Annotated in this window: 53 protein-coding genes and 1 pseudogene (1 of these 54 running past the window's edge); 13 read left to right on the top strand and 41 right to left on the bottom strand. The window is 51.2% G+C overall.

Annotated features, from left to right (window positions below):
* Positions 1-338: 338 nt before the first annotated feature.
* From NNL21_RS20565 to NNL21_RS20545, 5 genes are all read right to left on the bottom strand, one after another.
* Positions 339-1,172, bottom strand: coding sequence for a carbohydrate ABC transporter permease (locus NNL21_RS20565; RefSeq protein WP_204819833.1), 834 nt, complete (start codon positions 1,170-1,172; stop codon positions 339-341).
* Between the two features lie 14 nt (positions 1,173-1,186).
* Positions 1,187-2,068: a carbohydrate ABC transporter permease gene (locus tag NNL21_RS20560; RefSeq protein WP_204819832.1), complete on the bottom strand. Its 882-nt coding sequence runs from the start codon at positions 2,066-2,068 to the stop codon at positions 1,187-1,189.
* 77 nt (positions 2,069-2,145) lie between these two features.
* On the bottom strand, positions 2,146-3,477 hold the full coding sequence (locus tag NNL21_RS20555; protein ID WP_204819831.1) for an ABC transporter substrate-binding protein: 1,332 nt from the start codon (positions 3,475-3,477) through the stop codon (positions 2,146-2,148).
* 111 nt (positions 3,478-3,588) lie between these two features.
* Positions 3,589-5,184 (bottom strand): response regulator, encoded by a 1,596-nt coding sequence (locus NNL21_RS20550; RefSeq protein ID WP_204819830.1) that lies wholly within the window; start codon positions 5,182-5,184, stop codon positions 3,589-3,591.
* Entirely contained in the window at positions 5,177-6,985 is a 1,809-nt protein-coding gene (locus NNL21_RS20545; RefSeq protein ID WP_204819829.1) for a sensor histidine kinase, read from the bottom strand. Before NNL21_RS20545 ends, NNL21_RS20550 begins: the two co-directional genes overlap by 8 nt.
* Positions 6,986-7,422: 437 nt before the next feature.
* On the opposite strand from NNL21_RS20545, the gene NNL21_RS20540 reads away from it, so the two are divergent.
* Complete coding sequence (locus NNL21_RS20540) at positions 7,423-7,659, top strand: hypothetical protein (RefSeq protein ID WP_204819828.1); 237 nt, start codon at positions 7,423-7,425, stop codon at positions 7,657-7,659.
* Between the two features lie 63 nt (positions 7,660-7,722).
* Here NNL21_RS20540 and NNL21_RS20535 read toward each other — a convergent pair whose 3' ends face one another.
* The 11 genes and pseudogenes from NNL21_RS20535 to NNL21_RS20485 all read right to left on the bottom strand — a co-directional run bounded on the left by NNL21_RS20535 (position 7,723) and on the right by NNL21_RS20485 (position 17,092).
* Complete coding sequence (locus NNL21_RS20535; protein WP_204819827.1) at positions 7,723-8,601, bottom strand: ROK family protein; 879 nt, start codon at positions 8,599-8,601, stop codon at positions 7,723-7,725.
* 76 nt (positions 8,602-8,677) lie between these two features.
* Complete coding sequence (locus tag NNL21_RS20530; RefSeq protein ID WP_256555362.1) at positions 8,678-10,129, bottom strand: glycoside hydrolase family 32 protein; 1,452 nt, start codon at positions 10,127-10,129, stop codon at positions 8,678-8,680.
* A gap of 1,057 nt (positions 10,130-11,186) precedes the next feature.
* Positions 11,187-11,744: a DJ-1/PfpI family protein gene (locus tag NNL21_RS20525; protein WP_204819826.1), complete on the bottom strand. Its 558-nt coding sequence runs from the start codon at positions 11,742-11,744 to the stop codon at positions 11,187-11,189.
* Positions 11,745-12,083: 339 nt separating this feature from the next.
* Positions 12,084-12,617 carry a YfiT family bacillithiol transferase gene (locus tag NNL21_RS20520; protein ID WP_256555372.1) on the bottom strand — a complete coding sequence of 178 codons (534 nt, stop codon included), beginning with the start codon at positions 12,615-12,617 and terminating at the stop codon, positions 12,084-12,086.
* Positions 12,618-12,659: 42 nt separating this feature from the next.
* A pseudogene (locus NNL21_RS20515) lies at positions 12,660-13,070 on the bottom strand (GNAT family N-acetyltransferase); the annotation flags it as partial.
* 41 nt (positions 13,071-13,111) lie between these two features.
* A complete protein-coding gene (locus NNL21_RS20510; RefSeq protein WP_204819824.1) occupies positions 13,112-13,504 on the bottom strand; it encodes a hypothetical protein in 393 nt (130 codons plus the stop codon).
* A gap of 32 nt (positions 13,505-13,536) precedes the next feature.
* Complete coding sequence (locus NNL21_RS20505; RefSeq protein ID WP_204819823.1) at positions 13,537-14,256, bottom strand: DUF1361 domain-containing protein; 720 nt, start codon at positions 14,254-14,256, stop codon at positions 13,537-13,539.
* Positions 14,257-14,374: 118 nt separating this feature from the next.
* Entirely contained in the window at positions 14,375-15,031 is a 657-nt protein-coding gene (locus NNL21_RS20500) for a hypothetical protein (protein ID WP_204819822.1), read from the bottom strand.
* A gap of 160 nt (positions 15,032-15,191) precedes the next feature.
* A complete protein-coding gene (locus NNL21_RS20495) occupies positions 15,192-15,548 on the bottom strand; it encodes an antibiotic biosynthesis monooxygenase family protein (protein WP_204819986.1) in 357 nt (118 codons plus the stop codon).
* 153 nt (positions 15,549-15,701) lie between these two features.
* On the bottom strand, positions 15,702-16,685 hold the full coding sequence (locus tag NNL21_RS20490; RefSeq protein ID WP_256555361.1) for an NAD(P)H-quinone oxidoreductase: 984 nt from the start codon (positions 16,683-16,685) through the stop codon (positions 15,702-15,704).
* 83 nt (positions 16,686-16,768) lie between these two features.
* Positions 16,769-17,092, bottom strand: coding sequence for a 2Fe-2S iron-sulfur cluster-binding protein (locus tag NNL21_RS20485; RefSeq protein ID WP_204819984.1), 324 nt, complete (start codon positions 17,090-17,092; stop codon positions 16,769-16,771).
* Between the two features lie 284 nt (positions 17,093-17,376).
* On the opposite strand from NNL21_RS20485, the gene NNL21_RS20480 reads away from it, so the two are divergent.
* The 3 genes from NNL21_RS20480 to NNL21_RS20470 all read left to right on the top strand — a co-directional run bounded on the left by NNL21_RS20480 (position 17,377) and on the right by NNL21_RS20470 (position 20,465).
* Positions 17,377-17,913: a LytA/YqiH family protein gene (locus tag NNL21_RS20480; protein WP_204819821.1), complete on the top strand. Its 537-nt coding sequence runs from the start codon at positions 17,377-17,379 to the stop codon at positions 17,911-17,913.
* Positions 17,914-17,938: 25 nt separating this feature from the next.
* Entirely contained in the window at positions 17,939-18,727 is a 789-nt protein-coding gene (locus tag NNL21_RS20475) for a hypothetical protein (protein WP_204819820.1), read from the top strand.
* Positions 18,728-18,860: 133 nt separating this feature from the next.
* The gene (locus NNL21_RS20470; RefSeq protein ID WP_256555360.1) at positions 18,861-20,465 is read left to right on the top strand and encodes an alkaline phosphatase family protein; all 1,605 of its coding nucleotides are present in this window, start codon (positions 18,861-18,863) and stop codon (positions 20,463-20,465) included.
* Between the two features lie 252 nt (positions 20,466-20,717).
* Here NNL21_RS20470 and NNL21_RS20465 read toward each other — a convergent pair whose 3' ends face one another.
* From NNL21_RS20465 to NNL21_RS20410, 12 genes are all read right to left on the bottom strand, one after another.
* Complete coding sequence (locus tag NNL21_RS20465; protein ID WP_204819818.1) at positions 20,718-21,233, bottom strand: double zinc ribbon domain-containing protein; 516 nt, start codon at positions 21,231-21,233, stop codon at positions 20,718-20,720.
* A 267-nt stretch (positions 21,234-21,500) separates the two neighbouring features.
* Positions 21,501-22,115 (bottom strand): YdeI/OmpD-associated family protein, encoded by a 615-nt coding sequence (locus NNL21_RS20460; protein ID WP_256555359.1) that lies wholly within the window; start codon positions 22,113-22,115, stop codon positions 21,501-21,503.
* A 33-nt stretch (positions 22,116-22,148) separates the two neighbouring features.
* On the bottom strand, positions 22,149-23,222 hold the full coding sequence (locus NNL21_RS20455) for an ABC transporter substrate-binding protein (RefSeq protein WP_204819817.1): 1,074 nt from the start codon (positions 23,220-23,222) through the stop codon (positions 22,149-22,151).
* A 3-nt stretch (positions 23,223-23,225) separates the two neighbouring features.
* On the bottom strand, positions 23,226-24,029 hold the full coding sequence (locus NNL21_RS20450) for an ABC transporter permease (RefSeq protein ID WP_204819816.1): 804 nt from the start codon (positions 24,027-24,029) through the stop codon (positions 23,226-23,228).
* A gap of 8 nt (positions 24,030-24,037) precedes the next feature.
* A complete protein-coding gene (locus NNL21_RS20445; protein WP_204819815.1) occupies positions 24,038-24,829 on the bottom strand; it encodes an ABC transporter permease in 792 nt (263 codons plus the stop codon).
* Positions 24,819-25,931, bottom strand: coding sequence for an ABC transporter ATP-binding protein (locus NNL21_RS20440; protein WP_204819814.1), 1,113 nt, complete (start codon positions 25,929-25,931; stop codon positions 24,819-24,821). Before NNL21_RS20440 ends, NNL21_RS20445 begins: the two co-directional genes overlap by 11 nt.
* Before the next feature lie 432 nt (positions 25,932-26,363).
* Positions 26,364-27,107, bottom strand: coding sequence for an NAD(P)-dependent alcohol dehydrogenase (locus NNL21_RS20435; protein WP_256555358.1), 744 nt, complete (start codon positions 27,105-27,107; stop codon positions 26,364-26,366).
* Positions 27,108-27,524: 417 nt separating this feature from the next.
* A complete protein-coding gene (locus tag NNL21_RS20430) occupies positions 27,525-28,622 on the bottom strand; it encodes a CapA family protein (RefSeq protein WP_204819813.1) in 1,098 nt (365 codons plus the stop codon).
* Positions 28,623-29,166: 544 nt separating this feature from the next.
* On the bottom strand, positions 29,167-29,787 hold the full coding sequence (locus tag NNL21_RS20425; RefSeq protein ID WP_204819812.1) for a YkoP family protein: 621 nt from the start codon (positions 29,785-29,787) through the stop codon (positions 29,167-29,169).
* Positions 29,788-29,847: 60 nt separating this feature from the next.
* Positions 29,848-30,534 (bottom strand): hypothetical protein, encoded by a 687-nt coding sequence (locus NNL21_RS20420; protein ID WP_204819811.1) that lies wholly within the window; start codon positions 30,532-30,534, stop codon positions 29,848-29,850.
* Positions 30,524-31,402 carry an ABC transporter ATP-binding protein gene (locus NNL21_RS20415; RefSeq protein ID WP_204819810.1) on the bottom strand — a complete coding sequence of 293 codons (879 nt, stop codon included), beginning with the start codon at positions 31,400-31,402 and terminating at the stop codon, positions 30,524-30,526. The genes NNL21_RS20420 and NNL21_RS20415 overlap by 11 nt, the downstream gene beginning before the upstream one ends.
* A gap of 7 nt (positions 31,403-31,409) precedes the next feature.
* Positions 31,410-31,778: a GntR family transcriptional regulator gene (locus NNL21_RS20410; protein WP_204819809.1), complete on the bottom strand. Its 369-nt coding sequence runs from the start codon at positions 31,776-31,778 to the stop codon at positions 31,410-31,412.
* Positions 31,779-32,055: 277 nt separating this feature from the next.
* Here NNL21_RS20410 and NNL21_RS20405 point away from each other — a divergent pair, with 277 nt between their 5' ends.
* The 4 genes from NNL21_RS20405 (at position 32,056) to NNL21_RS20390 (ending at position 35,615) form a co-directional block, all read left to right on the top strand.
* Positions 32,056-33,039 carry a 2-hydroxyacid dehydrogenase gene (locus NNL21_RS20405; RefSeq protein ID WP_204819808.1) on the top strand — a complete coding sequence of 328 codons (984 nt, stop codon included), beginning with the start codon at positions 32,056-32,058 and terminating at the stop codon, positions 33,037-33,039.
* A complete protein-coding gene (locus tag NNL21_RS20400) occupies positions 33,032-33,760 on the top strand; it encodes a DUF8692 domain-containing protein (RefSeq protein ID WP_204819807.1) in 729 nt (242 codons plus the stop codon). The genes NNL21_RS20405 and NNL21_RS20400 overlap by 8 nt, the downstream gene beginning before the upstream one ends.
* Positions 33,761-33,972: 212 nt before the next feature.
* Positions 33,973-34,812: a creatininase family protein gene (locus NNL21_RS20395; protein ID WP_204819806.1), complete on the top strand. Its 840-nt coding sequence runs from the start codon at positions 33,973-33,975 to the stop codon at positions 34,810-34,812.
* Positions 34,809-35,615, top strand: coding sequence for a PEP/pyruvate-binding domain-containing protein (locus NNL21_RS20390; RefSeq protein WP_204819805.1), 807 nt, complete (start codon positions 34,809-34,811; stop codon positions 35,613-35,615). The genes NNL21_RS20395 and NNL21_RS20390 overlap by 4 nt, the downstream gene beginning before the upstream one ends.
* Positions 35,616-35,680: 65 nt before the next feature.
* On the opposite strand, the gene NNL21_RS20385 is transcribed toward NNL21_RS20390, so the two are convergent.
* The 3 genes from NNL21_RS20385 to NNL21_RS20375 form a co-directional block, all read right to left on the bottom strand.
* Positions 35,681-36,538, bottom strand: a complete 858-nt coding sequence (locus NNL21_RS20385; RefSeq protein WP_204819804.1) for a DMT family transporter — start codon at positions 36,536-36,538, stop codon at positions 35,681-35,683.
* Positions 36,539-36,821: 283 nt separating this feature from the next.
* Positions 36,822-38,243 carry a glucuronate isomerase gene (gene uxaC / locus NNL21_RS20380; protein ID WP_204819982.1) on the bottom strand — a complete coding sequence of 474 codons (1,422 nt, stop codon included), beginning with the start codon at positions 38,241-38,243 and terminating at the stop codon, positions 36,822-36,824.
* Between the two features lie 25 nt (positions 38,244-38,268).
* The gene (locus tag NNL21_RS20375) at positions 38,269-39,561 is read right to left on the bottom strand and encodes a Gfo/Idh/MocA family protein (protein ID WP_204819803.1); all 1,293 of its coding nucleotides are present in this window, start codon (positions 39,559-39,561) and stop codon (positions 38,269-38,271) included.
* 153 nt (positions 39,562-39,714) lie between these two features.
* On the opposite strand from NNL21_RS20375, the gene NNL21_RS20370 reads away from it, so the two are divergent.
* The gene (locus NNL21_RS20370) at positions 39,715-40,596 is read left to right on the top strand and encodes an AraC family transcriptional regulator (RefSeq protein WP_204819802.1); all 882 of its coding nucleotides are present in this window, start codon (positions 39,715-39,717) and stop codon (positions 40,594-40,596) included.
* Positions 40,597-40,682: 86 nt separating this feature from the next.
* Here NNL21_RS20370 and NNL21_RS20365 read toward each other — a convergent pair whose 3' ends face one another.
* Positions 40,683-41,900, bottom strand: a complete 1,218-nt coding sequence (locus NNL21_RS20365) for a multidrug effflux MFS transporter (RefSeq protein ID WP_204819981.1) — start codon at positions 41,898-41,900, stop codon at positions 40,683-40,685.
* 216 nt (positions 41,901-42,116) lie between these two features.
* Between NNL21_RS20365 and NNL21_RS20360 the strand changes: the two genes are divergently transcribed.
* A complete protein-coding gene (locus NNL21_RS20360) occupies positions 42,117-42,761 on the top strand; it encodes a fumarylacetoacetate hydrolase family protein (protein ID WP_204819801.1) in 645 nt (214 codons plus the stop codon).
* Positions 42,762-43,403: 642 nt separating this feature from the next.
* Here NNL21_RS20360 and NNL21_RS20355 read toward each other — a convergent pair.
* Genes NNL21_RS20355 through NNL21_RS20345 form a run of 3 tightly spaced genes read right to left on the bottom strand, consistent with a single transcriptional unit; the run spans position 43,404 to position 46,673 of the window.
* Entirely contained in the window at positions 43,404-45,815 is a 2,412-nt protein-coding gene (locus NNL21_RS20355) for a tetratricopeptide repeat protein (protein WP_204819800.1), read from the bottom strand.
* Positions 45,793-46,137, bottom strand: coding sequence for a hypothetical protein (locus NNL21_RS20350; protein WP_204819799.1), 345 nt, complete (start codon positions 46,135-46,137; stop codon positions 45,793-45,795). Before NNL21_RS20350 ends, NNL21_RS20355 begins: the two co-directional genes overlap by 23 nt.
* Positions 46,134-46,673 (bottom strand): sigma-70 family RNA polymerase sigma factor, encoded by a 540-nt coding sequence (locus tag NNL21_RS20345; RefSeq protein WP_309145341.1) that lies wholly within the window; start codon positions 46,671-46,673, stop codon positions 46,134-46,136. Before NNL21_RS20345 ends, NNL21_RS20350 begins: the two co-directional genes overlap by 4 nt.
* Before the next feature lie 246 nt (positions 46,674-46,919).
* Between NNL21_RS20345 and NNL21_RS20340 the strand changes: the two genes are divergently transcribed.
* The 3 genes from NNL21_RS20340 (at position 46,920) to NNL21_RS20330 (ending at position 50,432) form a co-directional block, all read left to right on the top strand.
* On the top strand, positions 46,920-48,671 hold the full coding sequence (locus NNL21_RS20340) for a methyl-accepting chemotaxis protein (protein WP_204819798.1): 1,752 nt from the start codon (positions 46,920-46,922) through the stop codon (positions 48,669-48,671).
* Between the two features lie 245 nt (positions 48,672-48,916).
* Positions 48,917-49,753 (top strand): sugar phosphate isomerase/epimerase family protein, encoded by an 837-nt coding sequence (locus NNL21_RS20335; RefSeq protein ID WP_204819797.1) that lies wholly within the window; start codon positions 48,917-48,919, stop codon positions 49,751-49,753.
* 127 nt (positions 49,754-49,880) lie between these two features.
* On the top strand, positions 49,881-50,432 hold the full coding sequence (locus NNL21_RS20330; RefSeq protein WP_204819796.1) for a copper amine oxidase: 552 nt from the start codon (positions 49,881-49,883) through the stop codon (positions 50,430-50,432).
* A gap of 87 nt (positions 50,433-50,519) precedes the next feature.
* On the opposite strand, the gene NNL21_RS20325 is transcribed toward NNL21_RS20330, so the two are convergent.
* The 6 genes from NNL21_RS20325 to NNL21_RS20300 form a co-directional block, all read right to left on the bottom strand.
* A complete protein-coding gene (locus NNL21_RS20325) occupies positions 50,520-51,389 on the bottom strand; it encodes a carbohydrate ABC transporter permease (protein ID WP_256555357.1) in 870 nt (289 codons plus the stop codon).
* 12 nt (positions 51,390-51,401) lie between these two features.
* Positions 51,402-53,315 (bottom strand): ABC transporter permease subunit, encoded by a 1,914-nt coding sequence (locus NNL21_RS20320; protein ID WP_204819795.1) that lies wholly within the window; start codon positions 53,313-53,315, stop codon positions 51,402-51,404.
* 83 nt (positions 53,316-53,398) lie between these two features.
* Positions 53,399-55,066 (bottom strand): ABC transporter substrate-binding protein, encoded by a 1,668-nt coding sequence (locus NNL21_RS20315; protein ID WP_256555356.1) that lies wholly within the window; start codon positions 55,064-55,066, stop codon positions 53,399-53,401.
* Between the two features lie 346 nt (positions 55,067-55,412).
* Positions 55,413-56,513, bottom strand: coding sequence for a GntR family transcriptional regulator (locus NNL21_RS20310; RefSeq protein WP_204819794.1), 1,101 nt, complete (start codon positions 56,511-56,513; stop codon positions 55,413-55,415).
* A gap of 210 nt (positions 56,514-56,723) precedes the next feature.
* A complete protein-coding gene (locus tag NNL21_RS20305) occupies positions 56,724-57,476 on the bottom strand; it encodes an SDR family NAD(P)-dependent oxidoreductase (protein ID WP_204819793.1) in 753 nt (250 codons plus the stop codon).
* Between the two features lie 72 nt (positions 57,477-57,548).
* Positions 57,549-57,671, bottom strand: partial view of an enolase C-terminal domain-like protein gene (locus NNL21_RS20300; RefSeq protein WP_204819792.1) — the 3' portion only. Its footprint extends 1,086 nt past the window's final position; 123 of the gene's 1,209 nt are visible here — the last part of the coding sequence; its start codon lies off the right edge, out of view; the stop codon is at positions 57,549-57,551.

Below are 57,671 nucleotides of genomic sequence, written 5' to 3'. Positions count from 1 at the left end.
CTGTGAAGCATTGATACATGGGTTTTGAATGAACGAAATGCCGGCAGCAAACGAGTGGAGCAGGAAGAATGATTCTGGAGAAGCGCAAGCGGTCGCCTTTGTTCCCGGATATCAACCCATATATATAATTCAAAGAAATCCGGGAACAACAGCGATCGGAAGAACATTCAGCCTGCGGAACGGTTTGTGCTCGAATATTTCGTTTGTTCTCGAGTTTTGCGCTCGTATATTTCGTTTGTTCTTGAGTTTTGTGCCCGATTATTTCGTTTGTTCTCGAGTTTTGTGCTCGAATATTTCGTTTATGCTCGAATTAACGTCCAATTGATCTATAAGCCAATCTACCCTTTCACGGCTGAGCTGACCGTGAGCGCATTCTCCACCTGCTCGGAGAACAAGAGATAGACAAGGATGGTCGGTATAGTGGACAGCACCATGACGGCCCCCATTGCGCCCCAATCCGAGCTGAACTGGGTCTGGAAATATAACAGGCCGAGCGGTAGTGTCTTCAGTGCATTATCGCTAATCATGACGAGTGCTACCAGGAATTCATTCCATGCGAATAGAAAGACGAAGATACTAACGGAAGCAATAGCCGGCTTCACGAGCGGAACCATAATGCGGAAGAACGTCGTATACACATTAGCCCCGTCAATAGCTGCGGATTCTTCAATTTCATAGGGCAAGGACCGGAAGAACGCATAGAAAATAATCGTTGCAAAAGAAAGCTGGAACGCGACATATGGGACAATAACGGCCAAATAACTATTTTGCAGATGCAGTGTCCGTTCAATAATAAGCAGTGGAATCAGGATGATCTGCATGGGAATAAACATACCCGCCGTCATATAAATCCGGCCCGCATTGGCATACTTCCATTTCATCCGCGCTGCCGCATAGGAGAACATCAGAGCAAGGATGACAGTGAACACAACGGTGCCGATCGATACGATAAAGCTGTTCTTGAAGTAGAGCAGCAGATCGAATGCGGCAAAAGCGTTCTTATAGTTCTCGATGCGCCACTCACTCGGAATACCGAATACGTTCGTCGAGAAAATTTCTTCATTATTTTTAAAGGAATAGAACAATAGCCATACTAATGGATACAAGCTGACCAGTACGTAGAATAACAGCGGACCGTAGGTCAGCGTTCTCTTCGTAATTCGCTTTAACATAGGATCCTCCCCATCTAATAACTGATTTTTTCCCGCGCCACCAATTTGTTGATGAGGATGGTGAACAAGAGGCATTCAATAACAAGCACAGCTGCCGCTGCCGAGCCGTAACCGTATTCGTTCGAGCGGAAAGCCGCTTTATACATCATGAAGGTGAACGTATACGAGATGTTGCCAGGACCACCGCTCGTCATGACGAACATGTTCTGGAACGCGTTCAAGCCTCCTGTAATGGCGATAATCAGGCAAAATTTATACGTTTCGCTCAAGAGCGGAATCGTAATCTTAAAGTGTGTGGTCCAGAAGGAAGCCCCATCAATCTTGGCGGCCTCATACAGATGCTCAGGAATCGACTTAATCGCGGTATAGATCAACACCAGATGAACGCCCATATTCTGCCATCCGTTCGTGAAGGCGATCGCCCAGATCGAGGTGTGTTCACCGCTCAGCCAGGATTGCTCGTAATTGCTGCCCATCAGGGCGAACAGGCTGTTGAGCAGGCCGCCATCGGTGTTGTAGATTGCAATCCACAGCTGCGACACGACAACGCCGGATAAGACGACGGGGATGAAGTAGGTTGTCTTGAAAAACTTACGTCCTCTCAAGCTCTTCGAGCTCAGCGCGATCCCGAGCAGCGTGCCTAGTCCAATTTGGTACACAACAAGCACGAAAGCGAACACGAGGCCGTTCTTTAAGGACACCCAGAAGTCATCGTCGTCGAACAGACGAATGTAATTATCGAATCCAATGAAGGTAGCTTTGCTTAGTCCGTCCCAATCGAAAAAGCTTTTCTGGAAGGTCTGCAGAATGGGGATCGTTACCATGACGGTGAAGAAGAGCAGCGTCGGGACAGTAAATACGAGCAGCGCCAAATTGTATTTCTGTTTAGAAGTCATATTTCCTCCCTTAAAAAAAGGTCGTCCCAGACTTCAAGGACAACCTGTTCTTTACTTACCATTTTTACTTGCCAATATTATTTGCGGGCTTGTTCAATCGCTTTGTTCATGTCCTTGATGAAATCTTCCTTATCTTGACCAGCAAGCAATTTTTGCGTGTTGTCTTCGATGGCTGTTTTGAACTTCGCGTTCTCAAGTCCCCATGGGAAAGCAGTCATGGTTTTGAAATTCACGGAATCGTCCGCGTATTGTTGTTGAACCGGAGACAGGCCATTAGCCGGTTTTACATCTTCGACTAGGATGGAGTTCGGATCAGCCAGCATGATGACACGCTGCTTTGCAAATTCAATCGAGAATAATGCCGCATATTTAGCTGCAACTTCTTTATTGGCCGAGTTTTTGGATACCGCAAACCCTTGGTTGAAGCCGCCGCCGCTCATGTTCCATTTCACTTGATCGACTTTATCCGCATCGGAGAAAGGTGTGTACAGAATGCCCAGCTTATCGCCCATCATTTCGTAAATATTGTTCATCGACCATGCGCCGTTCAACAGCATAGCCGCTTTGCCTGAAGTGAATTGAGCTGCAGCGTCATCCGCAGTCGTATTGAATGCATTCTTAGACAGAAGGCCTTCTTTCGTAAGCTCTGCCAACTTGTTAGTAGCTTGAATATACGCTTCGTCCGAGAACTGGCCTTCGCCGTTGTCCAGCTTCTTCACGCCAGCCGGCTCCGAGCCGACAACAGCCATATCGAACAATTGCACACCCGGCCATTTTTCCTTTGCGAATAGAGCAAGTGGCGTAATGTCTTTGGCTTTGAACGCTTTTACCGCTTCCAACAGCTCCGTGTAGTTCGTAGGGGCTTTAACATTGTGCTGGGCAAACAGTTCCTTGTTGTAATAGATCAGTGCTGCCCATTGACCCACATTCGGTACAGAGTAGGAATGCCCGTCTTTATTCCACAGCATCGGCTTGGACGTTTCGTTGAGCAGGCTTTCAATGTTGTTTTCTTTCACAACATCGTCCATAACGTACAGGTTATCCGATTTCTTCAGCGTCTCAATAAGGCCGCTGGATGCGAAGAATATGTCCGGCAGGCTGCCTGCAGCCGCATAGGTTTTAATTTTTTGCTCGTCATCCTGTGCAGCAACCTCGAATTCCACTTCGACTTCAGGCATTACCTTCTTCATGGATTCTTTGGCTGCGTCGTATACAGCTTTCTCTACACCGCTGTACTGCGCATAGAACTTCAGCTTAACCGCTTTCGCCGCATCATTACCGCCCGCTTCGTTCTTGCTGCCGGATTCGTTATCCGCCTTATTGTTGCCGGAGCCGCATGCCGCAAGCGAAAGAGCAACCATTGAGAGCAGCAGAAGCATCAATATAGGCTTCAACGTTTTGTTCTTCATTGTATATCCCCCTTGTCTGATTTGTTCTCATTGTACAGGGAAGGTAACATGGCGAGTAAGGGATAAATCGGAACACATTTGTACATTTCGACCCAAACCCATCATTTTGTCCTACTTAGTCCGCGTAACCTCATACTCACTCGGAGATAATCCCGTATGCTTCTTGAAGGTTTTACTAAAATGACCCGGATCGCTGTAGCCCACCATTTGCGATATATCCGTCAGGCGCAAGTTATTGCCTGAGATCAGAAGCTCCTTGGCCCGCTGGATCCGTGTTTCGAGTATATAGTCGCTCACGCTCATACCTAGCTCTTGCTTGAATATCTTTAACAAATAGCGGGGCTGGATATAGAAGTGTTTGGAGATGTCCTCTACTTTCAGCTGGCTGTTCGCATAATTCGAATCGATGTACTCCCGGGCGGATTCCAATATTTTACCCGACTTGGAACGTTTCACGCCCTTCGAATGACGTGCAGCAGTCAGATAGATATCGGTGATCCATTCAAAGGCCGATTCTATTGAAGGCTTACTCGTAATTTCTTTGAAGGGAGAAAAGTTGCTGGGCAGTACATCTTCAACCTTCCGGCCCATTTCATAAATATAAGTGAGACATAACGATACCAGTCCTGCTAGAATCGTATGAATATAATCGCTCGAAAGCTGTTGATTCTGAATATAGGTCCGAATCGCATCCAAATTTTTACGAATCTCATCCTCGTCGTGAAGCCTCAAATGCAGCAGCAGATTCTCGTTCATTTCACTTGGATAGAAGCCGATATTCGAAGCCTTCGAGGTAATGTCCCGGTAAAAGACGACATCTGTGAGATTCATCGCGATGCGATTTCGCAGTGCAATAACGGATTCCATATACGACTCGCGAATGAATGTCACCCCTTGTCCCGCTGTACCGATTCCCACTGTCACACTGAAGCCGAAGTGCCGCTTGATCAGCGCGCACAATCGCGAGTAACCATCCGTTTGAAACCGCTTATCCCCGCCTTCTTCGGTAAACTGCAGCAGCGAGATGACCCGGTTCTCAGGGCCGTTAAAAATAAACTGGCGTCCTTCGAGCTTGATGAGGTCCTGAAGCAGGTTGGCAATGATATATTTGCGCAGACGAATTTCACCGGAATCCGGCCACTGCTCGTGAAGGCCGTCGATTTCGATGGCAATGACCTGAAACAAGGAGCGATCCTCCTGCTGCTGGAACATCTTCATCTGATGATTCATCATCTCGTTATCACCTGTATATTCATTGCTAATGAGCAGATTGAGAAAGCTTTCCTTCCAGGCGAGCCGTTCCTTCTGTGTCTTGTCCTGCTCCACCCGCGATTTCTCCATCGCACTTTTCACCTTGGCGAGCGCCATGAGCAGCTCCTCTTCGTCAAACGGCTTCAGAATATAGTCATCTACGCCGATCTTAAGCGCTTGGCGGGCATACTCAAATTCACTATGGCCGGTCACAAGCACGATCGAGGTGGACGGATACAGCTCCTTTACCTTCGCCGCAAGATCCATCCCGTTCATATACGGCATGTTAATATCGATAAATGCGATATCGGGGCGCTCGCGCTCAATGAGCTCCAGAGCCTCCACCCCGTTCTTCGCCTCGCCACATACGTGGAAGCCATGCGCCTCCCAGTCGATGACATGTCGGAGGTATTTGCGGAAGACCGCCTCGTCATCGGCCAAAATAACGTTAATCATCGTGTTTATCTCCATTCATAAGTGGAATTTCCACCGTTATGTCTGTGCCTTCTCCCAATTGGCTATGAATCCGGATGCCATACCGATCTCCAAAATAGAGCTTGATCCGCTCATCGACACTGCTCAAACCGAAGGAGCTGCGCTCCTCCTTGCTCGTATGCCAATGCTTCATTCGTTCAGCCGGGAAGCCAATTCCGTCATCCTTTACGCTGATGCACATGGTATCTCCTTGTTTGAAGCCTTCTATCGTAATATGCCCGAAGCTGCCCTTCTCTTTCAAACCGTGATATATCGCATTCTCGACTAAAGGCTGCAGCGTCAGCTTCGGAATGGTATAGTTCAGCAGCTCATTGGGGATTTGAATCTGGAAATCGAATAAATCCGAATATCGGGCACTCTGAATGTAGAGATAACTATGTAGATTGCGTATTTCCTCCCGCACCGTAATGATTTCTTTCCCGTTACTGAGCGCAATCCGGTAAAAATCCGCCAGCGCCTTCGTCGCTTTACCGGCTTCCTCGCTTTCGCCTGATTTACACAGCACATAGATGAGATCAAGCGAGTTGTAGAAGAAATGCGGTTTGATCTGCTCCTGAATGAGTGCCAGCTCATACTCCCGCTTCTGCTGCTGCTCTTCCTTCACCTTAATTAGCAAATCATTCACCCGGCCAAGCATCGTGTTCACACCTGAACCGAGAATGCCGATTTCATCATTGCTCTTCACATCGATCGGACGGTCAATGTTCTCATCACGAATCCCCTTCACATGCTTCGCCAAGTAAATGATCGGGGCGGCAATCGACTTGGACAAAATAAACGCGCCGATCAAGGCAAACAGCAGACATATTCCGCCTACGATCCAGATCAGGCTCGTGACCTGGCGCGTCTCACGGGTCAACTCCTTGAGCGGGATTTCATTGATCAGCTTCCAGTCCGGCTTACCGAATTGCATAGCCGTGAGCAGCACCTTCTCACCCTTCATGCTTCGCATCTCCTCCAGCACGGTTTCCTGTGAAGTGATCTCTTCCCGCTTATCCGGCTCTAAAGATTGCAGTAATCGTTCCTCGTCTGAAGAAGAGATGATCGTGCCGCGACTGTCCACGATGTAATACCCGTTCGACTGCACAGGACCGACCGGACGATAGACGGAGGATAAAGTTTTCTCATTGATGTTGACGAACAGGTAGCCAAGCGTGTCCATCGTCTCTGTGTCCAATATTTTTTTGCCGATCGTAATGACGGGATTCTGCTTGTCCATAACCCAGTAGTCTCTTCTCTGCATCGGAAACCATAGGTGGATGCCGTTACTCTTCTCGACTGCGTGGAACATCGGACTTGCAAGCCCTCGCAAGGTCCCTGTATTCAGCTTGGGATCTGTTGAGTAGATGTTGCGATTGTTATCGATGAAGACCGCCGATTCGACATCATGGAAAATAAGCATGGCAAAATCCAGCTTGTTCTCAATCTGATTACGCAGCACGTAATCTTCGTTCGTCTGCAGCTCATCGTAAGGGATTTCCTTGGGCTCCAATGTCTTAAGCTTCGTTTCTTTATTCAAGTCCAGCATCGCAATATTAGAGAAGCTCTCCGCATTCGACAGAATCGTGTCGATTCTCGTTGTGATCAGCCGGGATTCATCGAGCATATTTTTCTTCGTTTTTTTAATAACAGCCTCTGTATTGATATTGTAGGAAAGCACGCTAAGCAATAAGAGCGGAATAACGACCAGCGGAAAATAGATCGCGATGATCTTGTTCTGAATCCGCTGGCTTCTGAACCAATTAACGATTCTTGTCTTCATCCTGATGCCGTCCTCTCGTCGGAATAGACTAACTAACTCATCTTAGTATACCGGAACGTTTACGACAAATATCGACAAGTCGGTAAAAAGCACCAGCGCAAATAGATTCCAATAAATTACATTTATCGCGAGAAGTGCTCGCTCATAATAAACAGCCGCAGAGGTGTATGCCTCTGCGGCTAGCATGTGTACGTTTGTGCACTCCTCGGCAATCAAGCCGATTGCAAGGATAATTTTTACACGGCGTTGACGTCAAATTGACTTTATCCGTATGTATGATTGCTATGATTCTAATATACGCAAAGCCACGCAAAAACTAAGCGTATGCTTACGATGTGAGTTTTTGCTCGACTGCGTCTCACAAAAACTAAGCGTATGCTTACGATGTGAGTTTTTGCTCGACTGCGTCTCACAAAAACTTTTAGGAGGTCCCAACCATGCATGCCATTCAATCGGCTGCCCGCATCAGTGATTGCGATACGATGACGGACAAATTGATCTACCAGATCCGCACCGGCCAAATAACCGGCTCCAGTCTGAACACCCTCGGAGCGCGTTGTAGAACCGAGCTCCACGAGCTTCGGCAAGAACTCGACGAGCTTCTGCGTGAGCTGCGCGAAATTGCCGGTAATAACAGTGACGGCAACCAGGTCAGCAGGACCATCGCCGCCTAGTTACAAGACAATGGACAATTGCATCATGTAACAGCCCGACTGCCGCCCTGCCAACCGAGTGGATTACTTGCCTTGCGCTGCCGCTAAGCCAAGCGCCAAGGCACCGCATAAGCCGGCATTATCACCCAGTCCCGGAGAAACAATGTACGAATCGATATCTTCCAAGATCGCCTTTGCACTGACATATCCATTAAGATTCTTCTTCACTTCCGCGCGGATCATCGGGAACAACTGCTCCTGATGCATGACGCCCCCGCCCAAAATAATTTTCTTCGGAGAAAGCATCAAGATCGCAGAAGCAACAGCTTGTCCGATATAGAAGGCTTCGATCGTCCAAGCCGGATGATCCACCGTAAGCTCGCTGCCCTTCACCTTCCAACGCTTCTCCAGCGCCGGCCCTGCTGCCATGCCTTCCAAGCAGTCCCCGTGATACGGACATACGCCTGCAAAATCATCCTCCGGATGACGCCTCGTCAAGACATGTCCTCCCTCTGGATGAACAAGACCGTGAACCATCTTGCCCTCTGTATAGACGCCCACCCCGACTCCTGTACCGATGGTGTAATAGACACAGCTATCCAATCCTTTGGCCGCGCCCCAAGTCGCTTCACCGAAAGCCGCAGCGTTCACATCCGTATCCCATCCGAACGGAACGTCAAAGGCTTCCTTAAGCGTACTTAGCAGCGGATAGTTCGCCCAACCCGGCTTCGGCGTTGTCGTCACATATCCATACAAGGGACTAGTTGGATCGAGATCAATGGGACCGAACGAGCCGACTCCAATAGCCTCGACGCCTTTATCTTGAAAGTAGGCAATGACATTCTTCGTCGTCTGTTCCGGCTGCTCGGTCGGAAAACTGACCCGATCCTCAATGATGCCTTCTTCATTGCCGACTCCACACACGAATTTTGTGCCGCCAGCCTCAATTGCTCCTATACGCATGTCTGTGTTCCTCCAATAAGTCTTATTCATTATGCCTGCAACCATTTTGGCAAACTTTCAGCCATTTGAATAGATGTTAAATCGCTTTTAAATCATAAATCTCAAGCGAGAGGAGCTCCGTGGTACCGCCGCGCGAGTAGATATCCAGGCCGGTATCGCTTTCACCCGGAAAAATCAAATCGGTCATGACCGCTTCCCCGTCAGCGGCAAAGACTTCGATCGAGGACTTGTCCACCCAGATATGCAGCCTCAAGCGGTCATTCGTTTGCTTCAGCTTCACCGTATGTTTTCTCGCGAACTCCTCATGGAACGCTGTGTCACCTGAGTGGGATCGATCGACAAACAGCTCCTGATCCTGCCTCCTATAACCTACGATCGTCCCATGATTCTCAGACGTCCGAACCTTCAAACCAAACTCCTCTGCAGTCCCTGGCGCAAACTCGGCAATGATTTCATAGCTATCCAGCGCCAAATCCGGTAACCGATGGGAACCGTCTTCGATTGTACCATGATTCTGAGTCCATGTGCGGGTTCGCAGCGAAGCCAGCTCCTTGACGGGCTGCTGGATCAGGGCTAGCTCGCCATCAATGTGCGAAAGCTGAAGGACCCGCGGGATCGTCATCGCACTCCTCCAGCCATCGCTTGGCGTTGCATGAGCGTATTTAAAATTACTCATCCAACCTATGTAGATCCGGCGTCCGTCTTCAGCCGGTACATCCGACCAACTGACGCCCGCATAATTATCCCATCCATGATCCAACCAGCGTACAGCCTCGGAAGGGCGCTCATTCGTAAAGGTTGTCCCGTCAAAATCGCCGATAAAATACTGCGTCCTGGCACCGAATTCCAATCCACCGCTGCTAACGAACATGACCCACTTCGTCTTGCCGGCCTCTCCATCGACGGGCAGCTCGAACAAATCAGGGCATTCCCAGACGCCTTCGTGGAAGCCCTCTCCCTGGCCGAATTCGCTGGCAAAGGTCCAATGAATGAGATTAGGAGAATGGTACAGTGTCACGGTCTGTCCCGTCGCAAGGATCATGATCCACTGGCTTGTCCGCTCATGCCAGAACACCTTTGGATCCCGATAGTCCAGGTAACGGGGATCCTCCAGTACAGGATTGCCGGCATATTTCGTCCAGGTGCGGCCTGAATCATCGCTATACGCCAAGCTTTGTCGCTGCCGCTGAACACCCGTTATGGGATCCTCGTCATGATGCGTGAAGATGGCAACCAAGCCGGATTTGCCGCCGAAGAATCCCGTCGTATCGTTCCAATCGACCACGGCGCTTCCAGAGAATATCGTACCATGCTCGTCTGGCGCAAGCGCAATCGGGAGATGCTTCCAATGGACCATATCCGTGCTAATCGCATGTCCCCAGTGCATTGGCCCCCATGTCATTCCATTCGGATGATGCTGGTAAAACAGATGATACTCTCCCTTATAGTAGACCATGCCGTTCGGATCGTTCATCCAATTCTGCGGTGGTGTAAAATGATAATTCGGTCTGTATGGATCCAGCTTCAATGAAATCTCCTCCTAAACGTGTAGTGTAGAACGTACTTCAAGAGATTCTCTCCATCGGGAACATTTACAACAGGCTGCATGCTTCCAATTTCATCTTATCCTTTTTTGCATACATTGGTAATCCCTTAATGGCAAGTTGTACAGGATGAAAAAAGAAGAACCGTTGGGAGAGCTCCTTCCAACGGCCTTCACTTCATCCAGATATTCAGCTCGGCCTCTCGGCATCCCCACTGTAACGGTAGAAAACGGTCTTACAACACGCCTTCACGGCGAGCCCACCTGCTGTAAGTCCGTTTTTAGGCTTTACAGCTCCAGATAGTCAGCTCGGCATCTTGGCATCCCCGTTGTAACGGTAGAAAACGGTCTTACAACACGCCTTCACGGCGAGCCCACCTGCTGTAAGTCCGTTTTTAGGCCTTACAGCTCCAGATAGTCAGCTTAGCCTCTAGGCATCCACGCTGTAACGGTAGAAAACGGACTACCAGCACGCCCTCACGGCGAGCCCACCTGCTGTAAGTCCGTTTCTAGGCCTTACAGCTCCGGATATTCAGCTTAGCCTCTCGGCATCGCCACTGTAACGGTAGAAAACGGTCTTACAGCACGCCCGCACGGCGAGTCCACCTGCTGTAAGTCCGTTTCTAGGCCTTACAGCTCCGGATATTCAGCTTAGCCTCTCGGCATCCCCACTGTAACGGTAGAAAACGGTCTTACAGCACGCCCGCACGGCGAGCCCACCTGCTGTAAGTCCGTTTTTAGGCCTTTCAGCTCCAGGTATTCAGCTCGGCCTCTCGGCATCCCCGCTGTAACGGTAGAAAACGGTCTTACAGCACGCCCGCACGGCGAGCCCACCTGCTGTAAGTCCGTTTTTAGGCCTTACAGCTCCAGGTATTCAACTCGGCATCTAAGCATCCCGCTGTAACGGTAGAAAACGGACTACCAGCACGCCCTCACGGCGAGCCCACCTGCTGTAAGTCCGTTTCTAGGCCTTACAGCTCCACCCAAAAGGGAGCAGCCTGCGTGGTTCCGACACCATGCGACTTAATCTATGTCTGCTAACTTACTTGAAAAATCTCAGAAACTCGCGCATGAAGCCGGGCAGATCGGGCCAGGCATGGCCGGTGACCAGCTTTCCATCGACATGCAGCGTATCCGTAGCATAGTGTGCTCCGAGCTTCTCGACATCGAAGCGGCAAGCCGTATAAGCCGTCATCGTGCGCCCTTCAAAATAGCTTGTATCCTTCAGAGCCGCGAAGATTTGGGCGGCGTGGCAGATCGCTCCGACAGGCTTGTCCGCCTCTAGAAAGTGGCTCAATATGCGCGGTACCTCGGTGTGAGAGCGGATATATTCCGGTGCCCGCCCGCCGGGAATGATTAACCCGTCATACTCAGACGGGTTCACATTAGCGAAGGCGACATGCGCCGGGAGCAGATGAGCCGGCTTCTCGGTGTACGTCTCCCAATCTTCTACGAAATCATGGACGACTGTGTGAAGCACCTTTTTCGCAGGTGCAGCAATGACTGCCTCATATCCTTCTTCCAACAAGCGGTAATAGGGATAGTATACCTCCAGCACTTCAACGGCGTCTCCGGTCAACAGCAGAATTTTCTTCGTCAATTCCGTTCACTCCTTCAGCACATAGTTTGGTTTACATACGTACGTTACCCGCTGGGCATCGAGCATGACTCTCTTAGCGTCTTGCCTGCTTACATGCACACACGTTCCGAGCCGTAATCCATTACCCATCCTTCCAGCCAGCAAGAGAATAACATAAAAAAGCCAATGGAAGTATCCTTCCATCGGCCTGTCGTCGATGCATCCAAATCCCTATATAGGAGACACACCGTACGCCGTACCTGCACGTTGCGACAGCATCTCGGCATACCGGCATAAAACGGCGGCATCCGTCAGACAAGCATCTCCCATTGTCACGATTCCTCTGCGGTGTACGCTGGTCTACCAGCCCATGCGCTCTCGCAAGCTTCTAATATGCGCCACATGATGATTTCCATGCCAGGCATAAACACCAAGAGCATGAGCCAGCCTATTCGATTGCTTCGATTCGGGGTGGTAGAACGTCCGTTCATAATCTTCTGCGCGAAGGGAACGGAGCAGGCACGTCCACCGCAAGTGCAGGGACTCGAGGAGCAGCAGTGACGGGAGGATCGGCAGCTGCCGGCTGTCTTCCAGCATAGCCCACCGATCCTCGGCATACGGCTTGACGGTCGGATTCTCTTCCGTCAAGGCGAGCTTAAACCGGATCATGCTGTTCATATGGCTGTCCGCCAGATGATGCACGACCTGCCTAATGGTCCATCCACCCTCACGGTAAGGCGTGTCCAATTGACTGTCGCTTAAGTCCTCGACAGCCATAGCCAGCTTAAGCGGCAGCGATTCGATCTCCCGAATCCAGACGGCTCTTTGCTCCTCCGTTATAATACCTTCATGCTTGAAAGGTCCAATCGGATACGAAGCATCTCCGCTCCCCATATCCTTCTCGAAGCAAACACTCGATTCACAGCCGGTATACTCGCCATACCGGACAATCTCGCAGAAGCCCTGCTTGCGGTAAAAGCGTATCGCCTCCGGCTGCTCCCAGCCTGCCTCCAGCCGCAGGATGCGATAGCCCCGCTCCACCGCCGTTTTCTCCAGGAAACGAAAGATTCGCGCAGCAATGCCGCGCTTCCGGTGAGACGACTCCACGTAAAACCGCTTCAGCTCGGCACTGGAATCATCCAGCGGGCGGATTGCCCCGCACCCGACAGGCTGCTCTCCATCGTAAGCGATGACAAACACCACTTCATCGATAGACGGATCTTCGAAGTCCAGTCCAAAGATCTCATCCGCCGGATACCGCTCCAACAGATCGCGATCCAGTCGTTCTGTCAGAAGTCGAAGATCGGGATTCGCCGGGGCTGCAAGAACAAGCCGATAATCACTCATGAGCGCTTCACCTCTTTTAGGTTATCGACTATCATTTTATCTCATTTGAACACTTCGAACATCACGTATTTCCTGGTCCACATCTCGCTCTCTACGACCCGCTGCCGCTGCTCCGCATCTTGAAAGATATAGCCGCCGCCCATCTGTTCCTTGAAGACCCAGCCCTGCTCTTCCATCTTGGCAATCAGATACTTGCCGCCGTCGCCTTGATTGCCGTGGAATCCAAACCATTCAGCCTTTTCATTGGTATGTATCGGGCTTAAGCCATCGCGGCTGTCATGAACCGCTTGAAGAACCTCTTTCTTCCCGATCCCTTCCATGCCTCTGGGCAAAGGCGGATAATAGCTTTTACTGTCATAAATGAATACGCCAACCACTGCGATTATGAGGAGCAGCATGGCTGCAGCCCCTATTAGTTTCTTAGATCTCTTCATAGTCACTCCTTCCCTGAAGGAACACAGTACCCTTAGTACTTGTTCACTCTCAGGTGTGTGATCGCAATCAAGACACAATAGCTGAGCATCAAGCATACGAAGATTAACTTCGTGAAAGATATGATATGTAACAGCTGTTCCCGCTCCAATAGCATCGTGAACAAGTCGGTTAACAGCACCTTCGGTCTTGTAAACACGTCCCAGCTGTTCCACCGGATGAACCGTCCGATATAGATTCCATAGCTGGCCAGCAGCAGCACCGTTACGGCGAATATCCAGCTGATCGTTCGTCCGTACAACCCTTTAACCAGCTCCTGTACCGAGTATAACGTATAGAAGCTGAGCAGCAGCCCGATTACCGCGGCGGTGAAGAACAACAAGAGGTGATGCCAGAACTCCATTTCAAACAGAAACGGAATGCCCGGCTCCGGTTTATAATGGATGAAAGGGTGAAGGATATCCGTGACCAAATAAGCCGAATTGGGATAGAAGAACAGCCAAAGCAGCAGGATCGGAATGACAGACAGCAATCGTGCACCGCGCTTCATATTCAACCCGATTACAAGCCAATCCAGTATGAGCGCGAAACCAACCGGCACCCAAGCAAGAAACATGTCCCAGTTTAAATACAAATAGATGCTTCTACCCGTATATTCCCGCAAGTAAGCCCCAAGGGCCAGACAGCATAGTGTAGAAATGAATAGAAGTATTAGTACGATGAGCTTATTTCGATTAGTGCCGAGCTTGTGCAATAGCAGTCGAATCGCCTCCCGGGACGGATATGCCTATAAGACGACGGCTTCATCCAAAAAGTTCCTTGTTCCCCTTTACGAGAAGGTGACCCGTTCTCCACTTCAGCGCTCGAGCTTGCTACGTCTTCGCACCATACCTTTTCTTCTTCCCATCGACTTCCAGTTCAATACCGATTTCTCTGGACCAGCCGGAGAATCCAGTTCCATCTATTTGCCTGCCATTGAACGTCGTGCCCATATTAATCCTCGTATGAGGCGGGAGCGTGAACGTCATGGGCTCAAACTCGATCATGGTGGCCGCACGGATTAAATACGGCCTGACCGTTACACTCTTTTCTTTACCGTAATTAATCAACGAAATCGAGCAGTCCGCTTCCACACTCGCTTCTTCCGATTGATAGCTGCATTGACTGCCCTTCTTGGAATAAGCGACGGAGGAGATGGTTGTCGAGTTATAATGAAACAGAATCATAAGGTTCTCGGATACCCATGGAAAGAGCCACACAAATACAATACCGCTGAGTACAATTCGACTCCGTATCTTGGGGAATCTGAGTTGGTAGTGCTTAACAGCGCCAAAATAACCGACGGCGAGCATGATCAATCCTGCGATAACCGAAATATGTATCCCGGAATCGTATTCTGTATTGGTCCAAGGCGGTATTCCTATCTCTCTGAATATATCGTCTCCGAAAGAATAGCCAAGATGATGGTTGGCGATAAGCAGCAAACCGACCAGAATGAGAATAAAAAACAGAAATTCTTTTCTACGCAAAACGTCACTCCTTATCTACTTACTTCCACTCAACGTCATGATTCCCCCTCCGACCTAGCATACTTTTACTATACTTTACCGTATCCTAGTCACTTTTACGATTCATTAGCAAAAAGAAAGATCCCCCGGATATTCCGGAAGGATCCTCGTCCTTGCCTATTTACTCTGACTCATTAACCGTCGCGACTTTCCCCTGAGGAAGCTTAACCGCTTTCACGTCCAGCCGCTCGACAACCGTGCTGATCACGAAGTCCGGAGGCTGCTGATTACGGCTGTTGCGATGCCCCTCGATATGCGCCGGGCTCTTCTCCCATGACTTCCACGCCTCTTCCGATTCCCACCGGACGATGACGACAACCTGCTCCTCCTCGTCATTCCTGCGGCCCTTCTTGACACTCACGGTCAGATCGATAAAGCCTTCGATTTCGGTCATCGGACCGCCGGGTTTGCTGAAACGCTCGATAACCTTGTCCGAATTGCCCGCCTTGACGGTAATTGTTCTCATTTGAATAAGTATATGAATCTCCTCCATCCATTCAGTCTTCCTGCTTCAACCATTCACATCCATTATATTTGATAACGATTCTCATTGTCAATTTGTATACACCGCACCACATGTGAAAAAGAGGGAGAGATTCCGGCGGCTCTGCCGGCATCTCCCCCCCTTCTATCAGCTATGGACGCGTAGAATAATTTTACCTGTGTTTTTATTCTGCTCCATATATTCATGAGCGTCGTCTGCCTGCTCCCAATCCCACACCGAATCTACGACCGGCTTCATGCGTCCATCTGCAAAGCGCGGCATCGCAAAGGATGCGAACTGCTCGGTCAGACGGATTTTATCCGCAGGAGACTTGGAGCGAAGTGCCGTTCCAATAACCTGTTGTCTGCGTCTGAGCAGCAGGCCTAGATCCATCTCTTGGACCTTGCTTCCGCCCATTGTCCCGACGATAATAAGACGGCCGTCCATCGCCAGTGATTCGATGTTCTGTTCCCAGTATGGCGCACCGATAAAATCTAAGATCACGTTAACGCCCTGACCATCGGTAGCTTCCTTCACATGAGGAGCAAACGGACCTGCTTTATAATCGATTGCGCGGCTTGCGCCAAGCTCAAGACAGGTACGGCGTTTCTCCTCACTGCCCGCTGTTACGATAGAAACAGCACCTGCTTCTCTCACAAGCTGAATCGCCGCTGTCCCTACTCCGCTTGCCCCGGCATGAATCAGAACCGTTTGACCGTGAGTAAGCCCTCCGAGAAGAAACAGATTCATATAAGCCGTCAGAAAGACTTCCGGTATGGCGGCAGCTTCTTCGAAAGAGAATGAATCGGGAATGCGGATCGCCATACCCGCCGGAATGACCGCACGCTCTGCATATCCGCCCCCAGGAAGAAGGGCGCATACACGATCCCCTGGTTTAAAGCCGGATACATTGCCGCCAACCACTTCGACCACACCAGCCATCTCAAGACCAAGAATGGTCGATGCTCCTTGCGGAGACGGATAAAGTCCACGCTTCTGCAGCAGGTCTGCCCGGTTAAGAGCGGTAGCTTGAACGCGTACAAGCAAACCGTCCTCGGTAATCCGGGGATCTGCGGCTTCCCCAATAGACAGCCGTTTCGTATGTTCATCAACAAGTACAGCTTTCATCATGATGGTCTCCTTCCTCCTTTATAGAATAATACCGCTGGCCAGGGACGAATGTGCCCTGCCAGCGGCAGACATGAATAACGGAATCAATCCTGCGGCCTTGTTCCTGGCTCCAAACCGGATTCGGAGGCCGTCATGACCGGCTTCACGGTAAGGTCAGCATGTACGCGCACCTGACAGGAGAGCCGGATGTTCGGTTCCGTAATGCCCTTTGCATTGAGAATCGCCGCTTCTGCTTCGCCGATCGGGCCTGCGTCCCCCTCCAGAATGTCGACGCGGCAGGTCGTGCATCTGGCATTACCGCCACATCGGTGCAGGATATCTACTCCATGATCCTCCAGAGTCAGTACAAGCTTCCTTCCTTCTTCAACTTGAAACGTGCCTCTTCCTTCTACTTGAATTGTTGGCATCATTACAACCTCCTCATAAAAGTAATTACCTATTCCGCGCATTGTGAAACAGGGCTGCTGCGGAATGAAGTATCCTTGCGTTATTCCGTCCAATGGAGGAAAAGTTCGCCATCTCCGGCAGTCTAGCAGAATTATGGCACATGTACAAGCCGAATTCACTTTACCTGCATATCTCAAGATAGCCCCGGGCTTTTCCGCGACTGAAGCGCCTCCCCAATCCAGGTTAGTGGTTTTCATGCAACTTTTTCCGATTTGAATCGTCATAAGAATTGGAGGTGTTCAACATGAAGAACATACGATTTGGGGTCCTGAGCTTGATTATGATGCTTGTATTGGCAGCAGCGCTGACAGCTTGTACGAAAGATGAAACGCCGAAGAGCGACCCGGCGAATAATTCCGCCAATGATTCGAACAATGGTTCGAACAATGGTTCGACTAACGGACCGGCGAACGGCGTAGAAGAGCCAGGCGTTCCGAACGATGAATCGCAGGGTGACCCAGGGAAGGATCCACAAGAGGATCCAGAGAAAGATCCGCAGGATAACACGAAGGGTAATACGAATGGTGAGTCGAAGGATCCTTCGACTGCGACCAAACAGGGAACCGGTATATACAACGGACAGATGGACTCGCATTCCATTGAAATTCAGACCGCGGACGGTCCGACCGCTTTTCAGCTGGCAGATGGTATGGAAGCCGTCTTGGAGAAGCTGAACGAGGAAGATCCTGTTTCGTTCGAGTATGTGGAAAAAGCGATTGAAGGCGATAGCACAAACAAACAGCTGGTGCTCACTAAACTAGAGAAGGCAGCATCTAAATAATACTTTGCTTTTTTGGGGGGATACGATGAGAACCGTTCGATTGGCTTTTCTTCTTGTTCTGGTTGTCGTTATCTTGGCCGCATGCGGAGTGAAGGAAACAAAGGTTGAGGATGGCAAAGCAGAGCCTGACACGAAGGTAACCGGCGATGGATCAAACACTGCCCCGATTGCGCAGGCAGCAGCTGATCCCGAGCTGATCAAGTCCTACCTGAAGGAAGTGAGCCTGACTCATGGTGATATTTACTTGGATGGAAGCATCGTGCATGTCAACATCGTCGGCCTCACACCTGAAGTAACGTCCGCGTTCGAGAAACGTTTCGTTCCATCGACATTCCGCCTGCACAATGTGCGCTTCTCCATCGATGAGCTGAATCAGGCTCAGGAGAAGCTGCATGAACAAGACCTGTACAAGAAGCTTAATCTGTACAGCTCAGGCATCGATGTCATCAACAATCGCGTGACAATCTCCATGCCGGACGACGCAGCAGACAAGGTAGAAGAGATCGAGAAGGTCGTGAATAAAGAGCTGATTTCTTATGAATTTGTAGCGCTTGGCGAGCCGCATATCATTGGCAGCATCGCTGAAGTGGATGCCGCGGGCAAGCGTATTCTCGTGCATGAGGACGGCGAAGAAAATCCGAACCTTTGGTTCTCATTCAATGAATTTTCCAAGCTATCGCGCGAGGACGGGAGCAATCTCTCCTTCGATGATTTCAAGAAGGGGCAGCGCGTCAAAGGTTGGACGACCGGCATGGTTATGGATTCTTTCCCCGCTCAAGGAACTGCACGCAAGGTTATTCTCTTAGCGGAGTAGTAAGCCATCTATCTTACACAGCAATAATCAAGCTACCCGGTGGATTTCGATCCACCGGTTTTTTTGTTGCTTAAAACAGGAGCATAATGCACAAACTGTAAAAAACCCAAAGAGGAGGAGGATCTTTTTGCGTATGCCTGATAAACGGCTATTGATTCTGCTTATTGTCGTCGTCATAACCGCATGCAGCCAACACGAAAAGAAGCCTAAGGAGCAGGATCTTCTTACTATAAAATCAAAATCGCAGCACACAGCTCCTGCGAAAAAGGTCATTCTTATTGTAGCGGACTCCTTAATGAGCCACTCCATTGAGAGAGGCATTGCGCAAAATGAGCTGCCGGCCCTTCAGTTTCTCATGAAGCATGGCCGTTATTACAACGATGTTGTGAGCTCGTTTCCGACCATGTCGGTCACCATCGACAGTACGCTGCTTACCGGCACATACCCGGACAATCATCACGTTCCGGGACTCACCTGGTACTCCGCCGATGAACATAAGGTCATCAATTACGGAACCGGTCCAACCGAAGTGCTGCGTCAAGGTATGGATGAAGTGCTCTTCGATGCGCTTGTCCATTTGAATAGCTCCCATCTGAACCCGAAGACATTAACGATATACGAACGTTTAGCTAAGCTTGGAAGGACAACAGGCTCTATTAACGGGCTTATCTACAGAGGAACTGAAGATCATAAGCTGTCCCTACCAAGATGGCTTCAATGGCCGACCTCCCTGCCTGCCGAGATAACGGTTAAAGGGCCGGATTTCATGACATTCGGCGCACTTTCCAATCCGATGAGCGGCAAGCTTCGACTCCCGAACGGTCCGACACAGAAGCTGGGCTTTAATAACGACTATGCAATTAAAGTCTTGAATGAATTAATCCGGACCCGTACTCTGCCCGATTTCTTGTATGTCTATCTGCCGGATCTGGATCAGAAGATGCATCGGAACGGCCCTAATGAATTCGATGGAGTCGTCGCCATAGACCGCCAGCTTCAATCCGTCCTGCAAGCATTCGGTTCCCCTTCTCAAGCATTGAAGGAAGCCATCCTTATCGTTGTCGGAGACAGCGGGATGAGTCAGATTCTAGAGACCCGCGAGAATCCCGTCGTCGATTTGCCCAAGCTGCTGCAGACCTATCAAGTGCTTCGAACAGGCGATGCCATTACAGAAGAGACGGACATCGTGCTCGCGGTGAACGAAACGATGAGTTATGTGTATAAACTGCACGAGAAGGACAGCCTTCGAGCGATCGCGGACGTACTAAGGGAGGAACCGCGGCTGGATTTGATTGTTTGGAAAGAGGATGGTTGGGTCCATGCGGTTCAGGCCGGTACGGCAAAAGAACTGCGGTTTAAAGCCACCGGCATGGTAAAGGATCGTTATGGACAATCATGGACCGTTCAAGGCGATAACCAGGTATTAGATCTGCAAGTCAATGTCCCTGCTCATACAGTAGAGTACGGCCGATACCCGGATGGGCTTCGCCGTCTGTGGGGGGCCCTGCATTCCCACAAGTCCGATTACCTTGTTGTCACGGCCAAGCCCGGGTATGAATTGAGCGACTTGAGCTCTCCTCATCATAAGGGCGGGGGCGGTCATGGCTCTCTCGTAGTCGAGGAGTCGCTGGTGCCGCTGCTCATTGCGGGAACGGACCAACAGCCCGCAACCTTACGTTTGAAGGATTTGCAGCCTTATCTCATCAAGCTGCTGTCTGAGCGTGCCAAATCCCCTTAAGAACCAATGAGAATGTACGTCATGACTGACCTTGTATAAAAGAAAAAGAACGCATCATGCCCAGGGGGCAGATGCGTTCCATCGCGCCGTCAGCCCAAGGCTGACTATTTCGTAACAACTCGATAGCTTTTCCATAATGAGGGAATATCCGTACTGCTTGCTTCATATCTCATAAACCAGCAGCCGGGGAAAAATGTAAAGCGTTTCGCGATCACTTGGCATAACGAGAAGCGAGAGGGTCAAAAAGAAGCTTCACGGCTTTGCTTCGTTCCCGTTCCCCTGGGCGGATCCGCATGCCATGCAGAAGCGGGAGTCGCTGTCCATCTCCGCATTGCAGACCACACAGGCTTTGGTTGCCTGTTCCGGTTCGACTTCCGAGATTGTCTCCGGTTCAATGATCTGCAGCTGTTCATGCTCTTCGAAGCGATGTCCGCAGCCGTTACAAAATTTAGACGCATACGGAACCGTGTTGCTGCAGCCCGGACAATGCTTCTCGTTCTTGATTTCGCTGATCTTCATTTCAAGGGAAACGACTTCCCTCTGGAGATTCAGAATCTCTTGGCTAATGGCATGAATCTGTGGCTCTGCAGCAGTCAGATCATGATCCTGATAAGCGTCGAAAACAAATTGCCCCATCTGTGCCAAACACTTGTCGATCTCTTTGCGCTTCGTCGAAATTTGGCTGTTAAGACGTGTTACCTCTACGGTTTGTTGAGCCATATCGGCGGCTTTTGTAGCCCCTTGTTTGATTTTGTCAAAAATCCCCATTGAAACTCCCCCTCCAGACAAGTGGATGTATCCAAAATAAATAGCACCTGCGCATGAGGAGGTGCTTCCTGCTCATTGGTTATGTAAAATTTCACCCTAATTATTTACGAACCCACCGCAGAAGTCAACAATATAATTACAGCTTCAACATTTTTCTAGCAAGCACCTGAATTAAGGACCTAGTGCGGCAATAGGCATAAAGGATGAAAGCACGCAGCCAACTGGTTCAAAAGATATCTTCCATCCTCTAGCCTACTCCCCACACGCTCACTCCGGCTTCTTCGACCATGTCTGGCTCTTGGTCTTGCGCTCATTCGCAGAGTCCTCGATGAGCTCAGCCAGCCGTTTGCGCCGCGTCTCTTCCCTCTTCGCACTGACGATGAGCCAGATCGCCGTCTTCCGGTAAGAAGCCGACATAGACTGAAAGTACCTCCACGCTTTCTCGTTCGCCCGGAACTGCTCTTCCTCCGAATCCGATAATTGCGCAGCATCCTTTTGCTCATGGGCATAAATAGCCGATTTGTCTGCCTTGCGCTGCTCGAATGCGCGCATACCTTCCGCACGCATTCGTCCTTCCGCATCCAGCTCCGCTACACGCTGAATATTGACAGCACTCCAGATGCTGCTCGATTTGCGCGGCGTGAACCGAATCGTATAGCTATATGCGTCGATACCCTTGCGTATACCATCAATCCAGCCGAGACATAATGCCTCGTCGACGGATTCCGGCCAGGTCATGCTGGGTTTACCGGTGCCTTTCTTGTAATAGCCCACCCAGCAATCGGCCGCTTCATCATGATGCTTCTCCAGCCATTCCCGGAACTCAGCCGGATTTGCGAAGAATATCGGGTACACGGACTGTTTGTTCCACATTAGTGTCATCGCTCATTCTCCTTTGGACCTGTTCCTTCCGGCTTACTTCTTGTGCATCTTAAATTCAAGGAACAGCTCATTGTAATGCGATAGCATGCGCTTGCCCAGATTATCGTACACCTCAAGCTTCGCGGTCACGTCGTCCTCCGGATAGAAGCGCGTATCGCCCGAGATGTCCTCCGGCAGCAGCGCAAGTGCATCCTTGTTCGGCGTAGAGTAACCGACGTATTCGGCATTCTGCGCAGCATGGTCGGGATCCAGCATGAAATTGATGAACGCATAGGCGCCCTCGAGGTTGCGCGCCGTCTTCGGTATGACCATGTTATCGAACCACAGGTTCGAGCCCTCTTCCGGCACAACATAATCCAGCTTGTCATTCTCATCCATGATCTCGGATGCATCGCCTGACCAGACGACGCCTACGGCCGCCTCTTCACCGGCGAGCAGCATCTTAATTTCATCCCCGACAATCGCTTTGACATTGGGCGTCAGCTCGCCAAGCTTCCGCTTCGCTTCCTGCAGATGGTCTTCATTCGTATCGTTAAGAGAATAATGCAGGCTGTTCAAGCCGAAGCCCATCACTTCGCGTGCCCCGTCCACTAGCAGAATTTGATTGCGCAGCCGGGGATCCCACAGATCGTTCCAGCTTGTCAGCTGCCAGCCATCCAACAAGTCCGGGTTAAATACAATGCCAACCGTACCCCAGAAATAAGGAATCGAATAGCGGTTGCCGGGATCGAACGACAGATCCAAGAAACGGTCGTCAATATGCTTCAAATTGGGCAGCTTGCTGTGATCGATGGGAAGCAGCAGGTCCTCCTCTTTCATTTTGCTAATCGCATATTCCGAAGGAACGCTGACGTCGAACGTCGTGCCCCCTTGAGCGATTTTCGTCATCATGGCTTCGTTGGAGTCGAAGGTCTGATAGATCACCTTGGTGCCGCTCTCCTCCTCGAACGTCTTGATGAGCTCAGGATCGATATAATCCCCCCAATTATAAATCGTCAATGTATTGCCACCCGAATACCCTTGCGACTTATTCAGATAAGAGGTCAAGTACATGAGCGCGAATGCGACCAGAAAGATAACGGCGAAAGTGCGGATCAGCTGTTTCATCCGTCATTTCCCCCCTTCTCTTACAGCCGGCCGGCTGTTCCGCCGGTTAATGAAGTAATAGCCGATGACGAGAACAATCGTGAATAGGAAAAGCAAGGTCGACAGCGCGTTGATCGACAGCGAGACACCCTGCCTGGCGCGCGAGTATATTTCCACAGAGAGCGTCGAGAAGCCGTTCCCCGTTACGAAGAAGGTCACAGCGAAGTCATCTAGGGAATACGTCAGCGCCATGAAGAAGCCGGCGAAGATGCCCGGCTTGATGAACGGCAGCACAACCTTGGTCAGCACATCCAGGCTGCTGGCGCCAAGATCCCGAGCCGCATCGATTAGCGATGGACTCATCTCCTGCAGCTTCGGAAGGACCATCAGCACTACAATCGGCACGCTGAAGGCGATGTGCGAGAGCAGGACGGAGGTAAAGCCGAGCCGAATGCCGATCATCGTAAATAGAATCAGGAAGGACGCCCCGATGATGACGTCAGGACTGACGATTAGCACATTATTGAAGGACAGCAGGGCATTGCGCGGCTGTCTCCTGCGCACATGACGGATAGCCAGCGCGCCAATCACGCCCAGCATGGTCGAGATCGCTGCGGACAGCAGCGCGATCACGAATGTGTTCAGTACGATGATCAGCAGCCGCGTATCCGCAAACACCTCGCTATACCACTCCAGCGTAAATCCCTCGAAGCTGTGCATCGTTCCGCCGCTGTTGAAGGAATAGACCATGAGGTAGATAATCGGCGCATATAGAATCGCGAAGACAGCGAAGAGGTACAAATTCGACCACCTGAATGTCTTATTCATGCTCCCGCTCACCTCCGGTTCCCAGTTATTATCATAATAATCGCCATCGCAATGATCAAGAAGACGGCGATCGTCGCCCCCATGCCCCAATCCTGCGTCACGAGAAAATGCTGCTCTATGGCAGTACCAAGCGTAATGACGCGGTTGCCTGCAATGAGTCTTGTAATCATAAACAGTGATAAAGCCGGAATGAATACCGCTTGGCAGCCCGCCTTCACCCCATCAAGCGTAAGCGGAAAAATAACGCGGCGGAATGTCGTCCACGAGGATGCGCCTAAATCACGGGACGCATACACGAGGGACGGATTAAGCTCTTCAAGCGCGTTATAGATGGGCAGCACCATGAACGGAATAAAAATATAGACCGAGACGAAGATGAAGCTGAAGTCGGTAAACAAGATTTGCTGCGTCCCGATGCCAACCATCTCAAGCACCGCGTTTGCAAATCCATACGTGCCGAACAGCCCAAGAAACGCGTAAGCCTTGAGCAGCAAGTTGATCCAGCTCGGCAGGATAATAAGCAGCAGCCACAGCTGCTTATGTTTCAAGCGCGTGAGCAGATAAGCCGTCGGATAAGCGACCAGCAGGGAGAACAGCGTAATGAGCAGCGCGTACCAGAACGAGCTGAACGTCATCCTCATATAGACTGGCGTGAAGAACTTCGCATAGTTACCGAGCGTAAACTGTCCTTCGACGTCGAAGAACGAGTAGTATACGATGAGCACAATAGGCGCAACGACGAAGAGCGCGATCCATGTTATGTATGGAACCAGGTATAGATTGCGCGTTCTATTCACCATGCGGAGCACCGACCTCGCTGTACGACTCCAGCCGCTTATCGAACTCTTCCTCCGTCTCGTTAAACCGCATGACGTGAATAGCCTCCGGATCAAAGTCGAGACCGATCTCTTCACCGACGACAGCCCGCTTCGTCGAGTGAACCAGCCACTTATTTCCCGCATCGTCGAACCCGAGAATTTCGTAATGGACGCCGCGGAACAGCTGGGATTCCACACGGATTTGCAGCTTGCCTTGGCCGTGTGCAGTGATCTCCAGATCCTCCGGACGAATCACGAGCTCAACCGGCTCATTCGGATTAAGTCCCTGGTCGACGCATTCGAAGGACTTACCGGCAAATTCCACCACGAAGTCCTGCGTCATCCGCCCCGGAATAATGTTCGATTCCCCGACAAAATCAGCGACGAAGCGGTTAATCGGTTCATCATAGATGTCGATAGGCGTTCCGCTCTGCTGGATCTTGCCTTCATGGAGAACGAAGATTTCATCCGACATCGCAAGCGCCTCTTCCTGATCATGGGTAACGAAGATGAAGGTGATCCCGAGGCGGCGCTGCAGCTCGCGCAGCTCGTACTGCATCTCCGTGCGCAGCTTAAGATCGAGTGCGGACAACGGCTCGTCCAGCAGGATGATCTCCGGTTCATTCACAATTGCCCGCGCGATGGCGACACGCTGCCGCTGACCCCCGGACATCTCCGTAATCTCGCGGCTCCCGTAGCCGTCAAGGTTGACGAAACGAAGCGCTTCATTCACTTTGGCGTTAATGTCGGCCTTGCCGAGCTTCTTAACGCGCAGACCGAAGGCCACATTCTCGAATACGTTCAGATGCGGGAACAGGGCGTAGTCCTGAAACACCGTGTTGACCTGCCGTTTGTTAGCCGGAACGTTATTAATAATGCGTCCATTGAAATGAATGTTGCCTTTCGATGGCTCAATGAATCCGGCTATAAGTCGAAGAATCGTCGTCTTCCCACAGCCCGAGGGACCGAGCAGCGTATAGAACTTGCCTCGTTCAATTTCAAAGCTGACATCGTTCAACACCGGTGAGTCGTTGTCATATTGCTTGGTCACCCGATCGAAGCGGATGATCGTTTGATCCGTCATTTCACTGTTTCCCCTTTACATGATTGGTGATCACCGGGACCGGCATTAACCCTACATGGTTAGTTTACCCAATTAGCCCGCCTGCATAGCTCAATGTGTCTATCATATACGAAAGTCGCCGTCCTCTAAAGTGGAAATTGTGCCAGCCGGACAATACCTGACATGAATTGGAATTGAAGGGGGTTTCGTGCTGTAACGCCTGCCAGTAATAGACGTTCTAAGAAAAACAGTCAAAAAAAAACGGGAACAAATTTCGTTCCCGGGCGATCTATTATTAGCTGCCGTCACTTTGATAGTTGCTATGCTCTCAACGACTTCCGCTTCCTGGTTGTCCTGTCGGACATCCCTTCGAGCTTGTACGGGCTTGAAACTCGGGTACATTCTCAAACATCTGAAGAATGCTTGGATTCTCTTCTCTCTTATCGCATTAGATCAGCCTTGCCGAATGGTAAGTACCACATTACCTACCTTATGTCCTTGCTCCACATAGCGGTGGGCTTCTGCCGCTTGCTCCAGCGGATAACGGCGGTCGATGACCGAATGCAGCCTCCCCGCTTCGATCAGCTCCTTAAGACACATCAAATCTTCCGCGTTTTCCTTCATGGTCCCCCCGATCACCTTCTTGCCGCTCGTCAGGTTGGTCCATAACCCGCGAACGATCGGCAGAGGACTCAAGTGTACCGCACGCAGATAGAAGCCCCTCGGTGCAAGACGCTTGATGCAAGCCTCGAAAGGACTCTTCCCTACCGTATCAAAAATAATATCGTATGCCGAACCGTCATCCATGAACGACTCCTTCGTGTAATCAATGACGCGGTCGGCCCCCAGCGTTCTGACCAGTTCCACATTCGACGTGCTGCAGACTCCGGTCACTTCTGCGCCGAAATGCTTGGCGAGCTGCACGGCATACGTCCCCACGCTGCCCGAGGCTCCATAGACGAGCACGCGGCTGCCGCTCTGGATGCTGCCCTTCCGGAGAAATTGTAAGGCGGTATAGGCGCCGACCGGAACCGCGGCCGCCTCCTCGAACGTCATGTTCGCCGGCATAAGCGCAACAGCGCCGTTCTCGGGCAAACATTTAAATTCGGCATACGCGCCGAAGCCGTTGCCGCACGCGGCATAGACGGCATCCCCCGGCTTGAACCGGGTAACGCTGCTGCCAGCCGATTCAACCACGCCCGCCAGTTCGTATCGCCTGCAGGCGGTCGCTTACCGGATGCTCCGATCTCTGAGCGAAACGGATGACGCTGTACAGGAGTCATGGATACGCTTAGTCGCTCTGAAGTTGCGAAGTTGAGAATATGGGAGGATGGCTGACAACAATCGTCTCGAGGGTGTGTCTGGATATACTGCGATTCCGTAAATTTCGGCGCGAGGAGCTTACGATGGCTAGTGTACCTGAACCGGCTGCTAGCCACCAAGACGGAATCAACCCCGAGCACGAAGTGTTGCTGGTATGATTCTGTCGGTCTTGCGATGCTGGTGGTCAAGGAGCTACTGCCGTGAACTGTAACCCGAAAGATGGACAATAAAAAGTGCCCATCTTTCGGGTTATAGTTCACGTAAACAGCTATATGGCGGTATTTTGGATGACTAGCCCGACAGTGATAAGACCCCTTTATACATACGAAGCGTTCTACGATAGGCGCGTTTCATCCGGCCCATCTGTCCGGCGTAACATCTCTCAGGCTTTTGAAGCGCCTGTTTAAGCGGCACAATCCGACAGCTGCTTTGCTCGTCATCCTTCGAGATACATACCCATGTCGGTATGTAATCAATACCTGCGAGCTGGACGGAGCCGCTGGTTGTTTTCCGAATCCTGATTCGAACAATAATACCGGTTAAAGCGGCATCCTTGCCGTTTAGCCGCGTAGAAATAAAGTTGCCCAGTGAGTAGATCGCAAACCGTTTTCTCGACCGTCCGTCTATATCTTTCACAGTGCGACACACCGCTGGCTGAAGAACATGCGGATGTGCGCCAAGAACCACATCAGCTCCCTGACGAAACAAGAATCGGGCCAACTTCTTTTGGTGGGCGGCTGGACTTCGGTGATATTCAAATCCGTAATGCATGCAGACTATAATGAAATCCGATATCACCCGCAACCGTTTCAGATCCTGCTTCATGCACATGCGTACGATCTTCTTGACGCCGGCAGGCTGCCCCTTTGGAACCGTATTGCCGTTCGTGTCCCTCGTATACGAGAGTATGCCGATACGAATCCCCCCGACATCTTGAACACAGAGCTTTCGAGACTCTTCCCTGTTCCGGTGCGTTCCGACATGGGCAATCCCGTTCTTATCAAGTACTTCGAGCGTCCGTTTGAGTCCGTGAACGCCATAATCCATGCAATGGTTATTTGCCGTAGCAAGCACATTGAAACCAACGGTCTTCAAAACCGAAGCGAAGATATCCGGACATTTGAAGATCGGATTACCATTCTTCGGATTCCGTCTCGTCTTCATGTACCCGTCTGCCGAACCACCTGCAAAGGTTGTCTCGAGATTACCTATTGTCAGATGCGCATCCTGCAGATATCGGGAAATCGGTTCAAACACCTGCTCGAAAGCATAATGCACGTTATCTTTGTCGAATGAGCCACCTCGTTTGTCACGGGTACATATTGACCGAATCAGCAGTGGTTTCATCAAGAGATCCCCGACCGCGGCAATGATAATATCATCAGACATGCAATCTTCCTTTCTATAGTCTAAGTTTTTTAAAGCCATTATATGCGATTCCACCTGATTTCGACATTTAATAGGAACGAGTCGATTACTCGGATAACCGTTCCTCGTAACCGCTCCCAGCCATTTATTTTGATTAGTCCGTTTAACCTATTTGGTTTTAGTTGCGGCTGGCTACTTCTGCATAACTGCCGTTCTTATTATGGGATTAGCCAGTTTTTTTATTGGCTGACCTCTTTTGTTCTTAAGGGGATAAGTAACGGTAAGCCGGGGTCGTATGTAACTGTCTATGGGACCGGGTGGAAGGTGATACAGAAATGAATCCAGTAATCAGACTGGATATAGCTAAAGGAGAAAGTCCGGTTCTGGCCTTCTTAGACAAAGGAACGCCAGGGGAGGGTGCACCCCAAGGGCGATGTGGAGATCCCCTGGACGGTGCGGTCATATCAACTATCCATAGGTTTGGAACGAAACGATCCTAAGCTCTGTTCCCGCCTACGTTCTTACAGAAAACCATGGTGCAGACAACATTCTCCACCAGCACCTCTTATGAATCCGCAGTATCGATCATGAGTCCTTGATTGACGCCTCTCCTAGACGCGGCTTGTGCGAATCGTCCCACTAGCGATGCCCGCGTATGAATCAGCATCATCGGGACGAGCCGGTCTGTTCGCCGCCCGATTCGCTCCTTTCCTTCCGGATGCAGGACCGATAATAACAACCGCAGATAGGACGTGGACAATCGTTTGATCATACCGGACTTTAACGGGCGCTGTTCGAATCCGAGCCCATGCGTAAGTCCGCGATGGAGCAGTGTTACGCCCATCAACGCTTTTACCTGCGATAGCTCGGGGGCGGCGTCTATGGCGACGGTGATTTGCTTCATCGAATCGCGTACGGATCGCGCCACAATTAAAGCTGTACGATCCGACCCGCCGTTCTGGAGCAGGTAAAGTATTCGGTCGTTATCCAGGTGAAGCTCACCGATCCAATCACCGCTGCTAATCAAGGTTCCGTCTTCACATGCGATGCTCTCCCCGCGATGCCTCCTTACCATGACTTTACAAATGCCATATTGCGAAGTATGGGCGCTTCGCCAACGGGACAGCAGCTGAAAGCCCTTTTCCCACATCATCCAGAGTGATTGTATGATCACCTTCCACTCCATGCCATACCCTCTCTCCATCTTGTATCGTTGTGCATTGCCGACATAGGCATAGATTCGTCGTTAAATCGTACGCCTCTTCGTGAACCACCAGCCCCCAGCCAGAAAGAGGCAGCTGAGCAGGAAGGTCAGCCCGAAGCCCTGCAGTAGGGAATCGTTGAACAGCAGCGTTAGAAATCCATCGGCCACTTTGACCCGGAGCGAGGCGATCGAGGTACCAATCGGAATAGCCGCGATTAAGACGACCCAAATGATCCAGCCTGCGACGTGACGTAAACTAGAGAACAAGAGGTTTAATAATGAAGCGAGCAGCATATAGGTGCCGAATTGGTATAAGAACATGCCTGCCAAGCCGAATTGATCCCAATGAAAGACCTCCAATATATTTAAAGTATTATAATAGTCCCGAATAAAGCCGATCTCGAGCTTCAACCACACGATATTGAATAGAGCGAACAGGGCTGACCACATCGTATAAATCGTTATTAAGCCGGTATAATACTCTTTGCGCGAAGCACCCAAGTTTATAATTCGCTTATAGAAGCTGACCGGAAGGACAACGGCCATACAAATCAGAATAATAAGAAGCATATTGCCGCTCGACACATTGGTATTGTCACCACTCCCGGCAAATTGGCCGACGATAAACTGAACGAGGATGTTTACCACGATAATGCCCAGTATGATATATAAGTACAAGCGCAGCTGAAGGAATGACGCCTTGATAAGGATATTCATCTTATTCAACATGCTCGCCCCCTTCGATCAGATAGGCAAAGAACTTCTGAAGCGGCAGCCCGTCAATTGTAATGCCCAATCTGCCGGCTTGAGCCCTCTCCGCTTCCCCAATCTCATCGTATACGGCCACAAGAGCGCCATTCCCGTAATTCTCTTCATAGATGACGCGCTTCCCGCTCGTAAAGGCGCGAACAGCCTCGCTGCTGCCTTTAAGCAGATGGGAATGCGTTCGAATATTGTCTACATCGTCATCCAGCAGGATGGTTCCGGCATCCATAATATAGATTCGCTCAACAACCATCGCGATCTCGTCGATCAGATGGGTGGACAGCAGGATCGTACGTGGATGCTCAGCATAATCCTCCACGAGCAGACGGTAGAATTTCTCCCGCATAAGCACATCCAGCCCCAGCACCGGCTCATCGTAGATCGTCAGCGGAGCTCTGCTCGCCAGACCGATAATGTTGCCAACGAGCGACTCCATCCCTCTGGACAGCTGACGAATTTTCTTATTCGGATTCAGCTTGAACGTCCGAACTAATTCATTGGCGAGCGTCCAATCCCAGTTCTTATGAAACGAGGAGGCAAGCTCCAGGATTTCGATGACCTTGGCGCCGCCGAAAAAGAAGTTCTTCTCCCTCACATAACAGATGTCTCTTGGCGTATCGCCCTGTCTCAGCGGTAAGCCGGCGATTGCAATATCGCCATAGTCGGGAAAAACGCCGCCGGTTATCATATTAAGCAGCGTCGTTTTTCCCGCTCCATTGCGGCCGAGAAGCCCATAAATCGTATTCTCCTCCAGCTTCATCCCCAAATTGCGAACCGCATCGGTCTTGCCGTAACTCTTATTCACATTCGTACATTCCAGAATGGCATTCACGCACAACTCAGCTCCTTTTCCCCTGTTTAATCATCTCGATGATGTCCTCCGTGCTCATCTCCAGCTTGTCGGCCTCATCCAGCAGCTTGAGCACGAGTTCATTGTAGAACCGGTCCCGCCTTTTGGTCATAATGGCCTTCTTTGCGCCAGCAGCTACATACATCCCTAATCCCCTCTTCTTATACAAGATACCTTCATTCACGAGCAGAGCGATTCCCTTAACCGCCGTTGCCGGATTGATCTGAAAGGTCTTTGAAAATTGTGCCATGGAGATGATTTGATCTTCTTCATGGTAGGTTCCGTTCAGAATATCGTCCTCGATCATTTCGGCGATTTGTTGGAATATCGGCTGCCCGTTATCAAAGCTAACCTTCATATGATCACCCTACTAGTATGTTAGTCATGCAACATACTATAATACTTAAATTTCCGATTGTCAATTATTTCATTCCAGAAACAATCCGGGCTTAACCTTCGTTTAGATAATTAGAATGCTGACTCGCTAAGCAATCCTGCACGTCAACACGTACAGGATTTGAGTAAAACAATGGTGAATAATGCATGATGAAATTGGGTATGAACTTGATAATCAGGGGTGCAGGGCAGGATCAAGCTGTGAATAGCCTCACGCCTAGAGGGGATGAGATTAACCAATGAAACGAAAAGCCGTTCTTATCACTGCCATGGGAGAGCAAACCTTCACCGCCGGGCAGCGTGCCCGTCTTGAGGCTGCTGGCATCATCCAGTACCACCGATCGCTTTCTCCCCTTTCACCTGAGCAGCTCACTACACTTTTGAAGGATGCTGACGTAGCCGGACTCACTCCCCGTTCAGTTCCTGTTATAGACAAAGAATCGCTGGGCGGGCTTACGAAGCTTAAGGGGATCACTATCTTCGCTACAGGCGTCGACTATATCGATACCGCGTGGTTAGAGAAGCAGGGCATCGCGCTCGTTAATCTTCCGGAGTATTCCACGATCTCCGTCGCCGAGCATACGATGGGCCTTCTGCTCACGCTATCCCGCAGGATTCATCTCAGTCAAGATCGCGTCCGGGGACGAGTGCCGGCCGGAACATCGCTACGAGGCTGGGAGCTGCGCGGCAAGACGATCGGATTGATCGGCCTTGGCCGAATTGGCAGCTGCGTAGCCGAGCTGGCCGCTGCTTTTGGCATGCGCGTGCTCGGGTATGATCCTCGTCCAGAGCGGGCCGCCGCCGTCACAAGGGTCGACTTGGAGGAGCTGCTTACCTCCTCCGACATTGTCTCTCTTCACTATCCGTCCAGCTGGGGAAGCTCGCACAGCTTCGGGGCAAGCCAGCTTAGTCTCATGAAGCAGGGTGCGGTCCTCATTAACGTCTCCCGCTCCGCGCTCGTGGAAGACGAGGCGGTCGTTGACGCCATCGAGCAAGGCCGACTTCGGGGCTATGCGGTCGATGACCGCTTCTCGCTCGCAGACCGGGCACAGCAGCTCATTGCTGAGGGGCGCATTGTGCAAACAGGCCATACCGCGTGGTATTCCGATGAAGTGATCGAGCGGGGCTACGAGGCCATGGTGAATAATGTCATCGGTCTGCTGACAGGTGATTCAGAGGATACGTCCTCATTATGGTCGAGAGGAATGAATTCGGATGCCTAGCAGTAAGCAGCAGGAGCGTGCAACAAGCAGAGCGGCGTTAACGCCAACGGACAGGCTGCTGCACATGGAGCGATGGCTTATTATAGCGGCTTTCAGTATAAGCGCCCTCCTCGTGTTATTGATGGTCGCCGCAAAATGGCCCCGCTACTGGGAGTACATCGCCTCCGAGCAAACCCCGATGACCTGGCTGCAGAGCATCGTCTGGTTCGGATGCGGACTGCTTGCTCTGTTAAGTCTGATGCTCGTCTATGCCAAAGAAGGACTCCGCATGAAGGCCACTGTATGGCTGATGCTCGCGTCAGCTTGCTTCTTCCTGATGGCCGACGAACGGTTCGCCCTTCACGAGCGAATCCGGGATCATTGGTTGAAGCCTGCCGATATACGGCTGCTGCCCTGGATGGGGGCGGGCGACTTTATTATTCTCATCTATGCCTTGGTTGCACTTAGCTTTGTCGGCTACATCTATCGGGTGTTCAAGGCTCGCAAATCGGCATGGATATGGCTGTGTATCGCAGCCGGGCTTGCCGCCATTGCCGTTGGCATGGACTCCTTCGATGTTTCGCAGATGTCGAAGGATACAGAGCGGCTGGAGCAGTCGCTCGAGGAAATCGTCGAGCTGGCATCGGTGCTGGCCTTGTTCAGCTCGAAGCTGCTCATGCTCGGTCACTACATCTCCATAGGGATGGAGATGGGCAAGCCCCTTGCGGAGTCTTCCAAGTGAGGCAGCCCATATTGCACTGACATCATCTATGCAAAACCCATGATGGCTCACGGCATTCACCGTGGGCCATCATGGGTTTCGTGTATATCCGCCGCAAATTGTCTGCACCTACAAGCTGCATCCCTACAAAAAAAGGAAATAAGTGTTCGTCTAGCCAATACATTAACAAGGCTGCGCAAGCCAATGAACATGAACAAGAGAGGAAGCACCCTATGCTGTGGGAAAACTTAACCGTTAAACAGTTTGAAGAGGCTGTCATCTCGACAAACCGAGTCTGTGTACTTCCTATTGGCTGTCTTGAAAAGCATGGCGACCATCTCCCCCTCGGTACGGATATGATGATTGCTAGAGCGGTTGTGGAACAAACCGCTGAGCTCGAGCCTGTCGTTATCTTTCCGTATTATATCTTCGGCCAGGTCTCGGAGGTGAAGCATTATGCAGGAACAGTAGCCTTGAGCGGCGAGATGCAGATGCGGCTTTTGAGCGAGGTATGCAAGGAAATCAGACGCAACGGCTTCGACAAAATCATTCTTGCCAACGGTCACGGGGGCAACAATAACATGCTGAAATATTTTGCCCAAACCATGCTCGACGAGCGCAAGGATTATGTTGTCTACACCTATGATTTGTGGGAATTAAACAGCGGGCAGCTGCAGCACCTGGAGAGCAGTTTCGAAACGCCTGGCGAATACGGGCATGCCGATCATATGGAAACCTCCGAAATCATGCATATCGATCCTTCACTTGTTTATATGGACCGGCTAAACCCCGGAGAGTGGGATTCACAAGGCAGGGCCCGCTGGCTCGCAGAGCACAACGTTACGGCCGGCATTCACTGGTACACCGAGTTTCCCAATCAAATCGCGGGTGATCCCTCCCTCTCTACGGCGGACTACGGCAAAGTCTACATCGATTTCTGCTCGCATAATTTTGCAGAGGCCATCCGTCAGATCAAGAAGGACGAAACCGTCCTGAAGCTTCAGACGGAGTTTTTCGATCGCTGCGACGAGGTTGCACGGATCCCAGGTACGGCCAAGAAGGATAATGAATGAGCATCGTACCTTTGGCGTCTGCCTTCGATCCGTTGAGGTATGGCGGGAAAGCCGTTCAATTAGGAGCGGCGCTGCGTGCAGGATTGCCGGTGCCTGCCGGGTATGCCGTTTCCCACGAAAGTGTCCAGCGAATCACAGCCGGTGACCAAGCAGCCGTTCATGAACTAAGGGAAGCCGCCGGCTCATTAGCACGGAGACTTGCCGTTCGTTCGTCGGCCGTTGATGAGGATGGGGATCAAGCCAGTTACGCGGGCGTTTACACAACCCTGCTTAACGTTACGGACGAAGACCGTTTATTCGAAGCCATTCAGCAAGTGGCCGACTCCGGGAAATCAGCCCCAGCCATCGCTTATCGACGAAAGCAAGGCAGAGCAGCCCTGTCCCCCGTTAGTGTCATTATGCAAGAGACCATCGAGTCCGACTGCTCGGGGGTGATGTTCACTAGACATCCCGTAACAGGACAAGACGAACGTGTCATTGAGGCATGCTGGGGGCTCGGCGAGAGTATCGCCTCCGGTCGTATTATTCCCGATATGTACACGGCGAGCAGAGGAGCCTCCTCGATCCACGTTCAGATCGGGGATAAAGAAACGGCAATCGTTCACGATGAGCATGGGGGGACGAATGAAATTAAGCTCGACGCTTCCCTCAGCCGGCAAGCCTGCTTATCGGAGCAGCAGGTGCGTCAGCTCGACCAGCTTGCGGCACAGTGTGAGGCGGTATTCGGTGATGCGCTCGATATCGAATGGGCTTACGCAGAGAACCGGTTATATCTGCTGCAATGCCGCAGAATAACCGTATGACGGCAGCACAAGATGCCCCTTTCCGACCAGCTCCGGGGGCATCTTGTGCATTGTAAATCGTTTTATTAAGGCGTTCCCCAGAACCCGATCGAGATAACACCGGCGGTAATTACACCCGACATCGCAATTCGCTGCCAGCCGTTAGACTCCTTCAGCAGGAAGACGCCAAGCAGCGTCCCGAATACCGTACCCATTTCACGAATAGGAGCAACATGGGATAGCGGCGCCATATTGACCGCGAGCAGGAACAGGAAATAGGAGCCCGGCGATAATACGGCCCCGACTGAAATCGTCCGCCAATTGATCGCCAGTTCCTTCTTCATCTCTCCCGAGCGCAGGACGATCGGAGTCAGAATGAGAATGTAGGCGATATTGCCGAGTTCCAGCAGCGACAATGGCGACAGGTAATGGAGCAGCGTCTTGTCGATCAGGACGTAGCCGGTGATACAAAGGCCATTCATGAAGGCCGGTACCAAGTAGTACATCATCGAGTGTTCGCCCTTTACTCTCTTTCCGGCAAAACCGCCGATGACGAACAAGCCGGCCGCGATGCTTAATACACCTAACCATCCGACAAGCGATAAGGATTCCCCATACAACCAGACACTGACGATAGGGACAAGCAGCGCCCCGGTTCCCCTCATGATCGGATACGTTCGGGACATGTCTCCACGCTCGTAGGCTCTTGGGAGCAGTAGAATGTACAGACATTGAAACAGCAGCGAGCCCCCCATTAAGAGAATACCCTTGTAGCCGAACCCACCTTTGCTTAGCTCCATGATGAAGTTCGGCAGCAGTGTCACCGTGGCGAATATATGAATCCACCATAGGAACACACGCTTATTCTTACTCGTCTTCGTAAACAAATTCCATACCGCATGTGTTAAGCCCGAGCATAGAACAAGCAGCAATGCGACGATCATTCTTCTCACTTCCTACATAACGAATTCATCAATACGGTGTTATCTTAACGCCGCACAGCCCTATAAGTCAATATAAAAAACAATCAATAACAACCAAACACACATTTAATAATTATTGGTCCGCAGCCGTCCATTGCCCATGCTGAAGAACCCCAGCCATACGGCCAGGGTTCTTCAGCATATACGAGATTGGAGCATAAGCCGCTGCACAGGCAGAAGGTTCATCCCATTACGGTTGTTCCCGGATTTCCTCGAATGACTTCATCAGAATGACAGGGCCCCGCTACGCCTTCAATGACGGAAATCCAAAATAGTGGCGGGCATTCTGGTAGGAGATGTCCTCCACCATCGTGCCGAGCAGATCCATGTCATAAGGCGCTTCGCCGCGTACAACCCACTCACCGAGCAGGCTGCATAGAATCCGGCGGAAATACTCATGCCTCGTGTATGAGAGGAAGCTGCGGGAATCGGTCAGCATGCCGACAAACCGGCTGAGCAAGCCCGTATTGGCGAGCGCATTCATCTGCTCGAGCATGCCGTCCTTCGTATCGTTGAACCACCATGCTGAACCGAGCTGTATTTTGCCCGGCACCGATCCGTCCTGGAAGCTTCCCATGATCGTGCCCATCACGTAATAATCCTTCGGATTGAGGGAATATAGAATGGTCTGGGGCAGCGCTCCCGCCGACTCCAGCCCGTCGAGCAGCTTGGCAAGCGGGTAGGCGAGCTGACCATCGTGGATGGCATCGAAGCCCGTATCCGGGCCGACCGCTCCGAACATCCGGCTGTTGTTGTTGCGGCTCGCATGAATGTGCAGCTGCATCGTCCAGCCCAGCTTCGCATAGAGCCGTCCGAGGAAGAGCATCGTATGCGTCTTGTATTTGCGCTCCTCTTCCACGCTCACCGGCTGACCGGAAAGCGCTTTAGCGAATATGGCCGATACTTCTTCCGCCGTCGTCTCCTCATACGGGACCACATCGAGCGCATGGTCGGACACCAGACAGCCCGCCTCATCGAAGAAGTGGGCGCGCTCCTCAAGCGCAGCCAGCAGCCGGGCATAATCCGTTATGGCCGCACCTGTCGCCGTCTCCATTCTCTTGATCCAAGGCAGGAACGTATCGCGGCGGATTTCCAAGCTTTTGTCTGGACGGAATGAAGGCAGCACCGCACAGTCAAAATCGTCAAGCTCCCGTATGCCGATGTGATATTCCAGCGTATCTGCCGGGTCGTCCGTCGTGCAGATGACACGCACATTGCTCTTGCGGATGAGCTCACGCACGGTGAAATCCTGGTCTTGCAGCTGGGCATTGGCACGTTCCCAGATTGATGGCGCATTCTTCTTGTTAATGAGGTCGGTAATCCCGAAATAACGCTGAAGCTCTAAGTGCGACCAGTGATACAGCGGATTTCCAAGGGTGCTCGGAACCGTCTGCGCCCATGCCAGAAACCGGTCGTAATCCGTGACTCCTTCCCCGCCTGTCACGAAGGGCTCTGCAATGCCGTTCGCGCGCATCGCCCGCCATTTGTAGTGATCCCCATATAACCAAAGCTCTGTCAAATTGCCGAACCGTTTATTCTCGTAAATTTCCTGCGGACTCAGATGGCAGTGATAATCGATAATCGGCTGCTTGGCGGCAACTTCATGGTACAGCTGCTCCGCCACCTCGTTTGACAGCAAAAAGTTATCATCCAAGAACGGTTTCACCTTCATGCGTTCCTCCTCTTGCGCGTTAATGAAATTTGACCAAATCCTCGACCTTGACGGGCTGCCCGGTCCGGATGGACCGATTGGCCGCAATTCCTGTCAGAATCGAACGCGCTCCATCCATATGATTCGCCGCACGCTTATACCGATCCTCCACCGGCGTGCCAAAAATATCGTTGAGCAGCACCGGATCGCCTCCGCCATGTCCGCCTATACCTTCTTCGACATCCACCTTATATGGTGCCTCGAACATCGGGAACACGGTCATCGTTTTGCCTTTGAGCGCGCCTTCCAGTGCTTTATCGCCGCCTGAATTAACATAGGAGGTCTCGACGATTGACATTTCGAGCCGGCCCTTCGTGCCGTTAAAGGCAATCCGATAGCCTTCCCAAGGCATGTAGGCATTGAGTGAATAGGTCAGTATCGCGTTGTTCTTATAGCGAACCATCACGCCCATCGTATCCTCAATGCTGATCCCGTCGCCGAACACACTCTGGTCGCGCCGGTAGCCGTCTTCCTTCTCGGCATCCAGGTACAACGCCTTCAGTTGTTCGTTGCTGTCCAAGTGGAGCGCGAACGGATCGTCCTTCGCGTTCGGATTGCCCGTTGCCCGTTCGTAGAATTTGGTCACCCCGCGCTGCTCCGCATTCTCCTTGCCGTAGAAGAGCAGGTCGCCCATCGAGAATACCGTATCCGGCTCGGAGCCGATCCAGAAATTAACGAGGTCGAAGTGATGCGTCGATTTATGTACGAGCAGCCCGCCGCTGTTGCGCTTGTCGCGATGCCAACGGCGGAAGTAGTCTGCGCCATGCTGTGTATTCAGCAGCCATTCAAAGTGGACGGAGGTTACCTTTCCGATCGTGCCGTCCTCAATCAGCTCACGCGCTTTCGTGTGATGCGGAGCATAGCGATAGTTGAACGTGACGCGCACGCTGCGACCGGTACGCTCAACCGCATCGAGAATGTCCTGGCATTTTCGCTCATCCACCGTCATTGGCTTCTCGGTAATCACATCGCAGCCAAGTTCCATGGCGCGGATAATGTAGGTATGATGGGTGCGGTCCACGCTCGTCACAATGACGGCATCCGGCTTCTCCTCTTCGATCATCGTATCGAATTGCTCCGCTTTGTAGGTATGCACCTGCTTGTAGTTGTACTTATCCACCAGAAGCTTATTCGCATAATCCATCCGCGTCTGATTCGTATCGCAGAACGCGAGCAGCTCCGACGTATCCCGGTATTCCGTTGCAATCGCCCCGTAAAAAAACTGCGCTCTTCCGCCCGAACCGACCAGAACATATTTTTTCTTCGTGCTCATTATGGCTCATCCTTTTCTCATAGTAATGAGTTACTTCCTTAAGAATAAGCTTAATTTGCATGTTTTTCGCCTCGTTTTTTGCCTAAACACCCTATAACCCCGCTTATCTTGCTATAATAACAAAAAATGCTATTTAAGCCTGGAGGCCGCTGGATGACCTTCCCCGATTTGATGAAGCACGGAAGCGTAGCCGATCCGTTCTATGTGGAATACGCGAGGCGTATCGAGCCTTACAACATGAGGCAAAACCATTTTCACCCGTATTATGAAATCTACTATCTGCTGTCGGGGTCAAGAATCTACTTTATTAAGGACGCTTCCTACTTGGTTCAGGCAGGCGACATCGTCTTCATCCGGAAGAACGAGGTGCATAAGACGACACAGGCCGGAGATTCCTCTCACCAACGGGTGATCCTTTACTTCGATGACCGTTATATCCGCGATTGGAGCGATTCACAGGCGAAGCTGCTCTTAAGCCCGTTCATGTCCGATAACCCCGTCGTCCGGCTCCCGGAGGAAGTCCGGCTTCTGGTCGACGCCCATATTCACCGCATGATGAATGAACTGCATGAGGAACCCGTCGGTTGCGAGTTCTATTACAGCCAGGCGCTTAACGATATCCTCCTCCTCAGCGCCAGGTTCCAGCAGACGAATGTACCGGTTGAGCTGGAAGGCACCTCTGCTATTCATAGTAAAATCTCCGAGGTGGCCCGCTATTTGAACGCGAATTACGCCGAAACGATACACATCCACGACTTATCGAAGCGTTTCTATATCAGCCCGTATTATTTGAGCCGCGTATTCAAGGAAGTCACGGGCTTCACGATTATCGATTATTTGAATTTGACCCGCGTGAAGGAAGCCCAGCGGCTGCTGCAGGAAACCTCGATGAGCATTACGGACATCTCTGCGGCCATTGGCTTTGGCAATTTCTCGCATTTTGGCAAAACGTTCAAGAAAATTACGCGCTCCTCTCCGCGTGAGTATCGGCAGGGTAAGGCTCTGCTCCGCTCTTCAGAAGAGGGCCAGCGCTGATGCCGGGAGTTTCTCACCGCAGATCAAGACACGCGGATAAAAAAAGTCCGTGCCCCTAAGTAAGAGGGCACGAACTTTGGATTGAATTACCGGCGGCCCTTCACCGCTGCCGGCCGAAGAAGGAGCATATAACAGAGCACCGCGCCAGCCTCCGCGGCGAGGATGACGATTCCGAGCGGCATGGCGGTCCCGCTGCCGCCAAGACCTACGAGCGGTGCTGCAATACCGCCGATGATAAAGGAGAGCAGACCCAGCAGCGCGGAGGCCGTGCCTGCGGATTGGCCGTGATTCTGCAGCGCAAGCGAGAAGCCAGCGGTGGAGACGATTCCGACGCTCGACACGACCAGGAACAGCGGAACTAACACAGCATATAAGCCGGCTCCCGCCGCGATGACGATAAACAGCAGCACGCCGCCGAATGCAGCAATGCTCAGACCGTACCGGAGCAGCTTTGGCTCGCCGATCCGGCCCGCTAAGCGGCCAGTAATTTGCGTAGCGGCAATGATGCCAAGGCCGTTGATTGCAAAGATATAACTGAAGGTTTGCGGTGTAACACCGAAAAATTCCTGCAGTACGAATGGCGAACCGGATATATACGCGAACATCGCAGCCATTACGAAGCCTTGTGTCAGCGCGTAGCCCATGAAGATCCGGTCTTGGAATAATCCGCCGAACGTCCGCAGCGTCTGTCCGATCCCGCCTTTCGTGCGCCGGCCTTCAGGAAGCGACTCCCTTAGTCCGAACAAGGTGCCGACAAGCATAACCAATCCGAAGACGGCTAGTACGATGAAGACCACGCGCCACGAGGCCGACTTCAGAATGAAGCCGCCAATGATCGGAGCGAGAATCGGAGCCGCTCCATTGACCAGCATAAGCTTCGAATAAAACTTCGTCAGCTCCGTTCCTGAATAGAGATCGCGCACAATGGCGCGGGAGATGACGATACCGGCTGCTCCGGCAAGCCCCTGAATGAATCGCAGGACCAGAAAGAGCCAGATGGAATTTGCAAATACGCATAATACCGAAGTGGCGGCGAAGACGATAAGTCCGATCAGAAGCGGAAAGCGGCGGCCTCGCACATCACTGATTGGTCCTGCTAGTAGCTGGCCGAGCGAGAGACCCAGCATGCATGCGGTCAGACTGAGCTGGGCGAGTGAAACGCTCGTGTTCAGATCGCCTGCCAATATCGGAAGCGCCGGTAAGTACATGTCCAAGCAAAGCGGTCCAAATGCGGATAGCCCGCCCAGAATAATCGCCATCCAAAGACGGCTGGTAGACGGAAGCGAACGATTGTCGGGGTTCATTCTCGATGATGGGGCAGCATTCATAACGTTAAACATTCGTCTCCTTAAACGGTCAGTCTGCGCTTGACAATGGATCAGCCAAGCCGCGATATTCAGGCATACTACCATGGGCATCATACCCTGTCAATGGACAAAAAAACCGTGAGTAACGGCATCCATCATTTAATCCAGTACGTGTACGCGTTATAATATGGTCAGAAAAGGAGTGATCAACGTATGTCCGCATTTGATTCGATTCGAAATATTTACTGTGTGGGTCGGAATTACGCGCTGCATGCCAAGGAGCTGGGAAACGCCGTACCCGAGCAGCCGATGATTTTTTCCAAGCCGACTCATGCTCTGCATCCTGCCGCAGGAACCCTTCGCCTTCCAGGCGGGGTCGGAGAGATCCATCACGAAATTGAATTGGTCGTTCGCATCGGGGCGCCTTACGAAGCGGACAAGCCCTTGGAGCAGCTGATAGATGGAGTTGCCCTCGGAATTGACTGGACCGCTAGAGATGTACAGTCGGCGTTGAAGGAGAAGCGGCACCCCTGGCTGCTTGCCAAAGGATTCAAAGGTTCGGCCGTCTTGAGCGATTTCATTCCTTATGAAGAAGGTAGCCGCTTCTCGGAGCTGCAGTTCAGCCTCCTGAAGAATGGGGAAACCATTCAATCCGGCTCACCTGCGGAGATGATCTTCTCCGTTCAAACGTTAGTGGATTACATTGGCGCTAACTTCGGACTGGATGCGGGGGATATCATTTATACAGGTACCCCTGCAGGTGTCGGAGCGGTGCAGGATGGCGATCTCATCGAGATGAAGCTAACGCCTCCAGGCGGCGCTGAGACTACGTTCGGTCCGCTTCGGATTGAGCTGTAAACCTAATTAGAGAAACGACGCATACGGCAGCTGCCGTATGCGTCGTTTCTCTAATTAGCCGTTTCTGTGCAGCACCCTACTGTTACGCCTAAACCCGGCTTTACAGCACGGTTTTTCACGAACCTGGCGTCTGTAACGCCGCTTTCCGGTCTTTCAGCACCTAACTTGCGTGTCTGCACCGCATATCTAGTCCTGTAACGCCTAAAAACGGCCTTACAGACCGAATTTTCAAGAGCCTGGCGTCTGTAACGCCGCTTTCTGGTCTTACGGCGCCTAACTTGTGTGTCTGCACCGCATTTCTTGATCTGTAACGCCTAAAACCGGCCTTACAGACCGAATTTTCAAGAGCCTTGCGTCTGTAACGCCGCTTTCTGGTCTTTCAGCGCCTAACTTGCGTGTCTGCACCGCATGTCTTTGTGCTGTTACGCCTAAAACCGGCCTTACAGCCTCGGCTATTCTCGAAACTGGCGTCTGTAACGCCGCTTTCTGGTCTTACGGCGCCTAACTTGCGGCTCTGTACCGCGTATCTAGTCCTGTTACGCCTATAAACGGTCTTACAGCTGCGCATTACCTTGCGGCAAACATCCGTAAGACCACTTTGTGGTCTTACGGCGCTCGCACTGCAGCAGATCACTCGATCATCTAACCGACATCGAGCAGCGCTTGCATGAACTTTCTCATGGCTGGGTTGCCTTTGGATTCAGATATCCAGGATTCCAGCTTCTCTTCTTCACCTCGGAAGTACAGGTCGAGCACCCTATTCAGCTCTTTCCGGTAAGCTCCGTGTAGACTAACGGTTTCCTTCTCCCATCCTTCCGTCCGCGCCGGCTGTTCGCTCCTATCTCCATTCTCCCGTCCTTCCACTTCCACGTCCGGTTGACCCGCAGTTCCATATTGATCCTCTTCCTGGCTTGCCTCCACCCGCTTACCTTCTTCCTGCAGCTTATGCACGAGCTCGCTCCAATCACGCGAATCCATGCCGAAGCTGCGTTCAGGATATTGATTAGCGGCTTTCAGGGCCGGATCCAGTGAAGGGTTCACATACACGAGTATCGCCAAGTAATTGCCTACAAACCTATGGCTGCTATCCACCCGAAGCGCCTGCTCGAACCGTTCCAACGATTCCTTCAGCTTCCCTTGTCTCATGAGCGCCGTCGCATAAACTGACTGTTCATAATCGTTCAGCGGCACTTTACTGAGGCGCAAATATTCATCGACCGCCTCATGATACGCAGGCCAGTCCTCCTTCTCATAGTAATAGGAGGCGAGCCGATTCATAACATTCGCCGATGGCCGCAGCTTTCGAAGCTTCTCCAGATCTTGCAGCGCCTCCTCCTCATACTTCGTCTCATCCATCACGGATGCCTTCGCTTCCAGCATGCGAATGATCATCCGCATGCTGTGAACATCACCCGTATTCTGCTCATAAGCTGCCTTGTACGAAGCAAGCGCAGCGTCCAGCTTGCCGCCCCGCAGCAGTAGATCGGCTTCTGTCATCGTCCGTTCCTTCATATAGAAGAAGGGCAGATTCCCCACCGTGTCCTCCCCCAGCCGATATCCACTGCTTCGACTCAGCAGACGACCGCTTGCATCATAAGCCAATACCCCCCATGAATAGCGATTCTCCGTATCGGTGAATCCCAGCAGCGACCCTGGGGATATCGAGCCCCAATCGCCCGGCTCCCCATAAGAGATCCCCACCGCATGTTCATAGAGCTCGTCTAGCGAAATTCGGATCCGGTTGTCCTTAATATGCGTGCGAATCGTCGTGCCGACGGATCCGCCTTTAATTGGAACGGTAGCCTCCAAGCTGTAATAAGTGGCGCCCTCTGTCTGCTCCCACTGAAAATCGATATAGGATTCGGTCACGGTCTGCTGATTGACGGGTGACGACAGTTCGATGAGTGGGGTAAATACGATGGTTTGCTTGATGGGCGCCTCCCCCCCCTTCACATCGAGCCAGGCATTAGAGTCGACGGGCCAGGTGTAGCCATCGATCTGATCATATTTCAACCCGAGGAAAATTTGGTAGCTCCCTTCAAGCACACCGTGAAAAGAGAAGCTTCCATCCGTGCCGGTAACGGTTTGATAGGGCTCACCTTCTGTAACGCTATGGTTGACCGCACTCTGCTGCCGCAAGAAAACAGCAACTCCAGGCATCGGCGTCCCATCGCTCCGCTTAATGATTCCCGAGACGACGGATACCTCGCCTCCTTGCTTCAGCACCCGCTTCAGCTCATCACGCAGCTGCGCCAGCTGCTCTGTCGTCACCATTTTCAAGTCCGGGAATTGCTTGAGTTCCTCCTCCTCCTGGAATCGTTCAATCTCCTCCATCTGCCTTTCGACCTGAGCGAGCGCCTCTGTCAAATTCCCTTCACGCATCAGCAGCTGTGCCCGGATCTGAACGATCTCGCTGTTCAGATGTGTATCACTGGTGCTCAGCTGCTTCGTCAACCGGTCCAAGATTTCCATAGCGGCGGTCTTATTGTCCTGCTTGGCCAATAGCTTGGCCTGTGCCAACATAATTTCCTTCAACAGGTAATCGTCCGATTGTACGTTGGTGATCCGTTTCTCCGCCAGTTCCAGCTGATGGAGCGCCTTATCCGGCTGACCCTGGTTCCCGTAATACAGGGCAATCTGTCTGGCTGCTCTCGTATAATAGCCATCAATCGGGCCCCCCTCCACGTATTGCTCCAAATAAGGCAGCTTCTCGGGCCAGCTTAATGCGATCTGCTCATCCGAAACAATACCTCCACTTTGCGTAGATCCCGGGCCAACCGTTACATCCACATCCGCAGTGATCGACTCCACGCCGAATTCAATAATATGATTGCGGATTAATGCCCACTTCTGTTTATCATTCACGGGATGGGCTAGTGCTTCAAGCAACTCCGCCTTGCTAGTAATCCCATCATTCCCTCCCGCGGCCTGCTCGTCTGCAACAAACAGCTTCCACTGAGGAAGCAGCACCTTCCCCGTTAGCGGGATAAGTACACCGAGTGCGAGGAGTGCCAGCACGAGATGCTTCACCTTAACCTTTATTTTCATCTTCATGCTTCCGTACAGCCTCCTCATAGACGTCCTTCCAATAGGTGTTGCCTCCGGTCTCGATCAGCTCACGCTGGGTCAACCGGAGATCCTCCTCGCTAACGCTGTCCTCCGGCTGTTGCGACACGCCCCAGAATAACAGGAGTGCGGCAGCTGCTCCGATCGGCACGAGCGGCAGCTCCAGCTCCTTGTTCCAGAAAGCTGACAGCCTATCCCGCCATGTTCGGGGATGCGTCCGATTCCGTACCTGGGCATGACCGGTGAATGTGATCCCATCCAATTCTTCGTCCAGCCGCGATTTCATCCGTTCCCGTTCCTTATCCGTCATAGCTTTAGAACCTCCTCCTTCACCAGCAGCTTGCGCAGCTGAAGCCGCCCCCTTGTCAGTCTCGCCTTAACCGTATTCTCATTCGTTGCCGTATGGGTCGCGATCTCCCGTATACTAAGCTCGTTATAATAGTAGAGCGTAATCACTTCCCGATAGATGTAATCGAGCCGATGAACCGCGTCACTCAGCCTCTCATTGCGCCATTCCAGCATCACTTGCAGCTCCGTATCCGGGTGATGCTCATCCGTCGGGATCTCCTCCATCCTTGCAAAAGGCAGCAAATTCCGCCATCCCCATGTCCGCTGCCTCATCCGGCATCGATTAATGGCGATCCGGGTGAGCCAGCTTTTCAATTGCTCCTCTTCACGCAGCTGTTCAATTTTGCGGAATGCCGTAATGAACGTATCCTGAACGGCCTCCTCCGCTGCCTGCAAATCTTTTAGCAAGAGGAAGGCGGTCCGGAGTAAATAGTCGCCATACTGCTCCATGAGGGCTTGAAGCGCGGCTTCGTCTCTATTTTTTAAGCCCTGCACCACATTCAGGCCGGTTCCCCCTCTCGTTAATTCTATCTCCTGGACCTATGATGCATCCTGCAACAATAAAGTTGCAACCATTGACGATTATTATTTCTTCATGATCTCGAATATTGCCGCTTCGGCATTCCTCATTAATCATCATTGTTCAACAAAATATAACAAATCATGTCAACAAAAATGAGCATTTATACTCTTGAAGGTGTATGATAGTAGAAATGTCTGGAAAACTCATTGGGAGGGAAAGCCATGGCGCTAACCAAACGTACTTTGAAGATGACGATTCGATCCAAGCTGCTGCTTGTATCTTTTTTGATGCTTCTTATACCCGTATCCATCTTGGGCATCATCAGCTACAATGTTTCAAAGACCGAATCCGATTCATTGATCCAGAAAAATTTGAGTAATATCGTGAAAATGGGGATTGAGTTAACCGCTACCTTCGAGCACTCCGTTGAAATGGGGACAATGTCGGAGAAGGATGCTCAGGACGAAGTAAAGCGGATCCTGATCGGACCGAAGAATGGGGACATCCGCACGATTAATCCGAAAATCGATCTGGGTCCGAATGGCTACTTCTACATCCTGGATGAGAAGGGCAACTTGCTCGCTCACCCTTCACTCGAGGGACAGAACATTCTGGACAAGAAGACGAGCGGCGGATTCTACTACATAAAAGATGTGATCGAAAAAGCAAAGAACGGCGGCGGATTCACCAATTATGACTGGCCGCTGCCGAAATCCACCAAAGAAGCCGAGAAAATTACATATGCCGCGGTCAGCAAGAAATGGGGATGGATCATTGCGGGCGGCTCTTATTTGCAGGATTATACGACAGGTCAATCCCGTATTCTGAATACGATCATCATTACACTCCTCTGCTGCTGGGCCGCAGGCGGACTTGTGATGACACTATTCAGCCTTCATATCTCAAGACCGCTGCGCAAGCTGGCTAATCAAGCCGGGCAGCTCGCCACCGGGGACCTGCGCACGGAAGAGCTGCGGATCCGCAACAAGGATGAAATCGGAGAGCTCGCCGGGTCATTCGCCACGATGAACGGAAGCTTAAGGGAGATGGCATCCGGCCTGTTAACAGGGGCGGATTCACTCTCATCTGCATCCAATGACTTGAATGCAGCGATCGATCATACAACCCAAGCGACGAATGCCATCTCCGTATCGGTGGAGAATGTTGTCGTGAGCAGTTCTACTCAGGAGCGAAGAATCAAGGATAGCACCCTTGCCATGGAAGAGATGTCCGCCGGGATTCAACGCGTCGCGTCCACTTCATCTACCGCCTATGATGCTTCCGCCGTTACTCTGCAGGAAGCCGAGCAGGGGAACCGTCTGATTGTACAATCGTCCGAGCAAATGAATACCGTGCGGGCAACCGTCAACGACATCGCTTCCATCGTAGCCACGCTAGGTGAACGCTCGCAAGAGATTGGCGAGATTGTACAGGTCATGACCGATATCTCCTCGCAAACCAATCTGCTTGCGTTGAATGCCTCCATCGAGGCCGCGCGCGCAGGCGAGCAAGGCAAAGGCTTCGCCGTCGTTGCCGGTGAGGTGAAGAAGCTGGCGGAACGTTCTCATGAATCGGCCCGACAGGTTGCGGATCTCATCACAACCATTCAGGCGAATATTGAGCAAGCAGCAGCCGCGATGGAGAAGGGTGAGCATGAGGTGACTGAAGGAGTGCAGTCCATTGAACATAGCGGGGAAGCATTCCGGCGGATTCTAATCGCGACCCGAAGTGTAGTAAGCCAAGTTCAGGAGGCTTCCGCTGCGGCAGAACAGATGAGTGCTGGCTCGCAGGAAATAGCCTCGGCTCTGCAGGAGGTACGTCATGCCTCCGAACAGGCCAGCCAGCTTGCCCAGCAAATTTCGGCATCGACCGAGGAACAGCTGGCCTCGATGGAAGAGATCAGCGCCTCTGCTAATTCCCTGCGTGCCATGTCGGGTGATATGCAGTCGCTGGCGCACCGGTTTAAGCTGTAGCCCTTGAATCTATCAATACCTCTGCCAGGCGTGCTGCAAGCGCCACTGCACCATGCCTGCATCCTAGATCATATTGCCCGTATGGAGGCCTGTCCCGGCTTCCATACGGGCTTTTTTCCATATGGACCGGCAAGACGTCTGTTCCATGCTAATCGTAAATAATATTGTATTCATTCTCCATCCATCTGCGATAAAATGGAACATATACGAGACTATACTGCTGCTGCAGCAAGGAGCTGAGTGTAATGAGATTAGGCGGGCCACTATTTGAAAACGCTTCCGATCCAGAGCAATGGATTGAAGCGCTGCAGCGCCAAGGCTATACCGCTGCTTATTGTCCAGAGTTGAATGCGGAGGATGATGCCGTCCTTCAAGCGTATGTTCGCGCTGCTCATGAGGCTAATATCGTGATTGGCGAGGTTGGAGCCTGGAGCAATCCCATCAGCCCGGACGATGAGATAAGAAGGAAGGCTGTTGCATACTGTAAACAACGATTAGCCTTAGCAGACCAGGTTGGCGCAAGATGCTGCGTCAACATCGCAGGTTCCCGATCTTCCTATTGGGCCGGCCCTCACCCGGATAATCTATCCGCGGATACCTTTGCCCTCATTGTTGACACGGTCAGGGAAATTATCGATAGCGTAAAGCCGACGAAGAGCTTCTACGCGCTAGAGACCATGCAGTGGGTATTCCCCGACACCGTCGACAATTATGTCCGGCTTGTCCATGCGATCGACCGGCCGCAGTTCGCCGTTCATCTCGATCCGGTCAACCTTATATCCAGCCCGCAGTTGTATTTCAACAACGCAGCCTTGATTAAGGAATGCTTCGACAAGCTTGGTCCATACATTAAGAGCTGCCACGCCAAGGACCTGCTGCTCGACGAAACACTGACCGTCATTCATCTGGATGAGACAGTTCCCGGCAAGGGTGCCCTGCATTACCCGACGTTTCTGCGCGAATTAAGCAAGCTTGATCCCGATATTCCATTGATGCTGGAGCATCTATCAACCTCCGAGGAATATCAAGCCGCCGCCGCTCACATCCGGTCGACTGCCCGCTCATTAGAATTGCAGGTGTAACCGCCCCAGGAAAGTCCTTTTCCCAGGGAAACTAGCGTTTTTTTATAAAATGATATCTTAATCAACACAACCTTTACAGATTTTGAAAGTATAACCTCTTATTAGAACATATAGGGAGGGCTCTTTTATGAAAACACGGGTTGGCGTCATTCTGCTCATCCTTTGTTTATGGGGTGGTTCTTTGCTCTACGCCATGTCAAACGATGTGAAAATAGTTGTGAATAACACCGAGCAGAGCAGCAAAGCTGTATTGATTGACGGCAAGGTCTATGTCCCCTTAAGCCAGCTCACCAATGAGCAGCAGGTGATGCTCAATTGGGACGAAGAACAGAGTAAACTGAACATTTATAAACCTAATGTCCATTTAACGACACTCTCCGCCAAAGGTGCCTTCGGCAATGTACCCAAGGGCACGCATTCGATCAGTGTGCTAGCGCAGGTCGATAATTTGAAGACGGACATCTCGGATTTAAAAATTACGATCACAACCCCTCAGAACAAAGAAAAGCTGATTCAATCTCTAGATGCGCGCGGTTCGAAAACCAACTTCTGGTTTCTAACGGATACAACCGAATACAATTTCGATAAGACAGGAAATTATTATGTTCGCTTATATATGAAGCCAACCTTCTCCAAAGAATGGTTTCTCGTATCCGAGAAACAGATTATTGCAGAATAGCCGCCATAGCTTCCACCATGATTGGTATAAACAAAGAGATGGCAGTCCTGAACGTCAACACGTTCGTGACTGCCATCTCTTTCTCGTTTACATCTTGAGTGCGCCTTGCGTCATCCCTTGGATATAGTACTTCATCCCGAATGAGAAGATGAGTACCAGCGGAATAGACGAAATCGCGTAGGCCGCGAATTGTACGCCCATATCGGTAACGCCGAATTGCTTCTTGAATAACGTGAGTCCTACGGCGATAACTTGAATGTTGCTATCCCGTATGGTGAGAAGCGGCCAAATATAGTCATTGTACACGCCGACCGAATGCATGATGAACAAGGTCGCCAGAATGGGCAACGAGAGCGGAAGCACCATTCGGATGAAGACGGTTCTCTCTGTCGCACCGTCCATCCGCGCTGCCTCGAACAGCTCGTTCGGGATCCCCGACATCGAGCTCCGGCACAGGAACGTTCCGAATATTTGCCCCCCTGCGGCACTCGCGATAATAATAACCCACGGCGTATTGGTCAGTCCCAGGTTCTCGTACAGAACGAAGGATGGAATAAGCGTCAATACACCCGGAATCATCATCATGGCCAGCATCATCAGAAACAGCATTTCTTTACCCGGGAACGTCTTCTTGGCGAAGATATAGCCGGATATCGATGATAGTACGATAACAATCAAGCTGCCTGCGACCGCATAGGCAATCGTGTTCATAATATACCGCCAAATACTGCTGAACGCTTCATTGTAATTGCCCCATTGGGGCGGAGAAGGCAGCGACCAGAAGCTGCCTAATATTTGCGAGTTGCTCTTTAATGAGCTGACAATCATGAACAGAATCGGCACCAGGGTTATAAAAGCCAAAAGGCAAAGTATGATAATAATGATTGCCTGCCGGACAACCTGCCAAGGGAATCCTTTGTCCTTGACGGTCGCCTTCGTTACATCGCCCGTATTCAAAGGTATCCCCTCCTAATCCTGCGTTTTGAGAAACTTGAGATTGATGACCGTAATGATCAGAATAACGAAGAACATCGCGACGCCGAGCGCCGATGCATAACCGAGATCATCGAATTTGGTCGCGGCATAGTACATTTGCAGCGCCGGGACATAAGTCGAATCCATCGGGCCGCCGCCTGTTACGATCAGAATGCCGTTGAAATCTTGGACAATGCCGATAAGTGCTAATATGATCAGAAACTTGAATTGCCCCGCAAGCAGCGGCAAATGAATGGATCGAATAATGCGCGGCAGCGTTGCCCCGTCCATCTTAGCCGATTCAATCAGCTCATCCGGAATGCCGAGCAGTCCCGCATAGAATACAAGCAGCTGCAGGATTCCGATGAAAGGGAAACCGATAAAGATGATCGCCCACAGTGCCGTGTTCGGATCGCCTAACCACGCATGCGCGAAAGTGCCAAGTCCCAAACCACTTAACAGCTGGTTAAAGAGACCGATGTTGGGATCGTACAGATTCTGCCAGATCAGAAGCATCGCCACGCCTGGAATAATCATCGACGCCGTAAAGGCCGTCCGGAACCAATACTGCATTTTTTTGCTGCGTAGGAAAAAGATCAATTCAGCCACAATTAGCGGCGGAATGAGTGTCTTGAATAGTCCTGTTACGATAAGCAGGCCTAAGTTCCCCATCCCCTTGGCAACGTAAGGATCCTCGAACATCCGCTTGAAATTATCCAAGCCGACAAACGTCGTCCTGCCGCCGGGATTCCAATCATATAGGGAGTGGAACAGTCCGGAGAATGCAGGGTAATACAGGAACACGAATAACAGCAGAAACGATGGTGCAAGCCCCAGATAGATGAGCTTCGAGCGCCAGATGGTCTTGAAAATCCCAAGACGATTCCGCTTTTTCATCACATACAGACCAAACAATATTAACAGCACGACGGCAACGCCGATGGCCGATAAGAGCAATGCTTGATTGCGGGCTTGCTTCTTGGCCCCTTCAACTACAGTACCAACGTCGTACTTATGAACCTGGCCTTGCTCGGTACCGCCATACAGCGTCTTGCCTTCCTTATCGAATTCGACTTCCCGTCCGGCACCGCTAACTTTTGTTTCCCACAGCTTCTTGCCCGCTCTGGAGAATACATAGAAGTTACCCGAGAAATCCGACACCCCGATAAATTGTCCATCTCTTGTGAATGCCACATCCGTCACAATATCCTTGGCGGCCAATTTTGCATCCCGTTTGCCTTCTTTGTCGAACAGCTCCACCGCATAGGCGGTTGTACCGGCAGCAACTTCGCCTTCATCCGACACAGCAACAGACTCTACCGCGCTGTCGAGGCCCATCTTGCGTACAACCTTGCCTTCCGAATCAAGCAAATGAATATATTGATCGGTTGCCCCTACCGCGACCCATTGCCCGTTGCCGGAGACGCTCACCGATTTCATTCCAATACTAATGTCGGCTGTACCCTTCACCTCGCCTGTCGCCCCATCGATATACTGGAGCTCCGTGCTGTTCTGAATGATAACCGAGATGATCGAGCCGTCCGGAGACGATGAAACGTCCTTAACCTGGCGCTTCATGTTTGTATCCCATAGTAATTTCCCAGCAGAGTCATAAGCATACAAATGCCGATCGTCCGATGATACGATTAAGTTTCCATTATTAAGTAAGTTAACCCCTGTAACGACGTTCTTTGCATCCACTGCAAATTGCTGTTTGCCCGCAGAATCAAAAACGAAAGCCTTAGCCCCATAACCGCCAACCGCTATTCGTGATCCATCTTCCGCTACGGAGATGGAAGTAATGTTGCCCGCTTGCTCGACAGACCAGCCCTCCTCGGCCTGTACGACCGCCGGGAAGAGAGAGAGCAGCAATAGAATCGCAATTGCGACCTGTGTTAGTTTTCTCACGGCGATCCTCCTTTCTCTTGTCCGTTAAAGCCGATTTGCACGGACAAGGCGTCCGTGCAAATCGGCTCCAGATGTAACTTTAATTAATTGCGGTCTGGCGGTCTGCGTTCTGGATTCTCTAAATCGGAGAGCTCCTTCTTGCGATCCTTCAGTGCAGCATCGAAATATTTATCAATATTCGCTTGAAGATCAGTCAAATATTTATCCGTATCGATCGTTCCGGCGAAATATTTCTGAATCGATCCGACCCAATCCTGTACGGATGGCTGGTAATCCCACAGACCGCGAGCAAGGCTGTTGCCTGGGCTGTTGAAGCCTTCCGTGTTACCAATTGGTTCAAAGTTTGCGAATGCTTTGCCCAGTTCTTCAGGCAATGTAATGTCTTTCAAGGCTGGTACGCCTGACAGCGCTGCATCCGTGCTGTTCTGAATTGCTTCCAGATAAACCCCGTAACCTTCTGGGCTTGTCAGGTACATCATGAAGTCAACATCCAGTTCCGTTTGTTTCGCGTCCTTCGCTACGAAGCCGTAGAAGCCAACCGGAATTTGAATCGTACGTACAGGTGCCATTACTTCAGGGCCTTCCATCGTCGGCATATTGAAGAATCCGTATTCGAACGACTTCACGCCGCCTTTAGAGCCGGTTTTCTTCTCATCCGCGAAGTCCTTCGGCAGCTGCCAGTAGGAAGCTGGGGATCCAACCATCGTTGCCGCTTTACCTGTCAGGAACAGGTTGTAGGCTTGATCGGCGTTAACTCCGAAGAATCCGTTTGGTGTATATTGGAACAATTCTTTCAGGTTCTCCATATACGCTTTCCATTTTGGATTGCCTGCAATTTTGAATGGACCTTCTTTGTCTTTAATGGCTTTCCATTGACGGAGTTCGTTTTTGGTTACTTTACTGTTGGAATCGTTATACGGATCATTGATATCATATTTCCAGTTCTCATCGATTTCGGGCAAGTACGTGTAATCCTGCTCCTGCGACTTCACGATATTAATGTAATCACGCAAGTATTGGTCGGCATAGATCCGTACCAGCCATCCGGCTTGACCGCTCCACATGGATTTTGCATTCCCGTCCAGTGCAAGCGGCGTAAACCCGGCTGCTTTTACCTTCTTGAAAGCTTCGATCAGCTCGTTGAACGTCTTCGGAGCCTCAGTTACACCGGCTTTTGCGAAGATTTCCTTGTTGTAGATCCATACGATCTGTACCGACTCGAAATTCAGGTTGTAGAGATGATCCTCTGCGCCCATACCGGACAGATTAATTCCCATGGCATCGAGGTCCAGACTTTCTTTCCACTTCTTGCCTGTGTAAGGATTGTCCTTTTCAAAAAATGGATAGAGGTCGACGAACTTCTTATCGGCCTGCAAGCTGACTACCTCATTATTCACAACCAAATCCACATCAGGCGTACCGGCTGCGAATTGAGCCGTCAGCCATTCCTTGTAGCCTTCAGCAGGTTTGTTGTCCACTTCAACTTTAACTCCAGGATGCTTCTTCATATAAGCGCCTCCCACGGCATTCCACACTTTGGCGGATCCGTTGGGAATGGAGATACGTATCGTCCCTGAAAGCTCGGACGCAGCAGGAGGATCGGTTTCTTTGTCACCGCCCGGCGCAGGCTCGTTGGTGTTGTTCGAAGGGGTGCTTGGCGTGTTGCCGGAATTGTCTTTCGAACAAGCTGCGAGTAAAGAAAGCATAAGAACAGAACACAAGACTAGCGCTAACCATCTTTTACTTTTCACTGTAACCTCTCCTTAAAGTCGAATCATGAAGCAAGTAACCGCTTACCTGAACCCCGTAACGTCATTCCATTCCGTGTGCCTGTCACTCCCAGTATGCCATTATCAGGCCACTCATGTTGCTGTATACTTTGCTTGATTAAGTATATACCTTGCTGAAGAAAAATGCAATTGATTATTAATAATGCAAAAAGAATTCTTATTGTCAATATGTTACAAATTGGTAAATATTGTGTCTAATTTGTGACATTTGGTTCGAAATTATATCTTCACCGCGAGTTTACCAAAACAATATTAATAAAAAAAGCCCCCATATTATGGGAGCAATTATTATTTCATTATTACTATTCTATTCTTTCCCCTCCGCACAGCTGTCACGGACGATAAGCTTTGGCACGATCTCATCCTTCAAGATTTTCCCTTGATTCTCATGAAGCTCGAACAAGAGCATCTCGGCAGCCCGTTCACCGAGCTTCTTCGTATTCTGATTGACCGTCGTCAAATTCGGAAAGGTATATTGGCTCATAACTACGTCATCATAGCCAATAATACTCATATCCTCCGGCACATTGATGCCCATTTCACGTGCGGCGTTCATGGCACCGATCGCCTTGTAGTCACTGGTTGCAAATACAGCGGTTGGACGGTTCTTCTTCCCCATCAGTGTCTGGAACCCCTCGTAGCCCATCTCAGGCTGCTCGGAGCCATTATTCACTACGCATACCAGATCGGGATCAAACGGAATCTGGTGCTGGGAGAGCGCAAGGCGGTAGCCCTGCAGCCGCAGCGAGAACTCCTGATTCATCTCGACCATGGAAGCACCGGTCAATATAATGCCGATCCGCTCATGCCCCAAGGATAATAGATGCTGCGTAGCCAAATATCCGCCGGTCAAATTGTCGACGATCACATAAGGGATGTTCAAATGTGGGTAATAAAAATGCACCGTAACCAAGCGGCGCCCTTCATCCCGCCATTTAATCAGCTTGGAAAGGTCAAATTGGTCGTTCGATGCCAGAATAATACCTGCATTCGGATCGTCTGGGAGCTCGTAGTTTGGTCCGATGTCCCACATGTAGAACGCTGTGCCATTCTCCTCGCACACTTCCTTAATGCCGGCAAGCGTATCGGCGAAGAATCTGTGGTTGTACAGCTGCACATCTAAATTCTGTTGAGCGAAGTAGATCGTGCTCATCGCTTTGGGACTTGCTTCCGCCGCGTTCTCCTGCACGAAGCTGCCCTTGCCCCGGACCCGATAGATGAAGCCTTCCTGCACCAAATCGGATAACGCCCGGCGTGAAGTAATCTCACTTGTATTATATTGTCTTGCTAAATCGATTTGGGTAGGCAGCGGGTCATGGGGCTTTAAGATCCCTTCTGCGATTTTCCCCTTTATATCCTCCATGATAAATTGATACATCGGTGTCTTCCCCGACTTTTCCGTTAACATGAGATCACTCCTTAACTCTTACATAAAGTATACTTTATACTGGAGTGATGCGCAAGAACGGACGAATGCTTCATTTTTCTAGCCTATTCTTGTTATTACCGCTCGTGGAAGGTTAAGGTTGGGTTGGGAAACCTTCCTCAAACCATCGATTTTAACAAAAAACGAGCGTCAGCCGCCGATCTCATAGTCGGCTTGCTGACGCTCGTTCGGTCATGTGGCTAAGTAGCCCCCGTCAACAGGGAATAAGGTTCCCGTAATCCACTCGCTATCGTCCGTACATAAGAATACAGCGGCTTTCCCCAGATCCTCCGGATCGCCAATCCTTCCCATAGGCAGATGCTTATTAGGCGCCTTGCGCCTTATCGGTTCACCTGGCGGTGTATTGATATCGGTCGGCACGCCGCCGCATAGAATGGCGTTGACGCGAATCCCGTATTTCCCCAAGGAATACGCCATAGACGTCGTTAAGGAATTAATGCCGCCTTTGCTTGCGGCATAATGGACCTGCGTTGCGCCCGCCCGATAGCTGGTAACCGTGCCGATATGCACGATCGCCCCTTTACCCGCATCCCGCATATGCCGCGCAGCGGCCTGGGAGCAGAAGAAGGCCCCGCCCAGATTGACGTCTATCGTCCGCCTCCAGTTTTCCTCATCGATGTCAAAGAAGTCGGCAAACGGGCATATACCTGCATTATTAACGAGAATATCAATTTTCGAAAAATCTTGAACCACTTGATCCACCATTGCCGCCGCTTCTGCCGGAACACCGACATTCGCTTGGTACATCTCCGCTTGAACGCCTAAAGCGCGAAGAATGACTACCGTTTCGGCTGCGGCATCTACCCGGCCGGTATAATTGACTGCTATGCTTGCGCCCTCTTTGGCAAGCTCTATCGCGATGCCCCGGCCAATCCCTCTGCTAGCTCCCGTCACTAAGGCGACTTTCCCCGTTAATTTGCCCATCGCCGGCTCAACTCCTATCGTTCTCACAATAAATTATAAAGACGGGAACCCTTGGAGATGCATATGCAGTCATTACTCAAGCTCGGTCAGATGCTGCTCCGCTCCCTCGCGGAGCCGTATGCCGGCTCCAATTCCTTCAGGCAGGCTGAACCATCCATCGCGGGGCGCTGGAATTCCTTCCAGAATCGGGTCGTA

This window comes from Paenibacillus mendelii (assembly GCF_024498075.1).
GTDB lineage: Bacteria > Bacillota > Bacilli > Paenibacillales > Paenibacillaceae > Paenibacillus_Z > Paenibacillus_Z mendelii.
The sequence above is the reverse complement of the archived record's forward strand: the minus strand, read 5'-3'. Positions and strand labels throughout refer to the sequence as shown.

Bases quoted from the DNA above. Each gene is read 5' to 3' on its own strand.
- NNL21_RS20365 (WP_204819981.1), bottom strand. From the start codon at position 41,900: ATGAACCCCGACAATCGTTCGCTTCCGTCTACCAGCCGTCTTTGGATG.
- NNL21_RS20510 (WP_204819824.1), bottom strand. From the start codon at position 13,504: ATGAAGAGATCTAAGAAACTAATAGGGGCTGCAGCCATGCTGCTCCTC.
- NNL21_RS20535 (WP_204819827.1), bottom strand. From the start codon at position 8,601: ATGCGTATAGGAGCAATTGAGGCTGGCGGCACAAAATTCGTGTGTGGA.
- NNL21_RS20355 (WP_204819800.1), bottom strand. From the start codon at position 45,815: ATGAAGATGAAAATAAAGGTTAAGGTGAAGCATCTCGTGCTGGCACTC.
- NNL21_RS20370 (WP_204819802.1), top strand. From the start codon at position 39,715: ATGACCTTCCCCGATTTGATGAAGCACGGAAGCGTAGCCGATCCGTTC.
- NNL21_RS20390 (WP_204819805.1), top strand. From the start codon at position 34,809: ATGAGCATCGTACCTTTGGCGTCTGCCTTCGATCCGTTGAGGTATGGC.
- NNL21_RS20445 (WP_204819815.1), bottom strand. From the start codon at position 24,829: ATGGTGAATAGAACGCGCAATCTATACCTGGTTCCATACATAACATGG.
- NNL21_RS20520 (WP_256555372.1), bottom strand. From the start codon at position 12,617: ATGGGGAGCGGAGATGCTTCGTATCCGATTGGACCTTTCAAGCATGAA.
- NNL21_RS20375 (WP_204819803.1), bottom strand. From the start codon at position 39,561: ATGAGCACGAAGAAAAAATATGTTCTGGTCGGTTCGGGCGGAAGAGCG.
- NNL21_RS20410 (WP_204819809.1), bottom strand. From the start codon at position 31,778: ATGAAGGTTAGCTTTGATAACGGGCAGCCGATATTCCAACAAATCGCC.
- NNL21_RS20540 (WP_204819828.1), top strand. From the start codon at position 7,423: ATGCATGCCATTCAATCGGCTGCCCGCATCAGTGATTGCGATACGATG.
- NNL21_RS20340 (WP_204819798.1), top strand. From the start codon at position 46,920: ATGGCGCTAACCAAACGTACTTTGAAGATGACGATTCGATCCAAGCTG.
- NNL21_RS20335 (WP_204819797.1), top strand. From the start codon at position 48,917: ATGAGATTAGGCGGGCCACTATTTGAAAACGCTTCCGATCCAGAGCAA.
- NNL21_RS20460 (WP_256555359.1), bottom strand. From the start codon at position 22,115: ATGACACTAATGTGGAACAAACAGTCCGTGTACCCGATATTCTTCGCA.
- NNL21_RS20480 (WP_204819821.1), top strand. From the start codon at position 17,377: ATGAAGAACATACGATTTGGGGTCCTGAGCTTGATTATGATGCTTGTA.
- NNL21_RS20475 (WP_204819820.1), top strand. From the start codon at position 17,939: ATGAGAACCGTTCGATTGGCTTTTCTTCTTGTTCTGGTTGTCGTTATC.
- NNL21_RS20555 (WP_204819831.1), bottom strand. From the start codon at position 3,477: ATGAAGAACAAAACGTTGAAGCCTATATTGATGCTTCTGCTGCTCTCA.
- NNL21_RS20305 (WP_204819793.1), bottom strand. From the start codon at position 57,476: ATGGGCAAATTAACGGGGAAAGTCGCCTTAGTGACGGGAGCTAGCAGA.
- NNL21_RS20405 (WP_204819808.1), top strand. From the start codon at position 32,056: ATGAAACGAAAAGCCGTTCTTATCACTGCCATGGGAGAGCAAACCTTC.
- NNL21_RS20485 (WP_204819984.1), bottom strand. From the start codon at position 17,092: ATGCCAACAATTCAAGTAGAAGGAAGAGGCACGTTTCAAGTTGAAGAA.
- NNL21_RS20385 (WP_204819804.1), bottom strand. From the start codon at position 36,538: ATGATCGTCGCATTGCTGCTTGTTCTATGCTCGGGCTTAACACATGCG.
- NNL21_RS20455 (WP_204819817.1), bottom strand. From the start codon at position 23,222: ATGAAACAGCTGATCCGCACTTTCGCCGTTATCTTTCTGGTCGCATTC.
- NNL21_RS20350 (WP_204819799.1), bottom strand. From the start codon at position 46,137: ATGACGGATAAGGAACGGGAACGGATGAAATCGCGGCTGGACGAAGAA.
- NNL21_RS20545 (WP_204819829.1), bottom strand. From the start codon at position 6,985: ATGAAGACAAGAATCGTTAATTGGTTCAGAAGCCAGCGGATTCAGAAC.
- NNL21_RS20310 (WP_204819794.1), bottom strand. From the start codon at position 56,513: ATGTTAACGGAAAAGTCGGGGAAGACACCGATGTATCAATTTATCATG.
- NNL21_RS20565 (WP_204819833.1), bottom strand. From the start codon at position 1,172: ATGTTAAAGCGAATTACGAAGAGAACGCTGACCTACGGTCCGCTGTTA.
- NNL21_RS20490 (WP_256555361.1), bottom strand. From the start codon at position 16,685: ATGATGAAAGCTGTACTTGTTGATGAACATACGAAACGGCTGTCTATT.
- NNL21_RS20440 (WP_204819814.1), bottom strand. From the start codon at position 25,931: ATGACGGATCAAACGATCATCCGCTTCGATCGGGTGACCAAGCAATAT.
- NNL21_RS20425 (WP_204819812.1), bottom strand. From the start codon at position 29,787: ATGGAGTGGAAGGTGATCATACAATCACTCTGGATGATGTGGGAAAAG.
- NNL21_RS20465 (WP_204819818.1), bottom strand. From the start codon at position 21,233: ATGGGGATTTTTGACAAAATCAAACAAGGGGCTACAAAAGCCGCCGAT.
- NNL21_RS20450 (WP_204819816.1), bottom strand. From the start codon at position 24,029: ATGAATAAGACATTCAGGTGGTCGAATTTGTACCTCTTCGCTGTCTTC.
- NNL21_RS20560 (WP_204819832.1), bottom strand. From the start codon at position 2,068: ATGACTTCTAAACAGAAATACAATTTGGCGCTGCTCGTATTTACTGTC.
- NNL21_RS20430 (WP_204819813.1), bottom strand. From the start codon at position 28,622: ATGTCTGATGATATTATCATTGCCGCGGTCGGGGATCTCTTGATGAAA.
- NNL21_RS20330 (WP_204819796.1), top strand. From the start codon at position 49,881: ATGAAAACACGGGTTGGCGTCATTCTGCTCATCCTTTGTTTATGGGGT.
- NNL21_RS20400 (WP_204819807.1), top strand. From the start codon at position 33,032: ATGCCTAGCAGTAAGCAGCAGGAGCGTGCAACAAGCAGAGCGGCGTTA.
- NNL21_RS20550 (WP_204819830.1), bottom strand. From the start codon at position 5,184: ATGATTAACGTTATTTTGGCCGATGACGAGGCGGTCTTCCGCAAATAC.
- NNL21_RS20395 (WP_204819806.1), top strand. From the start codon at position 33,973: ATGCTGTGGGAAAACTTAACCGTTAAACAGTTTGAAGAGGCTGTCATC.
- NNL21_RS20360 (WP_204819801.1), top strand. From the start codon at position 42,117: ATGTCCGCATTTGATTCGATTCGAAATATTTACTGTGTGGGTCGGAAT.
- NNL21_RS20470 (WP_256555360.1), top strand. From the start codon at position 18,861: ATGCCTGATAAACGGCTATTGATTCTGCTTATTGTCGTCGTCATAACC.
- NNL21_RS20420 (WP_204819811.1), bottom strand. From the start codon at position 30,534: ATGTTGAATAAGATGAATATCCTTATCAAGGCGTCATTCCTTCAGCTG.